This window comes from Brevibacillus panacihumi W25 (genome assembly GCF_000503775.1).
GTDB lineage: Bacteria > Bacillota > Bacilli > Brevibacillales > Brevibacillaceae > Brevibacillus > Brevibacillus panacihumi_A.
In genome coordinates this window covers 2,290,520-2,348,019 of record NZ_KI629782.1, presented here as the reverse complement: position 1 = coordinate 2,348,019, position 57,500 = coordinate 2,290,520, and the positions used below count along the sequence as shown (strand labels likewise).

General features: G+C 51.8%; 60 protein-coding genes, 2 pseudogenes and 1 riboswitch (2 of these 63 running past the window's edge). Of the genes and pseudogenes, 41 read left to right on the top strand and 21 right to left on the bottom strand.

The window, feature by feature from the left end:
• The 3 genes from T458_RS40515 to T458_RS40505 all read left to right on the top strand — a co-directional run.
• On the top strand, positions 1-289 hold the 3' end of the coding sequence (locus T458_RS40515) for a calcium-transporting P-type ATPase, PMR1-type (protein ID WP_031305723.1). 2,531 nt of this gene lie to the left of the window's left edge; only the last 289 of its 2,820 coding nucleotides appear in the window; the start codon falls outside the window, past its left edge; its stop codon occupies positions 287-289.
• 46 nt (positions 290-335) lie between these two features.
• The gene (gene yunB / locus T458_RS40510) at positions 336-1,055 is read left to right on the top strand and encodes a sporulation protein YunB (RefSeq protein ID WP_023556771.1); all 720 of its coding nucleotides are present in this window, start codon (positions 336-338) and stop codon (positions 1,053-1,055) included.
• 76 nt (positions 1,056-1,131) lie between these two features.
• Entirely contained in the window at positions 1,132-2,082 is a 951-nt protein-coding gene (locus T458_RS40505) for a copper amine oxidase N-terminal domain-containing protein (protein ID WP_023556770.1), read from the top strand.
• On the opposite strand, the gene T458_RS40500 is transcribed toward T458_RS40505, so the two are convergent.
• The gene (locus tag T458_RS40500) at positions 2,083-3,267 is read right to left on the bottom strand and encodes an MFS transporter (protein WP_023556769.1); all 1,185 of its coding nucleotides are present in this window, start codon (positions 3,265-3,267) and stop codon (positions 2,083-2,085) included.
• A 174-nt stretch (positions 3,268-3,441) separates the two neighbouring features.
• Here T458_RS40500 and T458_RS40495 point away from each other — a divergent pair, with 174 nt between their 5' ends.
• The 5 genes from T458_RS40495 to T458_RS40475 all read left to right on the top strand — a co-directional run bounded on the left by T458_RS40495 (position 3,442) and on the right by T458_RS40475 (position 7,713).
• Entirely contained in the window at positions 3,442-4,533 is a 1,092-nt protein-coding gene (locus T458_RS40495) for a PAS domain-containing sensor histidine kinase (protein WP_023556768.1), read from the top strand.
• The gene (locus tag T458_RS40490; RefSeq protein WP_023556767.1) at positions 4,508-5,164 is read left to right on the top strand and encodes a response regulator transcription factor; all 657 of its coding nucleotides are present in this window, start codon (positions 4,508-4,510) and stop codon (positions 5,162-5,164) included. Before T458_RS40495 ends, T458_RS40490 begins: the two co-directional genes overlap by 26 nt.
• A gap of 209 nt (positions 5,165-5,373) precedes the next feature.
• The gene (locus T458_RS40485; RefSeq protein ID WP_023556766.1) at positions 5,374-5,535 is read left to right on the top strand and encodes a cytochrome c oxidase subunit 2A; all 162 of its coding nucleotides are present in this window, start codon (positions 5,374-5,376) and stop codon (positions 5,533-5,535) included.
• A gap of 27 nt (positions 5,536-5,562) precedes the next feature.
• Positions 5,563-6,030, top strand: coding sequence for a cytochrome c oxidase subunit II (locus T458_RS40480; RefSeq protein WP_023556765.1), 468 nt, complete (start codon positions 5,563-5,565; stop codon positions 6,028-6,030).
• A 15-nt stretch (positions 6,031-6,045) separates the two neighbouring features.
• Positions 6,046-7,713 (top strand): b(o/a)3-type cytochrome-c oxidase subunit 1, encoded by a 1,668-nt coding sequence (locus tag T458_RS40475; protein WP_023556764.1) that lies wholly within the window; start codon positions 6,046-6,048, stop codon positions 7,711-7,713.
• Between the two features lie 627 nt (positions 7,714-8,340).
• On the opposite strand, the gene cyoE is transcribed toward T458_RS40475, so the two are convergent.
• The 4 genes and pseudogenes from cyoE to T458_RS40465 all read right to left on the bottom strand — a co-directional run bounded on the left by cyoE (position 8,341) and on the right by T458_RS40465 (position 10,979).
• Positions 8,341-9,198, bottom strand: a complete 858-nt coding sequence (cyoE, locus tag T458_RS40470) for a heme o synthase (protein ID WP_023556762.1) — start codon at positions 9,196-9,198, stop codon at positions 8,341-8,343.
• Positions 9,199-9,208: 10 nt separating this feature from the next.
• Positions 9,209-9,694 (bottom strand): TetR family transcriptional regulator C-terminal domain-containing protein, encoded by a 486-nt coding sequence (locus T458_RS0128795; protein ID WP_023556761.1) that lies wholly within the window; start codon positions 9,692-9,694, stop codon positions 9,209-9,211.
• Positions 9,695-9,799: pseudogene (locus T458_RS57785) on the bottom strand (TetR/AcrR family transcriptional regulator); the annotation flags it as partial.
• A gap of 421 nt (positions 9,800-10,220) precedes the next feature.
• Positions 10,221-10,979, bottom strand: coding sequence for an SDR family NAD(P)-dependent oxidoreductase (locus tag T458_RS40465; protein ID WP_023556759.1), 759 nt, complete (start codon positions 10,977-10,979; stop codon positions 10,221-10,223).
• Positions 10,980-11,086: 107 nt separating this feature from the next.
• Here T458_RS40465 and T458_RS40460 point away from each other — a divergent pair, with 107 nt between their 5' ends.
• The gene (locus tag T458_RS40460) at positions 11,087-11,725 is read left to right on the top strand and encodes a nitroreductase family protein (protein ID WP_023556758.1); all 639 of its coding nucleotides are present in this window, start codon (positions 11,087-11,089) and stop codon (positions 11,723-11,725) included.
• A 31-nt stretch (positions 11,726-11,756) separates the two neighbouring features.
• Here the strand turns inward: T458_RS40460 and T458_RS40455 are convergent, their stop codons facing one another.
• Genes T458_RS40455 through T458_RS40445 form a run of 3 tightly spaced genes read right to left on the bottom strand, consistent with a single transcriptional unit; the run spans position 11,757 to position 15,269 of the window.
• Entirely contained in the window at positions 11,757-13,160 is a 1,404-nt protein-coding gene (locus T458_RS40455) for a sensor histidine kinase (RefSeq protein ID WP_023556757.1), read from the bottom strand.
• Complete coding sequence (locus tag T458_RS40450) at positions 13,147-13,860, bottom strand: response regulator transcription factor (protein ID WP_023556756.1); 714 nt, start codon at positions 13,858-13,860, stop codon at positions 13,147-13,149. The genes T458_RS40455 and T458_RS40450 overlap by 14 nt, the downstream gene beginning before the upstream one ends.
• A gap of 44 nt (positions 13,861-13,904) precedes the next feature.
• Positions 13,905-15,269, bottom strand: coding sequence for a hypothetical protein (locus tag T458_RS40445; RefSeq protein WP_023556755.1), 1,365 nt, complete (start codon positions 15,267-15,269; stop codon positions 13,905-13,907).
• Between the two features lie 203 nt (positions 15,270-15,472).
• On the opposite strand from T458_RS40445, the gene T458_RS40440 reads away from it, so the two are divergent.
• Positions 15,473-16,687, top strand: a complete 1,215-nt coding sequence (locus tag T458_RS40440) for a GTP-binding protein (RefSeq protein WP_023556754.1) — start codon at positions 15,473-15,475, stop codon at positions 16,685-16,687.
• A gap of 13 nt (positions 16,688-16,700) precedes the next feature.
• Positions 16,701-16,850, top strand: coding sequence for a 50S ribosomal protein L33 (rpmG, locus tag T458_RS40435; protein WP_023556753.1), 150 nt, complete (start codon positions 16,701-16,703; stop codon positions 16,848-16,850).
• A 70-nt stretch (positions 16,851-16,920) separates the two neighbouring features.
• On the opposite strand, the gene T458_RS40430 is transcribed toward rpmG, so the two are convergent.
• Positions 16,921-18,090: a cation:proton antiporter gene (locus T458_RS40430; protein WP_023556752.1), complete on the bottom strand. Its 1,170-nt coding sequence runs from the start codon at positions 18,088-18,090 to the stop codon at positions 16,921-16,923.
• Positions 18,091-18,384: 294 nt separating this feature from the next.
• Between T458_RS40430 and T458_RS56465 the strand changes: the two are divergent.
• Positions 18,385-18,729 (top strand): annotated as a pseudogene (locus tag T458_RS56465) (DUF2500 domain-containing protein); the annotation flags it as partial.
• Positions 18,730-18,849: 120 nt separating this feature from the next.
• Entirely contained in the window at positions 18,850-19,185 is a 336-nt protein-coding gene (locus T458_RS0128790; RefSeq protein ID WP_031305721.1) for a cupin domain-containing protein, read from the top strand.
• 68 nt (positions 19,186-19,253) lie between these two features.
• Here the strand turns inward: T458_RS0128790 and T458_RS57780 are convergent, their stop codons facing one another.
• The gene (locus T458_RS57780) at positions 19,254-19,388 is read right to left on the bottom strand and encodes a hypothetical protein (protein ID WP_023556750.1); all 135 of its coding nucleotides are present in this window, start codon (positions 19,386-19,388) and stop codon (positions 19,254-19,256) included.
• Positions 19,389-19,423: 35 nt separating this feature from the next.
• Positions 19,424-19,705: a hypothetical protein gene (locus T458_RS40425; protein WP_023556749.1), complete on the bottom strand. Its 282-nt coding sequence runs from the start codon at positions 19,703-19,705 to the stop codon at positions 19,424-19,426.
• A 152-nt stretch (positions 19,706-19,857) separates the two neighbouring features.
• Here T458_RS40425 and T458_RS40420 point away from each other — a divergent pair, with 152 nt between their 5' ends.
• The 5 genes from T458_RS40420 to T458_RS0128785 all read left to right on the top strand — a co-directional run bounded on the left by T458_RS40420 (position 19,858) and on the right by T458_RS0128785 (position 23,598).
• Positions 19,858-20,451 carry an ArsR/SmtB family transcription factor gene (locus tag T458_RS40420; protein ID WP_023556748.1) on the top strand — a complete coding sequence of 198 codons (594 nt, stop codon included), beginning with the start codon at positions 19,858-19,860 and terminating at the stop codon, positions 20,449-20,451.
• Positions 20,448-20,708 carry a hypothetical protein gene (locus tag T458_RS40415; protein ID WP_023556747.1) on the top strand — a complete coding sequence of 87 codons (261 nt, stop codon included), beginning with the start codon at positions 20,448-20,450 and terminating at the stop codon, positions 20,706-20,708. Before T458_RS40420 ends, T458_RS40415 begins: the two co-directional genes overlap by 4 nt.
• A gap of 40 nt (positions 20,709-20,748) precedes the next feature.
• A complete protein-coding gene (gene clpP, locus T458_RS40410; protein ID WP_023556746.1) occupies positions 20,749-21,330 on the top strand; it encodes an ATP-dependent Clp endopeptidase proteolytic subunit ClpP in 582 nt (193 codons plus the stop codon).
• Between the two features lie 170 nt (positions 21,331-21,500).
• Positions 21,501-23,189 (top strand): methyl-accepting chemotaxis protein, encoded by a 1,689-nt coding sequence (locus tag T458_RS40405; RefSeq protein ID WP_023556745.1) that lies wholly within the window; start codon positions 21,501-21,503, stop codon positions 23,187-23,189.
• A gap of 46 nt (positions 23,190-23,235) precedes the next feature.
• Positions 23,236-23,598: a cupin domain-containing protein gene (locus T458_RS0128785; RefSeq protein WP_031305720.1), complete on the top strand. Its 363-nt coding sequence runs from the start codon at positions 23,236-23,238 to the stop codon at positions 23,596-23,598.
• A 57-nt stretch (positions 23,599-23,655) separates the two neighbouring features.
• Here T458_RS0128785 and T458_RS40400 read toward each other — a convergent pair whose 3' ends face one another.
• Positions 23,656-25,308: a DUF6583 family protein gene (locus T458_RS40400; RefSeq protein ID WP_023556744.1), complete on the bottom strand. Its 1,653-nt coding sequence runs from the start codon at positions 25,306-25,308 to the stop codon at positions 23,656-23,658.
• A 294-nt stretch (positions 25,309-25,602) separates the two neighbouring features.
• On the opposite strand from T458_RS40400, the gene T458_RS40395 reads away from it, so the two are divergent.
• The 10 genes from T458_RS40395 (at position 25,603) to T458_RS40350 (ending at position 36,508) form a co-directional block, all read left to right on the top strand.
• Positions 25,603-26,523 carry a LysR family transcriptional regulator gene (locus tag T458_RS40395; protein WP_023556743.1) on the top strand — a complete coding sequence of 307 codons (921 nt, stop codon included), beginning with the start codon at positions 25,603-25,605 and terminating at the stop codon, positions 26,521-26,523.
• A gap of 105 nt (positions 26,524-26,628) precedes the next feature.
• Positions 26,629-27,732, top strand: coding sequence for a citrate synthase/methylcitrate synthase (locus T458_RS40390; protein WP_023556741.1), 1,104 nt, complete (start codon positions 26,629-26,631; stop codon positions 27,730-27,732).
• A 264-nt stretch (positions 27,733-27,996) separates the two neighbouring features.
• Entirely contained in the window at positions 27,997-28,428 is a 432-nt protein-coding gene (locus T458_RS40385) for a hypothetical protein (protein ID WP_023556740.1), read from the top strand.
• A gap of 128 nt (positions 28,429-28,556) precedes the next feature.
• Entirely contained in the window at positions 28,557-29,591 is a 1,035-nt protein-coding gene (locus T458_RS40380; protein ID WP_031305719.1) for an NADH:flavin oxidoreductase/NADH oxidase, read from the top strand.
• A 288-nt stretch (positions 29,592-29,879) separates the two neighbouring features.
• Positions 29,880-31,052 carry a M20 family metallopeptidase gene (locus T458_RS40375; protein ID WP_031305718.1) on the top strand — a complete coding sequence of 391 codons (1,173 nt, stop codon included), beginning with the start codon at positions 29,880-29,882 and terminating at the stop codon, positions 31,050-31,052.
• A 26-nt stretch (positions 31,053-31,078) separates the two neighbouring features.
• Positions 31,079-32,620, top strand: coding sequence for a glutathione ABC transporter substrate-binding protein (locus T458_RS40370; RefSeq protein ID WP_023556737.1), 1,542 nt, complete (start codon positions 31,079-31,081; stop codon positions 32,618-32,620).
• A gap of 61 nt (positions 32,621-32,681) precedes the next feature.
• Entirely contained in the window at positions 32,682-33,602 is a 921-nt protein-coding gene (gene nikB, locus T458_RS40365; protein WP_023556736.1) for a nickel ABC transporter permease, read from the top strand.
• A 22-nt stretch (positions 33,603-33,624) separates the two neighbouring features.
• Complete coding sequence (gene nikC / locus T458_RS40360; protein WP_031305716.1) at positions 33,625-34,518, top strand: nickel transporter permease; 894 nt, start codon at positions 33,625-33,627, stop codon at positions 34,516-34,518.
• A gap of 41 nt (positions 34,519-34,559) precedes the next feature.
• Positions 34,560-35,537 (top strand): ABC transporter ATP-binding protein, encoded by a 978-nt coding sequence (locus T458_RS40355; RefSeq protein WP_023556734.1) that lies wholly within the window; start codon positions 34,560-34,562, stop codon positions 35,535-35,537.
• Positions 35,534-36,508 (top strand): ABC transporter ATP-binding protein, encoded by a 975-nt coding sequence (locus T458_RS40350; protein WP_023556733.1) that lies wholly within the window; start codon positions 35,534-35,536, stop codon positions 36,506-36,508. The genes T458_RS40355 and T458_RS40350 overlap by 4 nt, the downstream gene beginning before the upstream one ends.
• 45 nt (positions 36,509-36,553) lie before the next feature.
• Here T458_RS40350 and T458_RS40345 read toward each other — a convergent pair whose 3' ends face one another.
• From T458_RS40345 to T458_RS40310, 8 genes are all read right to left on the bottom strand, one after another.
• On the bottom strand, positions 36,554-37,456 hold the full coding sequence (locus T458_RS40345; RefSeq protein WP_023556732.1) for a LysR family transcriptional regulator: 903 nt from the start codon (positions 37,454-37,456) through the stop codon (positions 36,554-36,556).
• A 61-nt stretch (positions 37,457-37,517) separates the two neighbouring features.
• Positions 37,518-38,432: a Nif3-like dinuclear metal center hexameric protein gene (locus T458_RS40340; RefSeq protein ID WP_023556731.1), complete on the bottom strand. Its 915-nt coding sequence runs from the start codon at positions 38,430-38,432 to the stop codon at positions 37,518-37,520.
• A 20-nt stretch (positions 38,433-38,452) separates the two neighbouring features.
• Positions 38,453-38,644: a hypothetical protein gene (locus T458_RS40335; protein WP_023556730.1), complete on the bottom strand. Its 192-nt coding sequence runs from the start codon at positions 38,642-38,644 to the stop codon at positions 38,453-38,455.
• Positions 38,645-38,698: 54 nt separating this feature from the next.
• Positions 38,699-40,018: a DUF4129 domain-containing protein gene (locus T458_RS40330; RefSeq protein ID WP_023556729.1), complete on the bottom strand. Its 1,320-nt coding sequence runs from the start codon at positions 40,016-40,018 to the stop codon at positions 38,699-38,701.
• On the bottom strand, positions 40,015-41,205 hold the full coding sequence (locus T458_RS40325) for a DUF58 domain-containing protein (RefSeq protein WP_023556728.1): 1,191 nt from the start codon (positions 41,203-41,205) through the stop codon (positions 40,015-40,017). Before T458_RS40325 ends, T458_RS40330 begins: the two co-directional genes overlap by 4 nt.
• 3 nt (positions 41,206-41,208) lie before the next feature.
• Complete coding sequence (locus T458_RS40320; protein WP_023556727.1) at positions 41,209-42,147, bottom strand: AAA family ATPase; 939 nt, start codon at positions 42,145-42,147, stop codon at positions 41,209-41,211.
• Positions 42,148-42,229: 82 nt separating this feature from the next.
• Positions 42,230-43,462, bottom strand: coding sequence for an MFS transporter (locus tag T458_RS40315; protein WP_023556726.1), 1,233 nt, complete (start codon positions 43,460-43,462; stop codon positions 42,230-42,232).
• Entirely contained in the window at positions 43,459-44,523 is a 1,065-nt protein-coding gene (locus T458_RS40310) for an ArsR/SmtB family transcription factor (RefSeq protein WP_023556725.1), read from the bottom strand. Before T458_RS40310 ends, T458_RS40315 begins: the two co-directional genes overlap by 4 nt.
• 196 nt (positions 44,524-44,719) lie before the next feature.
• Between T458_RS40310 and T458_RS40305 the strand changes: the two genes are divergently transcribed.
• The 10 genes from T458_RS40305 (at position 44,720) to T458_RS40265 (ending at position 53,941) form a co-directional block, all read left to right on the top strand.
• Positions 44,720-45,541 carry an EcsC family protein gene (locus tag T458_RS40305; protein WP_023556724.1) on the top strand — a complete coding sequence of 274 codons (822 nt, stop codon included), beginning with the start codon at positions 44,720-44,722 and terminating at the stop codon, positions 45,539-45,541.
• 261 nt (positions 45,542-45,802) lie between these two features.
• Positions 45,803-47,356 carry a sensor histidine kinase gene (locus tag T458_RS40300; RefSeq protein ID WP_023556723.1) on the top strand — a complete coding sequence of 518 codons (1,554 nt, stop codon included), beginning with the start codon at positions 45,803-45,805 and terminating at the stop codon, positions 47,354-47,356.
• On the top strand, positions 47,349-47,972 hold the full coding sequence (locus T458_RS40295; RefSeq protein WP_023556722.1) for a response regulator: 624 nt from the start codon (positions 47,349-47,351) through the stop codon (positions 47,970-47,972). Before T458_RS40300 ends, T458_RS40295 begins: the two co-directional genes overlap by 8 nt.
• Positions 47,973-48,002: 30 nt before the next feature.
• Positions 48,003-49,151: an HD-GYP domain-containing protein gene (locus T458_RS40290; protein WP_171819365.1), complete on the top strand. Its 1,149-nt coding sequence runs from the start codon at positions 48,003-48,005 to the stop codon at positions 49,149-49,151.
• 190 nt (positions 49,152-49,341) lie between these two features.
• Entirely contained in the window at positions 49,342-49,911 is a 570-nt protein-coding gene (locus T458_RS56055; RefSeq protein WP_023556720.1) for a signal peptidase I, read from the top strand.
• On the top strand, positions 49,892-51,172 hold the full coding sequence (locus T458_RS40285; RefSeq protein ID WP_023556719.1) for a hypothetical protein: 1,281 nt from the start codon (positions 49,892-49,894) through the stop codon (positions 51,170-51,172). Before T458_RS56055 ends, T458_RS40285 begins: the two co-directional genes overlap by 20 nt.
• A 58-nt stretch (positions 51,173-51,230) precedes the next feature.
• On the top strand, positions 51,231-51,818 hold the full coding sequence (locus T458_RS40280) for a hypothetical protein (protein ID WP_023556718.1): 588 nt from the start codon (positions 51,231-51,233) through the stop codon (positions 51,816-51,818).
• A gap of 10 nt (positions 51,819-51,828) precedes the next feature.
• The gene (locus T458_RS40275) at positions 51,829-52,500 is read left to right on the top strand and encodes a hypothetical protein (protein WP_023556717.1); all 672 of its coding nucleotides are present in this window, start codon (positions 51,829-51,831) and stop codon (positions 52,498-52,500) included.
• Between the two features lie 32 nt (positions 52,501-52,532).
• Positions 52,533-53,066, top strand: a complete 534-nt coding sequence (locus tag T458_RS40270; protein ID WP_023556716.1) for a signal peptidase I — start codon at positions 52,533-52,535, stop codon at positions 53,064-53,066.
• A gap of 263 nt (positions 53,067-53,329) precedes the next feature.
• The gene (locus tag T458_RS40265; RefSeq protein WP_023556715.1) at positions 53,330-53,941 is read left to right on the top strand and encodes a TasA family protein; all 612 of its coding nucleotides are present in this window, start codon (positions 53,330-53,332) and stop codon (positions 53,939-53,941) included.
• A 57-nt stretch (positions 53,942-53,998) separates the two neighbouring features.
• Here the strand turns inward: T458_RS40265 and T458_RS40260 are convergent, their stop codons facing one another.
• The gene (locus T458_RS40260) at positions 53,999-55,300 is read right to left on the bottom strand and encodes a homocysteine synthase (RefSeq protein WP_023556714.1); all 1,302 of its coding nucleotides are present in this window, start codon (positions 55,298-55,300) and stop codon (positions 53,999-54,001) included.
• A 90-nt stretch (positions 55,301-55,390) separates the two neighbouring features.
• Positions 55,391-55,502: riboswitch (SAM riboswitch) on the bottom strand.
• 311 nt (positions 55,503-55,813) lie between these two features.
• On the opposite strand from T458_RS40260, the gene T458_RS40255 reads away from it, so the two are divergent.
• From T458_RS40255 to rnjA, 3 genes are all read left to right on the top strand, one after another.
• Entirely contained in the window at positions 55,814-56,128 is a 315-nt protein-coding gene (locus T458_RS40255) for a rhodanese-like domain-containing protein (RefSeq protein ID WP_023556712.1), read from the top strand.
• A 70-nt stretch (positions 56,129-56,198) separates the two neighbouring features.
• The gene (locus T458_RS40250; RefSeq protein WP_023556711.1) at positions 56,199-56,837 is read left to right on the top strand and encodes an SCO family protein; all 639 of its coding nucleotides are present in this window, start codon (positions 56,199-56,201) and stop codon (positions 56,835-56,837) included.
• A gap of 461 nt (positions 56,838-57,298) precedes the next feature.
• Positions 57,299-57,500, top strand: the start of a protein-coding gene (gene rnjA, locus T458_RS40240) for a ribonuclease J1 (protein ID WP_023556709.1). Its footprint extends 1,469 nt past the window's final position; only the first 202 of its 1,671 coding nucleotides appear in the window; it begins with the start codon at positions 57,299-57,301; its stop codon lies beyond the right edge, outside the window.

The following is a 57,500-nucleotide window of genomic DNA, read 5'->3' as shown; positions in this document are numbered from 1 at the left end:
CCGCAGCCAATACAGCGTCTTTCACCGCAATATTTTTGAAAACAAATACCTGGTCTGGGCGGTCGTCTCCTCTCTGGTCCTGGTATTGGGCGTGGTATATATCGATGCCTTGCAGCCGATCTTCAAAACCACTGACCTGAACTTCCGGGATTGGGCCTTGATCCTTGTCACCTCGGGGATTCCAACCTTTGTAGCGGGGATTGGGGGCGTATTGTATGGCGGACGTTCTAAAGAAAAGAAAGCAGCACCCAAAAAGAAAAGCTCGTCCATGCGTACGGTTCGTCCATAGATAAACCAGGCCGATCGGCATCGTCAGGCAGGGAAGGGGATCACAAGTGCGCTTTCAGAGAAGACGGCGGGGCCGGCGGGGCAGACGAGGGAAACGGATCATAGCCGGTACCCTGATTACCATAGCCATTCTGATCTTGTTGTTCGTGATCGCGGAGCGCAGCCTGAAGCCCACGCTGATGCTGATCGCGCAAGCCAAGGCAGAGCAGATTGCCAAGCTTGCCATCATGGATGCAGTCACCAAGCGGATCAGCCAGCAAGGAGTGGACTTCAATCAGATCGTATTGATGGAAAAGGACCAGGACGGCGTGATTCGAGCCGTAAATTTCAACTTCAAGGAGTATTCCCGGATCGTAGGGGAGACGACCTCCCGCATTCAAAATCGCCTCCAGGAGTTCGAGCGGGAGGATGTGCAAACATCGATCCCGCTCGGGGTGGCGACCAAAAACGTCTTTCTCGAACATATCGGGCCGGATGTTCCGATCTCGTTTGCTCCCATCGGCGCAGTCAAGACACGTCTGGAAACAGACATGAAACAAGCGGGGATCAATATGGTGTTGGTGACGGTCTATATCCACGTGGATGTAACGTTGCGGATCATCATCCCGTTCGCGACCGATGAGCAATTGGTCACGACCAGAATCCCCATCACGGAAGCCTTGATCGTCGGCAAGGTTCCGCAGTATCTCTACAACAATCCGACAGGGAAACCGGACGTGCCGATGCCGCGAAATGCCTATTCGCCAGACAATCTGGAACAACCTTGAAACGTTTCATGAATGGCTTCGTCTCATTTGATGACAGACTAAGTACATGAACAGATGATAATGGAGGCGAAGCAACATGAAAAAAATTCGTACTGGTATGATGACATTAGCGGCAATGGCCGTTTTGGGAACGAACATGGTAACGGCAGCACCCTTGCAGGGCAAAGAGCTTTCCGTTCTGGTAAATGGGAATAAAATAGAGCAAATGGCGATTCAGAACCAGCAAACAGTGCTGGTGCCCCTGCGAACCGTAGCGGAATCGCTCGGATTCCAGGTAGCTTGGAATCCGCAAACAAAAGCTGCTGAAGTGAAGAAGGGCGAGATCTCGGGGCAGGTTGCACTGGATCAGGCCCAGAACACTCTTTACAACGGCACTACATATGTGCCAGTAGCCTTTGTCGAGAACGTTTTGCAGGCAGAAGTAAACGTAACAGAGGACACGGTCAAAGTGGAAGAAGAAAAAGAGGCGGCTCCTCCTGTCACCGGGAACGTCACCAAAGTAATGAAAAATGAAAAAGGCAATTACTCGATCCTGTTGAACGGATACGAGACCGGAATCATCCTGCACCTCAACGAGGACACCAAAATCACGTCCGCAGATGGCAAGGAATTGAAGCCTGAAGATTTGAAAATGGGTATGGAAGTAGAAGCGACGCATGCTAAGTTCATGGCGATGAGCATGCCGCCGCAGACCGGAGCCTACAGCATCGTGGTGAAAAGCAGTCTGGAGTCACCGGAAGTACTGGGCACAGGAGGCCGTCTGGTCAGCGTGGAGAAGGGGCAGGATGGCGCCTATCGCGTGAATGTAGAAGGCGAGCCCTTGTCTCAAGGATCTCAGGAGCAAGTCGTCCTGTTGATTACGGAAGATACCGTGATCGTCAATGCCCGCGACCAGAAGGCAATGAAGCCGGAAGATCTGAAACCGGAAATGAGAGTATATGCCTTCTATGGTCCAAAACTGACCCGCAGCCTGCCGCCGCAAGGAGTAGCGGAAAAGCTTGTTGTCGAAATTCCGGCAGAAAATTAATTACAAACGAAAGTGGTCCGGCTCAGGTCGGGCCGCTTCTTTTTTTATAGGGGCAGCGCGCAAACTGGAGAAGCCAGCAAGCAAGGCAATCACAGCGCTTAAAGAGACGATGCTGGCAAAACCGCCAAGCTCATAGAGCATGCCGCCCAGATAGGAACCCATCGTCATGCCCACATACATGCCGGTGATGTTCCAGGCCATGATCAACCCCAGATGAGAGGGGTATTCTGAGGCAAGTCTCGATTGGTAGGCAGGCACAAAAGCATAGCCTACAATCGACCAGGAAAAAAGCAGGAAGTACAGCCAGGGCATCTCCCGGTAAAAAAGTCCAACGGCAACCAGCATGAGAAAAAGACCAAACAAGCTGGTCGAAGAGATTGCTTTTGACCCCCAACGATCAGCCAGCTTTCCGCCAAAAAGACTGCCAAACATGGCGCCAAGTCCATAGGCAATCAGCGTGGAAGCAAGCTGGGAGGAGGATAATCCCGTCTCTTGGATAAAGGTTGTCCCGAGGTAGGTGTACACCGCGTAGATCGCAACAGCCCAATAGACGGTGACGAGGACAGATCGCAGCATGGAAACGACGGGTGCGGGTCCAGCGGTATTGGCTGGAGAGTGGCTTCTTTTGGTTTGGGGCCAGATGGCGAGGTTTATCCAAGCAAGAACGAAGCTGCATGCGGCGATGAGCCAAAAAGGAGAGCGCCAGCCGCCGTAGTCGGCCAGTAACGTGCCTAGCGGAGTTCCTATCCACAATCCTGTCAGATTGCCCGAAACAATAAAAGACAGCCAAGCGGCGCGTTTACCGGAGGGAGCGAGGTCGCTGACATAGGCGTATACACAAGGAGCGATGGCAGCGAGCGAAAGGCCTGCAACGGCACGGCTGCAAAGCAGCATCAGAAAAGAGGTGGACAAGCCCGTCCAGATATTTGCCAGGCAAAATCCAATTAATCCTCCCCATAAAATGAAACTGCGCTTGGTGTGCAGTTGGTCAAACAGGGACCCCATAAAGGGGGAGCCGCAGGCGTACATGATCGACATGATCGTAACGAGCCACCCTGCCTGCGCAGGAGTTAAGACAAATTCATCAGCGATAGAGGGCAGCAGCGGAGACATGATAAAGACATCAGTCCCTACGAGAAACAAGGTGGTTGCCCCGGTTAATAACCAGGCCCGTTCACTTTTCATCAAAATCCATCACTCCACTTTTCCGAATCAGGGCTCTCTACAGTTATATGGAGTCTGTATGAACCAGGCAACAAACCTAGTAAAAGAACATTGTTAAGGGAATTCCCTGATACACTTTCGCGCTTGTTCCCACTACAATAGCGTTAAGAATATAGGTGATCGAAGGAGGAGCGCATGGATACGTTGCCTACCGAGCAAATACAGTCAGGGGAAGATGTCTTTTTGCTGGAATCCATCTTTGCCAACGTAAGTGATGCGATCCTGGTTGTGGACGATGCAGGGTGGATCATAGCGGTAAACACAGCCCTGGAACAGATGACGGGCTGGACCAAAGAAGAGCTGATCGGGAAGAAGCATATCTGTGAATTGTGTCTGGGCATGGCGACATGCATGGAGGACTCTACATGTGCGGACTGCTTTTTCAAGCAAGTCCAGATGCCTTCCTTTGAAATGCGTTTGCGTACCAAGGACGGACGTGAACACCCGGTAGCCGCCAGCTCCACGCAGCTTCCGGTGGAATCAAAAGGCAAGCTGGTCATGATCATCCGCGACATGTCTGTCCAGCAAAAGACGGAGAAGGAGCGGCACCAGCACAAGCTGACCCATTTTGCCATTCAGGCGCAGGAGGAAGAACGCAAGCGGATTGCCCGCGAACTGCATGATGGAGTCGGGCAGGCGCTCTACAGCATTCTGGTTGGGCTCAATGTCATCGGGCAGGAGAATTTGAACGATCCGATCAAACAACACGTCAATGACCTGTTGCAGATGACAGCCAAAGCGATGGAGGAAGTAAAGCGCATGGCTCTAGAGCTGCGCCCCTCTGCGCTGGATGATCTGGGGCTGCTGCCTGCAGTGCGGTCGCTGATGAAGCGGGTAGAGAAAAGCTTCCACATCCAAGTGGAGCTGCATGTGCAAGGGGAGCGGCGCCGATACTCGACAGCGGTCGAGACAGCGCTGTACCGGATCCTGCAGGAGGCAATGACCAATACCGCCAAATATGCGCAGGCAACCAAGCTGGGGATTGTGTTTGAAGATCGGGAAAAAGAAATTGTGTTGACCATCGTGGATGACGGGATTGGCTTCGATGTCGGGCAAGCCATGAAAGAAGGGAAAGGACTGGGGCTGTTCGGCATGAAGGAGCGAGCTCAGCTGTTGGGAGGTACGGTCGACATTCGCTCTGCACCTGACGAAGGCGCCACGTTGATCGTTCGCATTCCACTGCCAAAGGAGGGGACAAAAGATGACGATTCGCGTGCTGATCGCTGACGACCATGCGATTGTTAGGTCGGGCCTGGGGATGCTGCTTGAAGCCCATGGGGATATGCAGGTAGTCGGCTACGCCGCTGACGGGAAGGAAGCCTGTGAAAAGGCGTTGGAGCTGAACCCCGATGTCGTGCTGATGGATTTGAGCATGCCGCCTGGAGAAAACGGGCTGACGGCTACCGCCAGATTGAAGGAAACCGCCCCGCACATTCAGGTGCTGGTGCTGACGATGCACGATGATGAGGAGTATTTGTTCCGGGTGCTGCAGGCAGGGGCTGCTGGGTACATTTTAAAAAGCGCCCCGGATCTGGATTTGATTCACGCCATTCGTACGGTGAATCAGGGATTGGCGTACCTCTATCCCTCGGCCACCAAATCGCTGATCGAAGAGTTTTTGCATATGGTAAAAAATGGGGAAGAACAAGCGAAGTATGAGATTCTGACGGATCGTGAAAAAGAAGTGCTTGTGCTGATCGCCAAAGGCTTCAGCAATAAGGAGATCGCAGAGCAATTGGTGGTTTCGGTCAAGACGGTGGAGTCGCACAAAGCGCATATCATGGAGAAGCTGCATCTTCGCACGCGCCCCGATCTGGTTCGCTATGCGATCAAAAAAGGGTGGCTTGATTTCGAATAAAAGGCAGTATATGCCATCGTATTTATGACGACCTGATCAGGGTCGTTTTTTCATTTTGACCAGATTGTGACAGAAATGAGGGAATATCAGGAGGATTCTGTCTCAGAATAGGGGATTTCCCTGAAATACTTCCGGCTCTTCGCAAAGGTAGAATGAAGGCGTAACAGGAACGACGCCATGTGACTGGTCAGGAAAGGAGCGTAAGAGCGATGGAGACACAAAGAAACACCCAGAGCGAGACGAAAAAGTCCCCACAGACACAGCCGCACCAGGAAAATCTCAAAGGGACGTTTGCTGCCGTAATCATAGTTGGACTCATTATTCTCTTAAGTTGGTTCGGCATCTTCGGACTTTTCCTGGAACGGGCGTAAGAGAGGATGTAAGGGAGGTTATGGATCATGCATTTACACCGTTATGAAAAAATTTGGCTGATTTTGGGTGCTGGCGGACTAGCGCTGTTCATCCTCTTGTTATGCATCAATGCCTTCGCGATGGGGATGGCGCCGCCTAGCAATATGACAATGATCGATCCGGCCAAGGTGACGGAAACACCGCCGTTTGACAATCCTGGTCTGACAAAGGTGGGCGAACAGGAGTATGACGCCTACATGACGGCTTTCGCTTTCGGGTTTGCTCCCAATAAAATGGAGGTGCCGCTTGGGGCCAAGGTTAATTTTCATGTGACCAGCCCGGACGTCATCCACGGCTTCCAGATTCCCGGGACCAACGTCAACTTCATGGTTTTGCCAGGCCATATCAGTTCTGCCACCTACACGTTTGACGAACCCGGTGAATATCTGATTCTTTGCAATGAATACTGCGGGGCCGGTCATCAGGTGATGGCGACTACGATTATTGTGAAATAAAGGCAGGTGACGAAGATGAATATCTTGCAAAAGAATCAAACCAAGGCGGCAGCCGTTGACAGACCCGCTGCCCGGCTCAGTCTGGCGTACGTCTGGGTGGCGTACATCGCGTTCGGCGTCGCAGCACTGGCGGGTATGCTGCAGGGCATGGTGCGCGGAGGAATCATCGAGCTGCCGAGCTGGATGAATTACTACCAGATTTTAACAACCCATGGCGTATTGATGGCCTTGATTTTTACCACGTTCTTCATCATCGGGTTCCTCTATTCCGGGGTAGCCAAGACGACAGGCGGGACCCTGCACGGCTCCGCGCTGGGCTGGGGATGGTCTGGCTGGATTCTGATGGTGATCGGTACCTTGATGGCGGGAACCATGATTATCCTCAATGAAGCTTCTGTCCTATATACGTTTTATGCACCGCTCAAGGCTTCGCCGATCTTTTATATCGGAACGGCTCTGGTTGTCGTCGGCAGCTGGCTGGCAGGTTTCGGGATTTTCTCGCGCTATCGCAAATGGAGACGCTTGAACAAAGGGCAAAATTCTCCGCTGTTCCTGTACATGTCCGTGACCACTTATGTCCTGTGGATGGTGGCAACGATCCCCGTGGCAGTCGAAGTCGTGTTCCAGCTGATTCCCTGGTCGCTCGGCTGGACGCCCACGATCAATATCATGCTCAGCCGCACCTTGTTCTGGTTCTTCGGACATCCATTGGTCTACTTCTGGCTCTTGCCGGCCTACATTGCCTGGTATGTCTGCGTGCCGCGCGTAATTGGCGGCCATATATTCAGTGACTCGCTGAGCCGATTGGCTTTCATCTGCCTCTTGCTCTTCTCGATCCCGGTCGGTTTTCACCACCAATTGATGGAGCCTGGGATCTCCGAAGGGTGGAAAATGATTCACGTCATCCTGACCCTGATTGTAGTGATTCCATCCTTGATGACGGCATTCTCCATGTTTGCCATCTTTGAGACGACGGGACGCAAAAAAGGCGGGGTTGGTCTCTTCGGATGGTTCAAAAAACTGCCTTGGACCGATGTGCGCTTCTTCGCACCGTTTATGGGGATGCTGTTCTTCATCCCTGGCGGTGCAGGAGGGATCATCAACGCAAGTAACCAGTTAAACGCAGTTGTCCACAATACCATTTGGGTTACTGGCCACTTCCATATCACGGTCGGAGCGGCTGTCGCTCTCACATTCTTCGGTGTCAGCTTCTGGCTCATTCCGGTATTGACCGGTCGTACGCTTACTCCGACTGCCAACCGGATGGGAATGGTGCAAACGGTCTTCTGGTCGGTCGGGATGTTCATCATGTCGGCTGCCATGCACACCATGGGGCTGGAAGGTGGACCTCGCCGTACGGATTTCACGACCTATATGGATCATCCATTAGCATTGGGCTGGATGGATTACCAGCGCGTGATGGCGTTTGGCGGCGGTCTGCTCTTCGTAGCAGCAGTCCTGTTGATCCTGATTCTGCTCTACCTCACCTTTATGGCGCCAAAAGGGCATACGGAATATCCGATCGCCGAGACGGAGGAAGCTCAGCCTGTACCGCGCATTTTGGAGCGTTGGACCGTCTGGGTTGGCGTTCTCGTAGTGCTGATCGTGCTGGCATACGGGTATCCAATCATGGAGCAAATCCAGCATCAGGCGCCTGGTTCGCCGCCGTTCCGTACTTGGTAGCGGAGGCGGGCAACATGAATAGTTAAAAAGAAACGAGGCTGTCCACATGGGCAGCCTCTGACAATCTAAAGCACCTATGCGGTGCTTATATTTTTTACCACCACAGCAATGGTGATGAATTGTAAACAATGCGAATCACTTTTCCAAATGGCATTTATACGGACCAATTGGAGCTGCATGTAACATACCAGACAGTACGAACGTCCTCTGGATTAAAAGTACTTTCTATCCTAGTCCAAGAAGTTCCTACTGGAATAGAATTGGTTACCTGATTTGAAAAGGGGGTGAATCAGTTGAATATTAAAGTGCTAAAGTTAGTTTTGGTGGTACTATTTACACTTGTTATCCACTTTATAACAAGTGCTTTTTCAATTGAAAACACATACACCAATCATACAGTTGAGTTAATTTTATCTTTAATCGCGGCTATTCTCTTAACGGAGATGCTTATTGATACAAATGACAAATAAAGGGTTCGGCCCCTATACCCCCGAATGTAACGTTTTTGTTCTGCTGACCAAGTTCAACAGAAAAAGGGAACGTTACCGCCCCCCTTGCTATAGAACCTTATACTTTTTAAAATTTCCGTTTGGTCAGCTTCTTTGTTTGGGTGTTGTTTTTTTTTCGTTAAGCATGCGTGGTATCCAGTATCATCACGACGAACACGATCATCAGGTAGTTAATCGAGATGATGAAATTAACCTTTGCCCATCTGTCATCATCCTTCGCGCGGAAGCCCTGCAGCGTGTGAACGAGCCAGATCAGCGCCAAAGCGAGGGAGAGGATGAGAAAATAAATGCCGACATAACCGTAGGTATACATCAGGATAGATGCGGGAAACAGCAGCAAAATATAAGGAAGCATCTGTTTTTTTGTACGGAGAATCCCTTTGACGACAGGAAGGAGCGGAAATCCTGCTGCCCGGTATTCTTCTACACGGCGTATAGCCAGAGACCAGAAGTGAGCGGGCTGCCAAAGGAACAGCAGGGCAAACAAGATCCATGCTCCTGCATCGATTTCGCCTGTCACCGCACAATAGCCGATAACAGGTGGCATCGCGCCGGAGATGCCGCCGACGGAGGTACTCCAGGTCGAATTTCGCTTCAACCACATGGTATAGATCACGACATAGACGAATATTCCCAACAGACCAAGCCATCCGGTCAAAGCATTGACAAGCCCGAACAACACGGCCAAACCGGCTATGCCAAGGATAATCGCGTAGATGAGCACGCTTTGCGGCTGCATCCTCCCTTGGGGCAGGGCTCGATCGCGGGTACGGGCCATTTTTTTATCGAAGTCCCGGTCCAGGAAGTTGTTGAACACACAGGCGGATGCCATCGTCAACGCGGAGCCGAGGAGCATCCACAAAAAGGTCCAACCATCAATATTCCATTTGGAAGCGACCCAATAACCGCCAAATGCTGCAATGGCATTCAATCGAATGATACGCGGCTTTGTCAGGGCCACAAGATCTTTTAGCACAGTGCACCTCCTAAGGTTTGTCTGAAGTTTGATTGCGGGCGCTCTCAGGCACGATATGTAGCTCGAGGGGAGCAGCTTCTAGCGTTGTTCCGTGCAAAAAAACCGCGACCGCCATACGATGAAGCTCGATGGGGGCGGCAAGGGGTTCATGGCGTGCAGTGTTCAAGCCCGCAAAGACGGCATAAAGAATCTGTGCGAGCTGGTCCGGGTCATGCCGAGGGTGAATCACGCCTTCGTCGATGGCCTCCTGCAGAACAGAGTGAAAAATCCTGCGCTGACGCTGGACAGCCAACATGATTTGCTCACTGACAGCGGGCGCAGCAGCCTCGCTGGCGCGGAATTCATCGGCTGCACGGATGAGCGGGTTCTGAAAATCTTCGGCGACGTGATCCGCAAGCCCGTATAATTTTTCTACCGCTGAACCGTATCGCAGCTCTTTGGCAGACCACTGCTCGATCCACTCATCTACCTGTTCCTCCAGCAAATAAAGGAACAATCCTTCCTTGCTCTTAAAGTGGTAGTAGAGGTTGCCTTTACTGCTTCCAGAGGCAGCGATAATATCCTCAATCGAAGTTCCGAGATAGCCCTTTAGTGAAAACAGATCTTTGGATACGAGTGCTATTCGTTGCTTTGTTTCTGTATTGCCACGCGAACGCGAACCTTTTGTACGAATAGACCATCATTTCCTTCCATTTCATATAAACAGAACGTTCGGTCTAGAATACGATACCATAACTTCCTAGTGGGGACAAGCATCGAAGACGTGACGAAATAGGGGAATCTAATGCCGATGAAAAGAAGAAGGGCGCCCCGAACCTGTTATGGTATTCGGGACTCCCTTGGTTCGCTATTGATTCAATACAAAAGCTCTTGCCAGGCGAGAATGGCGAGGATTAAAAAACCGATCGCAAGCAGCCACAGAGCGATCACCTTCAGGTCTTCTTCTTCAAACGGCATAGGACTCCTCCTTTATTCTGTATTACCCATAGGGTATTCATGGAGGAGGGGAATGGTTTGGCTGATTACGGAGCGTAGATCATCTTGCGTGTCATCCCGCCGTCGATGACGAGCTCTGTGCCTGTGATAAAGTCATTTTCCTTTTGTGTCAGGAACAGGCAGGCGCGGGCAATGTCATCCGGACGACCGACGCGGCCCGCAGGATGCTGGGCATGATCCTCATCTCGCAGCTCTGCGTAATCACCCGTTTCAATCCAGCCGGGAGAGATCGCGTTCACCGTGATGCGGTCGGGGGAAAGGGAAACCGCGAGCGCATGGGTCAGAGCGAGGATGCCGCCCTTGGATGCAGCGTAAGCCTCTGTGTTGGGTTCGGATTGATGGGCGCGCGTGGAAGCGAGATTGATGATCGCGCCGCCGCCGTTGTGTCGCATAATCCGTGCCGCTTCCCGCGAGGCTAGGAACACGCTGCGCAGATTAGTGTTGAGAATCCGATCCCAAGCTTCTACAGACAGGTCGTAGGGAGATTCCCAGGCGCTGATTCCAGCATTGTTCACCAATACATCCAGACGTCCCCATCGATCATCCACCATACGCATCAGGTCTTCGATTTGCTTCGGCTGGCTGACATCGACGGGGTGAAAAACGGCACTGCCCCCTGCGGCAGCATGCGTTTGCTGGATGGTATTGGCGGCCGCTTCTCCTGCTTGCGGGTCGCGCTCGGCAATGACGACATGCGCGCCGTGGGCAGCATACATCGCAGCGACAGCGCGCCCGATTCCTTGCCCGCTGCCAGTGACGATTACGACTTGATTGAGTAATTGCATCTATGTTCCTCCTAACTGATAAAATATAATAAAAATAGTTGCAAACAAAAAGTAAGTAAATTACAATTAGGAACTAGTTAGGGCAAACCATTAGGAGGCTGAATGTAATGTTGCAGACCGATTTGTTGACATTGGAACAAGTGATCGAAGCTCGTCATAGTGTGCGTAAATACGATCCTCAAGCCGTCATACCCAAGGAAGATTTGCAGGAGATCCTGCGCTTGGCAGCCCAGGCACCGTCTTCCTGGAACCTGCAGCACTGGCGTTTTCTCGTGGTGACGGATCAGGCTGTCAAAGAAAAACTGCTGCCGATTGCCAATGGACAGCAACAGGTGGTAGACGCTTATGCCACCATTATCATACTGGGAGATTTGGAGGCAGACAAGTCCGCTCGTCCTGTCTATGAAGGGGCTGTCGCCAAAGGTGCGATGAGCCAGCAGGTAGCAGATACCCTGATCGGGCAGATTGAGGGGGCCTATGCATCGAATCCCGCCCTGGCCCGTGATGAAGCGATCCGCAATGCGTCTTTTGCGGCGATGCAGCTCATGCTCGCGGCGAAAGCCAAAGGGTACGATACCTGCCCGATGGGGGGCTTTAACCGCGACGCTTTGATTGAAGCGCTGAATATCCCGGCTCGCTATTTGCCGACGTTGATGATTACGTTGGGCAAGGCCAGCGCGGCCGCTCATCCAAGCGATCGCTTCGATCTGACTCAATTGGTGATTGAAAACCAGTTTACATCCTAATGACAAAAAGGGCAGGGGACCTATGGGTTTCCTACCCTTTTTTCGTGGACGGGGCCAACGGAAGTTCGACCGTAATCGTCGTACCCTTGCCCAGTATGCTGGAGACAGCAAAACGTCCCGTATGCAACTGTACAATCTCCTTGCAAATCGCGAGTCCCAGACCGCTGCCGGAGAGCTTGGAACGGCCTTTGTAGAACTTCCCTGTGACATATGCAAGGTCCTCTGGGGCGATTCCCTCCCCCGTGTCAGAGACAAGGATGGTCAGACGTCCGTTTTGATCGGATGCAGACACAGAGATTTTCCCGCTTGGCGGCGTGAATTTCAGAGCATTGTCCAGCAGGTTGACGAATACCTGCTTGAGACGATTGGGATCGCCCATCACGGTCAAGGGATTATCCGGCAGCTCCAATCGCAGAGCGATCTGTTTTTCCTGGGCGGGAATCGTAAATTGCACGTACAAATCCTCCAGCAATTCGCGCATGTCCATTCGTTCTTGACACAGCTTTATCTCCGCAGACTGAAACTTGGAAAAGTCCAGCAAATCCTCCACGAGGCCGATCAGCCGATCGGTCTCTTTGGAGATGACCTCCAGACCGAGCATGGTTTCTTCCTGGTCTTTCAGCCCGCCTGAGATCAGAGTTTCCCCCCATCCCTTGATAGACGTCAAGGGAGTGCGCAGCTCATGGGAAACGGAGGAGATAAAGTCGTTTTTCAGTTTCTCGTTTTTTCCGATTTCTGCGGCCATGTAATTGAAGGTGTCTGCCAGCGTCCCGACCTCGTCGTCAAAGCGCTTGGCCGCCCGTACCGAGTAGTTCCCTTTTGCCATCTGGATCGCGGCTTTGGTCAGATCCTCGATCGGGTCTACGATGCGCTTGGCAATGATCAAGCTAAGCATCATCGCCAGCAGAATGACGACGATGCCTACTCCCGCGCCGTAGAGGGCAATCCGATTGACCGCGTGATAAAGCGGCTCAGCCGAGATGGAGTAGCGCAGCACGCCTACGTAGTCGCCTGCATGGGTGAGTGTATCGGATACGGCGATCACGCGCTCCCGGGATTGCGGAGTTTTCCCGATGTACAGGCCGGTTTTCCCCAGCAAAGCTTCCTCTACGTCAGGGGTCCTGATGATCTCGCCGGTCTGGAAGCCATACGAGTTGAGAATCAGCTTCCCGTTTACGTCCAGGACCTCGATCTTGGCGTATTCATCCGGTTGGATGCTCTCCAGGATGTAGCGGGTCTTTCGCTTGAGATTGTAATCTGCCGTGTACTTGTTGATAAAGGTGGTAAAGGTCTCCGTTCGGGTCACCAGAGCTTCCGTCGCTGTCCCGAAATAGTAGGTGTGAACCGCCCAGTAAAACAAGCCCTCGAGAAGCAGGACGATCAAGAGGAGGATCAGTCCGAAATGGATGATCATGCGGCTTCTAATTCCTCGCATCGGTGTGATCCTTTCGCCAAAGATAGCCATAGCCCCATACAGTTTCCAGGTAGACGGGGTGAGCAGGATCAAGCTCGATTTTTTGTCGGATGCGGCGGATATTGACATCGACTACCTTCAAGTCTCCGACGAAAAATTGCCCCCATACATTCGACAGAATCTCATCGCGACTGATCGCTTTGTTGGCATTTTCGCCGAGCAGCTTGATGATGGCGAATTCCTTGGGTGTCAGAATGAATTCCTGCTCCTTTTTGATCAGCCGGCGTTCGTCCAGCAGCAAGGTAAAGGGGCAGAGGTCGATCCTATTTTTCTCTTCTGGGGCCGGTGTTGCTGTGGGGGAGAGCCGGCGATGCAAAGCTTTGACGCGCGCGATCAACTCAGCAGGACTGAACGGCTTGCTCATATAGTCGTCTGCGCCGTATCCCAGCCCCAGGACCTTGTCGGCTTCCTGGCTCTTGGCCGTCAGCATGATAATGCCCATGCGCGGGTATTTTTCGCGCAATCGTCCGCATACCTCGAAGCCGTCGATGCCGGGCAGCATGACATCGAGGATCGCAATCTCAATGTCGGGTTGGCTGTCGGCCAGCTCAAGCGCTTCTTCACCGGTCGCAGCTTCTATGACATCGTAGTTTTCGCGACACAGATTGATCCTGACGAAATCGCGAATCGATTTTTCATCTTCCAGCAGTAAGACTTTCATCCGGTCATTCTCCTTGTCTATTGAATCTGTACTCGGCCTGACCGCTATAGAGGCATCTGCAATGGGCGGTAGAACTGGCGAATCTCTTCCGTTGACAGCAGCATGGAGGAATAGACCTCCCGGGTGGAAGCGCTCATCTTGGAAGGCATTTCTGGTTGAATCGCCACATGAACCGTTTTTCCGCCCTCTTTTAATATGACGTAGGAACGCTGCTGTTGTTCCCATTTCTCAGCTGCTTTACTCCATTCCTGCTGCGGTACAGCCTGCAAAGTAAGGAGTGGCAGCTTTTCGCCTGTCGCTTCCTGGTAATAGTAAAAAGTCGTCATCTGCGGTTCGTTTTGCGGCTCGTTCGCTACTGTGAATTTTCCAGCCCATTTGTCCGGAATGCGAAAATCCAGTCCGAAATCGTAATTCTGGTAATGGTCTTCTATATGTGCCAATCCGTCTTTTCCATCCCACTGAAAGTAGGAGGCGATCCAAGGGATGGCGTACATCGGCAAGTCTTCGGTTCCAGGAGGCTGGGTATGAATGCCGATCTCAATCAGACCGTCCTGGTTGATATCTTCGCTTAACAAGGGATAGGGCTTAAAAGTCATTTCCATCTCGCTGTTGTTCCTGGCGAGCGGATTGCGCAGCTTGCCGTCCTCCCAGATCCACAGGTCTGTCGAGGCGGAGTGGGCACCTAGCCCGGCTTCAATGAAAAGTCCGTTCTTATCGTGGGATGCTTTGCCGATCAAAGCCTGGTCGTAGCCGTTCACGTGTCCGTCCAATGTCTGCTCGGCCAGCTTGGTCATTTTTTGGTCGGTTACACCGTACAGATGTAGGGTGGAGACAAGCTTGTCGTGATCATGAACGATGACAGCCAATTCAGCTTTGCCATCCTGATCCAAATCACCGACTGCCAGGACCGAATAGGGCAGTTTTATCTGCTCTTGAAGTCGTCCTTGCTCCAGGGAGTAGATGGAGAGCTCCTTGTTGAGATCGTCGCCAGCCCCCAAGCCGATCAGGATCTCCGGCTGGTTGTCGCCGGTTAGGTCGTCGAATTGGACGAAATCCAGCCTGTTCCCGATGTTGCTGAATGAGGTCAGCTTCTCCCAGTGCCCCTTGTTCTGGGTCAGGATCAAAACCCCGATCTCGTAATCATTTTTTTCCGTTTTATAAAAGGCGACAGCCTCCGGGATGCCATCTGCGTCCAGATCTCTCAACGAGACCGCGCTTGACTCATCAGGGTTCAGGGGAACGGTCAGCTGCGAGCCCGCCGGCAAATACTGCATGATCGCCTGATTGATGCTCTTCTGGTCGCTATCCGAGGATGGAGCCCGCATCAATTCGTTGGGAGTCTCGACCAGTCCGCATCCGCTGGTCAAGAGAGCAAAGAGAATGGCCGATCTGAGCCAGGATTTGTTCATGTGTAAGGTTCCTTTCTGTGGCTGAATCCATTTGATTCTATTGTAGCTTGTCCTGATTCAAAAGTTGTTGCAAATCGGTAAAAATGAGACAAAGCGTAATTATTACGATTTGTATTGACGCGATCGGGAGGGATCGGGTAGGATGTTGTTAAATCGTATTCACTACGATTTATAAGAACAATATCGGGAGGGGCGTGCTTGCCATGCACGATACACGAATACCTGTCACCGTATTGAGCGGTTATCTGGGAGCGGGGAAAACCACTTTGCTCAATCATGTGCTGAACAATCGGGAAGGACTGCGCGTCGCGGTCATCGTCAACGATTTGAGCGAGCTTAATATTGATGCAGATTTGATTGCACAAGGCGGCGGGCTTTCCCGTGTCGAGGAAAAAGTCGTCGAGCTGTCCAATGGCTGCATCTGCTGCACGCTGCGGGAGGATTTGCTGACAGAAGTGGAGCGACTGGCGATGGAAGGCTGCTATGACTACATATTGATCGAGTCGACTGGCATCGGGGAGCCTGTTCCGGTCGCCCAGACCTTTACGTACGTCGATGAAGAGAATGGGATCAACCTCTCGGAGACTTGTCGCCTGGATACGATGGTCACGGTCGTGGATGCCTATCGCTTCTGGCATGATTTTTCCTCCGGGGAAAGTCTGTTGGAACGCAATCAGGCAGTAGGGGAGGAAGATACCCGGGAGGTCGTCGATCTGCTGATCAGCCAAATCGAGTTTTGTGACGTGCTGATTCTCAACAAGTGCGATCTGGTTGCCCCAGATGAACTGGCACAGTTGGAGAGCGTGCTACGCAAGCTGCAGCCGCAAGCGCGTCTGATCCGGGCCAGCAGAGGACAAGTGGAGCCGCATGAAATCTTGAATACGGGCCTGTTTGATTTCGAGCGGGCCAGTCAATCCGCGGGATGGATCTATGAATTGGAAAAAGAGGAGCATGTCCCCGAGACGGATGAGTACGGCATATCGTCGTTCGTCTACCGAGCCAGGAGGCCTTTCCATCCAGAAAGGCTGCAGCAATGGCTAATGGGGTGGCCAGAGGAGGTCGTGCGTGCCAAAGGCTTTTTCTGGCTGGCGACACGCAATGATTGGGCGATGACAGTAAGTCAAGCGGGTCCTTCGATCGAGATCGGCACGGCGGGATACTGGACGGCCGCTTTGCCCCCGGAAGAGCAGCAGGTCCTGCTGGCAGAGGATCCAGAGTGGGCTGCTTCCTGGGACCCTGTGCATGGGGACCGGGTGACGGAGCTTGTTTTCATTGGAATCGGGCTGGATCAGGAAGCGATTGTGAAGCAGCTCGACTCCTGCTTGTTGACGGATGAGGAATACGCGGAAGATTGGAGCCGTCTGCCAGATCCGCTGCCGACGTCGAATGTCGTGGTAGAAGCTGTCATGGAAGCATAAGGAGGGTCGCATCGTGAGAGTAATCGTAACCTTGCAATGTACGGAGTCGGGTGATCGCAACTACATCACCTCCAAGAACAAACGGAATCATCCCGAACGCCTGGAGCTGAAAAAATATTCACCGCGTCTAAAACGCCATACGTTGCATCGGGAAACCAAATAGCAACGAAAAAACAAGCTCTCCCTTCGCAGTTGGAAAGGAGAGCTTGTTTTCGTTTTATGTTCAAAGCCAATTATGCATTCTTTTTCAAAGCAACGCCATCTGCATCGTCTTTGAGTCGGGAGAAGAAGAATTTCATCAATGGCGGCGTCACGATGGTGGTCACGAGTACCACTACGATCAGTACCGCGAACAAGTCGGCGGAGAGCAGCTTGTTCTCCAGTCCGATAGCAGCGATGATCAAGGCCACCTCGCCGCGAGAAATCATGGCTGCTCCGACAGCCATCGAGTTCTTCCATTTGAAGCCGGAGATTCTTGCGCCGATTGCACCGCCGACCAGCTTGGTCGCAATGGCGATGAGGCTCAAGACTACAATCAGCCCCAGATTTTGCACAATGCCCGAGAACTCAGCGCTCACCCCGATCGAGGTGAAGAAGACAGGGACGAACAGGGAGTAGCTGATGGTTTCCGCTTTGTGTGAAACCTCGTCTCTGAACTTCGTCATGCTGATAGCAATACCCGCGATATACGCGCCGATGATGGCGGCTACACCTGTGTATTCAGCGAAGTAGGCAAACAGGAAGCAGATAATCAGACCAGCCGTAAAGATCGTCTCAGTAACTTGCAGCAGTGCGAAGCGCTTCAAGAACCAAGGAACGACTTTCCAGGAAATCAGAATGATTGCTCCGAAGAAGATCACTTTTTTCAGGACAACCATCCCGAGATTGACGTCTCCGCCGGCAAAGCTCATCAGGAATGCCAGGCCGAGAATGACCAGCACGTCATCGATGACAGCGGCTCCCATGATGGCAGAGCCTTCCTTGGACTTCAATTGATCCAGCTCTTTTAGGGTTTGTACAGAAATACTTACGCTTGTAGCAGACAGCAAGAGCCCCAGGAAGATGGATTCAAAAGCGTGCATGCCCATGAACATCCCTGCTACATAACCGAGACCAAGAGGTGCGAGAATACCGGCTACCCCTACGTTGGTAGCGGCCTTAGCCGAGCGTTTGAATTCGTTTACATCTGTTTCCAAGCCAGCGACAAACATCAGCAGGATAACCCCGATGTTACTGATCTCTTTCAGGATATCCGAGTTTGTTACAACCCCTAGAACAGTCGGACCTAAGATGACCCCAACAAGTAGTTTGCCCAACACGGACGGTTGCCCAAGCCTGACACTGAGGTCACCGGCAATCTTGGATGCAAACAAGATGATTGCCAACTGCAAAATAAGAAGCATATGGATCCCCCTTCACGAAAATGGATAAGAAAAAAGGAACCTGTCTGTAAGGTTCCTTGTATCCGCGAAAAAAGACAAAAAGAACCCTATGGTGACAGGCTCCTCCAGTAGTGAAAACAATATTCATTTCCTGCTACTTTTTTAATACTAACATGCCTATAACAGAATGTAAATAAAAAGTCGAAAAACAGCGAATCATTATTCTTTTAGACCCGCAACGAGTGGGTCATGAAACCAGGTCTGTGTTATTATGGGAGAAAAACATGGGGGACCATGGGATAGGAGGAGAGGCAGATGTACGAATTTGGTTATCCCGGGGGCTTCGGCTTTTCACTCTTTGGTTTGATGTCCACCGTCATTCCATTGGTTGTAATAGGGGGAATTCTATTTATTGTCATCCGAGGCTTGAGCACCTGGATGAGCAATAACGCTGCTGAGCTGCGTCAGGATGAAGTGACGGTCATCAGCAAGCGCATGGAGGTGTGGGGCGGCTCCAATAATTCGAGTGCTCACACTTCGTATTACATCACATTCGAACTGTCGTCAGGGGAACGGGTGGAGTTTGGTGTAAGCGGAACTCAATACGGGTCGTGCAGAGAAGGAGAGACGGGACTGCTGGCTTACCAGGGCAGCCGCTTTAAAGGCTTCCAGCCGCGGGCGACGGCAGCTGCTACCGCATCAGTTGCCGAGCGGTCGCAGGAGCAGCCCGCCCAGCCCGTACAGTCGAAACCGCGCCAGGAACCATTTCGCCCGCAAAAGATCAGCAATAGAAGTGCGGAGCATTACAATTGGGGCGCTTCGTGCGATGGATGGCATTTGGTCAAGGGCGACGATTTGAGCGTCATCCATGAGCGGATGCCAGGCAAAACGGAGGAAGTGCGCCATTACCATACACGGGCCCGGCAATTCTTTTTCGTCTTATCGGGTGAGGCAAGTCTGGAGGTCGACGGGACTCGTCTGGTCCTTCGCGAGCAGGAAGGCGCGGAGGTGCCACCAGGCGTCTGGCACCAGATGAAGAATGAACGTTTTGACGATGTGGAATTTCTCGTTATTTCGACTCCGCCTACGCGAGGGGACCGGATCGAGACCGAATAACAGACTGATAGTGGACACAGAAAAAGCCTGACCCCATGAGGTCAGGCTTTTGTAGTAGGCTGAAAATTTTATTTCCAGTTGATAAACTCGGACATTTGAACAAAAGCGTCAGCCAATGCGTGCAGTCCCTCTACTGTCTGATAAGCAAAAATGGGGAGCCCGACAAGATAAAGCAACGCTTCTCCGATATATGTGGCGATCATACAATCAACCTCCTTTTGGTTTTCCGTTCAGAGAATCAAGCCAAAAGGATCGCGTATGTATCAGAATCGCCGTCAAAACGCTGCGTGCGCCGGAACATTCGGAAGTGCAGCGCCTGCCTTGCCTCCATCGGATAGGCCTCCACCGTTTCGGGGTGGATGGATGGTTGATAATCAACTCTTGCGTTCGAGAAGCAGGCGGGATGTTTTCGCGGAGAGACATGTCGCTGCAAATAGAACGCAGATGCCAACCCTCCCACCAAAATGGCAAGCAAGGCGAAGAAATCGTCTACTGAAAACAAGAATAACAATTCTTCCATGACGATTATCTCACCTCCTCGGTATCCTACATTGTACTCCTGTTTTCCTCTGCGAGCAATTGAAAAAGTTTGGGCTCATCCATCATTTGACAAATGAAATCTCACGTAATAAACTGTTTTTACGTAAATGATTAATGTCATGAGGTGTTGATGTGGAGCAAGCTCAGCTGGAAACGTATGTAGTCGAGACGCCGGAGCAAGCGATGGCGCTGTTGAATCCGCTACGGGCGGAGATATTGAGCCGCCTCGCTGAACCAGCTTCTGCGTCAGAAGTGGCACGCAGCATCCAAGAGATCCCGCAGCGAATCAACTATCATCTGAAGGCCCTGGAAAAAGTGGGCTTGGTCCGCAGAGTCGGCAGCCGGCAGGTGCGCAATCTGGTCGAAGTGCTGTATATGGCAATCGCCCGGACGTACGTCTTGTCGGAAGGGCTGAATTGGGCAGGCAACACGGTACAGCAGATAAAGGATCAAGGCTCGTTGGCGCATCTGGTTCATACGGCTGAGCGGATCAAGCGGGATGCCCTCAAGCTGATGGAACGCTCGGATCAGGAAGAGGAGATACCGAGCGCTACCCTGGACGCGCAAATTCAGCTTGCCAGCGCCGAGGCGCGCAGCGCTTTTGTCGAAGAGTACATGCAATTGGTGAAGCAACTGGTAAGCAAATATCAGACAGCCGCAAAAGGACAGGAAACCTACCAGGTGATCCTGGCCGTGTACCCCAATGAAGGAGGCGAGGAAAAATGAAGGCAGAAGCACCAGCCCCAAGCAAGTCCCAACCCGTCATCGTCTGGGAGGGGAAAAACGAGCAAACAGGTCAAGTCATCCCTTTTCCCGCAGGCCGTGAACGGCACGGGCAGGCTGCGCAGGAAGCGACCGTGAGCAGATGGGAAATCGGCCCTGCACAAAATCCTGTCATTGTGACGCAAGTGTCCTCAGGCTTCACCCGGGCGACGCGTTCCGCCGCATCGCCTCAGGCTCTGTTCATGCGGATGGCCGCTTAATCGGAGTGGCAATGAAAAGATCCCAAAGGAGGATTGGCCAGTGAACCTTATCCCCATGGTCGTAGAGCAAACCAGTTATGGCGAGCGTTCGTACGATATTTACTCACGATTGCTCAAAGACAGAATCATTTTTGTCGGCAGTGCCATTGATGATCAGGTAGCCAACGCGGTAGTGGCGCAGCTTCTCTTTTTGACAGCGGAGGACCCCAAGAAGGATATACACCTCTATATCAATTCTCCGGGAGGGTCCATCACAGCGGGAATGGCGGTTATCGACACGATGAATTTCATTGGGCCAGACGTATCCACGATTTGCACCGGTATGGCTGCTTCGATGGGAGCGATGCTGTTGCTGTCAGGTGCGCCTGGAAAACGTTTTGCCCTCCCAAATGCCGAGGTGATGCTGCATCAGCCTTCGGGAGGCAGCCAGGGGCAGGCGAGCGATATGAAGATCGCTGCGGAGCGAATCATCAAAACGAGACAAATGATCAATCGGATCATTGCCGAGCGTACAGGAAAAAGCATCGAGCAGATCGAGCGCGACTCGGATCGGGACTTCTTCCTCTCTGCCGAAGAAGCGCTTGCCTATGGCTTGATCGACAAAATTATCGAGAAGCGATAAGCAATCCGGCGCTCCTTGCCCGTTTTTGGGTGGGGGGCGTTTTTTTGTACCCCTGGCGGCAACATTCTATAGATGAAGGTTTAAGGAAGAAAAGAACCGGGTAAAAGGGGGAAATGAGCAATGTATCCATAACGGTAGAAGGTTCAGACATCATGTGAGGGGGCTTCTTTGTGAAACTAAGGACCAAATTTTTGTTGGCATTTGGCGTGCTTTTACTTGTGGTAATCAGTTCTTCCGTGTACATCTTCATCCAAAATGACAAGGTCGCCAAATCGTATCAGCAGATGGTCGATAATGCGAAGGCATTGACAGATTTGCGCGAGATTCAATTTGTCATGACGGGGCGAAACAATGATGAGCGCGGCTACCTGCTGACGGGCGAATCTCAGTACATGGAAGGAATGGTAGCCAAGGAAGAACGTTTGGAGGCCTTGTTTCAAAAGCTGAAAGATTCAAAGCAGTTTAGCGCCAGTGAGAAAGAAGCCTTGCAGAACATCGAAAAATTGTACCTGACGTATATGGATCAAAGCGCGGTAATGATAAAACTCTGGGAGCGCGGTGAACAAATAGAAGCCCAAATGCTTCACTTTGGAGATGAGCGGTTGGCCAGACTGGAACTCGACGAGGGCGTAGCGGCGTTAATGGAGGAAGCCATGGCTGCCATGGATGCCAGTGAGATCGAGCAAGTGAAGCAAGTGGAGATGGCGAACCAAGTCCAACTCGTCACTGGAATTGTCAGTATCTTGTTTTCAATCATAATAGGCGTGTATTTGGTTCGCTCCATCGTCATACCGCTCCATCGGGTCAATAAGCAATTGCAAGACATTGCGGAGGGCGAAGGAGATCTAACCCGTGAGTTGAAGGTGTCCTCCAAGGATGAAATCGGAATGTTGGCTGCTTCCTTTAACCAGATGTTGCGCAATCTGCGGGAATTGATTCTGCAAATCAGGGGAAATGCCCAGCAGGTAGCCGCCGCAGCGGAACAACTCTCGGCCAGCTCAGAACAAACCAGCAGGGCGACCGAGCAAATTTCGGAGACGATGCAAAGCCTGGCGGAGGGTACGGAAATTCAAGCAGAAAATGTACAAATCAGTCACACTGAGGTCGACCAGATGACTTCGGGGATCAGCCAGATTGCGACACGGGCGGAGCAAGTGACCAGTACGGCGGTTCAGACATCGGAGTTGGCAGCTGACGGGAATTTAACGGTACAGCAAGCGGTCAGCCAGATGAGCCATATCGGAGAGACGATGACACATCTGTCAAAGTTGGTGGGAAAATTGGGTGATCGTTCCCAGCAAATCGGTCAAATCGTCCATGTCATCACGGAAATTGCCGCTCAAACCAATCTTTTGGCGTTAAATGCAGCGATTGAAGCTGCCCGAGCTGGAGAGCATGGCAGAGGATTTGCCGTCGTGGCGGATGAAGTCCGCAAGCTAGCGGAGCAATCCTCCGATTCGGCACGGGAAATCGCGCAGCTTGTCGAGATGATTCGGAATGAGACGGTAGAAGCAGTAGATTCCATGAATTCCGGGCAGGAAGAAGTGGCAGCTGGGATTCAGGGCGTGACACAGGCAGGGGAAGTGTTCTCGAACATCCGCGGGGCAGTCGATGGGGTCGCCGTACAGGTGCAGGATGTTTTTACAGCCTCACGATCCTTGACGGACAGTACGGACAAAGTAGCACAAGCCATGCACACAATGGCAGAGGTGACCCAAAACGCAGTCTCCCGGACCCTGGATGTCTCGGCCGCAGCCCAGGAGCAGCTTGCTTCAATGGAAGAGATCTCCACTTCAGCCGCTTCGCTTACCCGCCTGGCGGAAGAGCTTGAAAAAGGAATTGGGCGCTTCAAAGTCTAATAGGAAGTTAGAAATCCATTCGTATTAGAGGGGGAGGAGATCGCATATGAAAAGATTTCGTTTTGACCGACAGGTGGGACACGAGATCAAACAGTATGAGTCCATTAACGCCGCTATTTCCAGAATCGTTCGGACGCAGGGGCCTGTATCGATCGGCTGTATTCGCATCGGTCCGAAAGGCGTCCTGGGCTATCATCCGGCAGTGGTCGATCAGCTTTTCCTCGTCGTAGAGGGGGAGGGCTGGGTACGGGGAAAAGATGATTCTGAGCCTGTCCCCATCAGCGCAGGGCAAGCAGCCTTTTGGGAAGCGGGAGAAGGGCACGAGTCCGGCAGTGAGGAAGGTATGATCGCCATGGTGATCGAAGGAGAGAAGCTGAACCCGGAATCCTACATGCCGCTGCTAGGCTGAGATACGCAAAAAGGACACGGGAACAGATCCCCGCATCCTTTTTCCATCTAACATTGCTTATGGCATCATAAATTCTTGTACCAGCTCAGCGTTTTCCTGCATGAATTTTTGCAGGGAAACTTCTACTTCCTGCTGGATTTCCATCATTTGCATGTCGTTTATTGTTGCCAGGTTGATGCCGTTGCTCTCATTTACTTGAGGGATTTCCAACGGCTTCCCGTATTCCTCTGTCGCGTTCATCTTCATGCTGATGCTGCGCGGCATATCAGGCTCGGATTGGTCGAAGTTGATTTTGAGGTCAGCATTCGACTCACGACCTGTATCTGTCTTGGTCATGCTGGACGTGACTTTTCCAGACAGGGTGATATTTTCCATGATTTCTTCATCCAGGACGGTAATGTTGAAGTCATAGATGCCGTCTTCCTTCTTATCCTGCTGTGTGGTTTCGAAGGTTGTTTTTACATCCACGACAGGTGTGGCATCATCTTTGACAAAGAAGCTCACAGTACCGTTCGTTTTCCCTTTTTCTTCTTTTCCTTTGTAAGAGAAAGTCAATTCGGTCTCATCCGGATTTTCCGGATTGATCAGGCTGTACAAGTTGTAGGTATCTGCACCGTTCTGGTAAGAAATACTTTTCCAGAAGAGGTTTTCTTTTTGATCTTTCTCGTTGGCCACCAGGACCTTGCGAGAAATGATTTGATGGTCTGCGTCGATTTGGACGATCATTTTCAAGGTCTCATCCGTTTGTTTGCCGTCTACCTTGACTTCTTCGATCATGTCTGTGAAGGTTTGGTCAAACGATTTCTTGAATTCTTCGCGAGACAGCACGCCTTCCAGCTGGTAGCCGGAATCATTCAGCAAAGTCGTCACGTTATTGTAGCGGGAGTAGATCAGGTCGAACAGCTTTTCGTCCTTTTGTGCTTTTTCCGCAATTTGCGTCAGCAGGCTGGATGCTTCCTCCGGTGTGAAGGTAATGGTCACTTCACTTACATTTGTCTGAAAGCCTTCCTCGTTGAAAGCCACATCTTTCTTCAAGTTGATCTGGCTTTCCTTCAAGCTGTCAGCATACAGCAAGGCGTAAGGAGTAAGAATGCTTTTTACCTCATCTTCCTTTACTTGCACAGCTTGATACAGATCGCTATAAGTGAGGAAGCGCTTCGGCAGCTCTTCACCGAACTGCTGCTTGATCACATCGCGGTCCTTCAGATCCATATAGCCGTATTTGCTGTAAAACTCTGGAAGTCGGAAGCCGAACAGCGTATCATTCAGGAAGTACTCAAGCGTAGCCAGCTTTTTCGATTTCAGATGAACCTCGATATTGCCGGATTGCTGCTTTTTTTGCTCGTCAACATTGCTGTTAATGACGAATTTGGCGTTTTTGATCAGATCAAGAGCCTTGCCGGTCTCCGGGTCTGGAATGTCTGCGTCGATGGTGATGTCGCTGATCTCGGTTGTCGTATGAACAGGTTGTTCCATATATGGCTTCATGTAAGCTTCATACTCGGCATACTTCTGTGAAACCTCGCTGGAAAACTTGGCCATTGTTGTAGCCTCAGATTGCAAATAAATCGTCTTGGCGCTTTTGAAAAAATCGAATTTGGCGAAGGCAGTCCCTAATCCTCCGAGTACCACTACCACTGCGGCCCCGACAATCAGCATGGTTTTCTTAGAGCTTTTCCGCGGTGTTTGGACGTTTGGTGTCGTCTCCATCACTTTCTCCCCTTTTTGCTTTCTTTCTGCTGTAGAATAATCAGTGCGAGTCATCCCAGGATTTACGCACTCAGTTTTGTATTGTAACACATGGAAATGCGATGAAAATGATTTTCCAATCAATTCCTTACGAAAATAGGAAAAAAGTGCCTTTTTACCCGGTCGTGGAGTCCTGCTTTTGTCGAATGCGCTCGAATAGTGTCAAGAAGGCCTGGTTCTGCCGATATAGGAATGAGCCATTGTTGATTTGGAAAAAGCATCGCTTTGCATCTCATGGCAGGAGGAGGAGATAATATGGATTTCCGTGTGCTGCAGACGTTTCTGGTAGCGGCTACGACTGAAAATTTTCATCAGGCCGCGGAGGCTCTCTTTATCGCCCAGCCGACCGTCAGTCAGCATATTCGGCAGTTGGAAAAGGAATTGGGCATACCATTGTTTGAGCGGGTAGGAAAGCGCGTGCGATTGACGGCGGCTGGGAGACGATACTTGCCCCATGCCAAAGAATTGCTGGAGCAATGGCATCATAGCATGGAAGATTTGCAAGCATGGAGACAGGGATACCGGGAAAAGCTGCAAATCGCCGTCTCCCCGATCATCGCCAGGGCGCGATTGTCACATCTGTTGCATCGGTTCACCAAGCTGTATCCGGATGTAGATTTATCCATTCGGATCGCAGAATCTGTCGATATTGGCCCGTTGGTGCAGAGCGGACAAGCCGATCTGGGATTGAGCCGCATCGTGCCAGGGGAGTTTCATCTGTCTACCTATTTGTTGTACGAAGATCCGATCGTGTTTGCGGTCCCGCATAACGGAGGCGACATGGAAGCTCCGCTGCCCGATTGGGAGCAGGAATTGCAAACCAAGCGGCTTCTTACCCACAATCATCCGGGTTACTGGGATGACCTGCTGTTGCTGTTGCGCCAACGCGGATTTAGTCTGCGGACGATGACGGTGTCGCAAGTCGACATTACCAAGCGATTTATTGAGGATGGCTTGGGCGTCTCGTTTTTGCCTCGTTCGGCAGTGAGCCGGGAATTTTTTGAGAATCGCTTCATCGAATTGCCGACGCCGGGATTGACACTGCCCAAAGTAGCTTCCTACCTGGTGGTGCCCAAGGGAGGCGGAACTACTCCTGTACAAGATTTCAAGGAGATTTTGCAAGGGTTGTACCCCCCTATGCCGCCAGTCGTTCACGGAGGAAGGAATCTAACATGATTGCGAATTGTAATCAAAACTCAGCAATTATTCTATTTCATATCGTGAAACGTAATCGATATACTAAAGGAAAAGAGAAGATGCAGCGTAAAGGAGTGGCGATTCATGAGTAAACAATTCCAGTTGGCCATCGGGCTGGATGGCATCGCGGTGGCGGAATCAGACCTGAGTCTGGTAGACGGGTTAAACGGTTTATTGGTTTATCGAGGGTATTGGGCTCGTGATCTGGCGATTCATCATACCTTCGAGGAAGTTGCCCACTTGCTGTGGTACGGACATCTCCCCAACGAGCAGGAATTGTCTGCGCTCAAGAATCAGCTCAAACAGCATCGTGACCTGCCCGAGCACGTAAAAGGAATGCTTCGCTTGATTCCTGCAGATGTCGATATGATGAGTGTGCTGCGAACCGGAGTGTCAGCACTAGGAAATGACTCGTACGGCTGGCCGCCGACATTGGAGCAGGTTATCTCGGTAACAGCCAAAATGCCGACCATTGTAGCTTTCCGCTACGCCTGTCTGCAGGGGCGCGAACCGCTTGATCCCCATCCGGAGCTGGATCATACCGCCAATTACCTGTACATGCTGAAAGGAACGGAACCGAGCCATGCGCACGTTCGGGCGTTGGATGCCTACCTGATTCTGACACAGGAGCATGGGATGAATGCCTCTACCTTTTCTGGACGTGTGGTCACCTCTACGGAATCAGACCTGATCTCGGCGATTACCGGAGCGATCGGAACGTTGAAAGGGCCTTTGCATGGCGGCGCACCTTCCGAAGTGACGGAAATGATCGAAGCAATTGGCACCAAGGAAAATGCGGAGCCATGGCTGCGCAACAAGCTGGAAAATGGCGAGCGGCTGATGGGCTTTGGCCATCGTGTGTACAAGACGATTGACCCGCGGGCGACCGCTCTGCGCGTAGTAGCGGAACAACTGTCGGGGGACGATCCCTGGTTTGATCTGGCGACACATGTCGAGCAGGTGGGATTAAAGCTGCTGGCTGAGTACAAGCCTGGGCGCAAGCTGAATACCAATGTAGAATTTTTCGCTGCCGCTGTGATGCGCGCAGTGGGATTGGAAGACGATCTGTTCACACCTTCCTTTGCGGTCAGCCGTGTGGTCGGCTGGAGTGCGCACATTCTGGAGCAGGCAGGCAGCAACCGGATTATTCGTCCGCAGTTGAATTATACCGGGAAGATGCCGGAGTAAGACGAAAAAGGAAACGGGAGCCATCCTATTGGGTAGCTCCCGTTTGTTTTATCAAGATAGGGTTGTTGTGTATATGGGAATATTTGACAATCAATTAACGTCTTTGGTATCCTTGATTTGTCCTTGATTACGGTGAGATGATCGCAAATATGATGAGAAATTATAAACTGGGAGGCAACAAGCGATGAGTCTAATACTGGCTCATCGCTTGTTGCTGGTGTGCCCTTAATCGTTTATAGAGAAGATGAAAGGAAAGGATATAGGATGAGATCGATATTATACATGCTCGTCGTGGCTGTGCTTCTTGGGGGATGCAGTAATTCGGATTCGATGACAGAAGCGGCTCCTTGGGTTGATCCAGGCGAACATTCAGGTTTAACAAAGGAAGAGCAACTTGCTGCGATAGCGGAAAGGTACAAATTGGATAGGCCGGAGGAAGACACGATAATTAATGACTTCCCATTTGCGGCATCAGAAGTTCGATTCGACGGCAAATCGATCGAAGACCAATTGGAGGCAGTGGTGAACGAACTCTTTGGAGAGCCTGCAGAAACGAAAAGTGGGGAATGGTTACAGCTGTCAGGAACCAAAACCCCCTATATCCACAATGTATACGTAACGGATATAGGGCAGATTGATGTCATGTTTATCGACGGGAAGGCAACCAGGATTGCTTTGAAACCCAAGGAAGAATAGTACCGTCGCTACGATCAAGGCGATGCGAGCTATTGTCTGTCCTTTGACAAGTGTCGGGCAAGTGCAGCTTGAGATTGCGGAAGCACGGGAGTTTTGGCATGATAGGAAAAAAAGAAGGAGTGGGACAGATGGCGTTGTTAGCTTCAGCGTTTTCGTACAAAGGTCTTACGCTAAAAAATCGCGTGGTCATGCCGCCGATGTGCCAATACTCGGTGGATGCTCAGGATGGAACTCCAAATGACTGGCATTTTGTTCACTACGTCTCCCGGGCAGTAGGCGGGGCAGGTCTGATCATCATGGAAATGACCGATGTCGAGCCGGATGGCCGCATTTCCAACAGAGATTTGGGCTTATGGTCAGATGAGCAAATTCCTGCTTATGCCCGCATCGTGAATGAAGTACATAAGTACGGAGCCAAGATTGGCATCCAGATCGCACACGCCGGCCGCAAAGCCGAGGATGCGGAGGTTCCCGTATCTTCTTCGCCGATTCGGTTTCAAGGTGATGTGTATAAAACTCCGCGCGCTTTGACGACGGAAGAGGTTCAGCAGATGGTCGTCAAGTTTGCCGAATCTGCGCGGCGCGCGGTAGAAGCAGGGGTGGACACGATCGAGATTCATGGAGCTCACGGCTACCTGATCCACCAGTTCCAATCCCCATTGACCAACAAGCGCGACGATCAGTACGGGCAAGACTTGGCATTGTTCGGCGTTGAGGTCGTTTCGGCGATCAAAAAGGTCATTCCGGCAGATATGCCGCTGATCATGCGGATCTCTGCAGTAGAGTACGTCGATGGAGGCTACGGTCTGGAGCATAGCATCGAGCTTTGCCGACGCTACAAGGAAGCGGGAGTAGACATCTTCCACGTATCCAGTGGCGGAGAAGGGCCGATCGGCTCTCGCGGGCGTCCGGGCATTCACCCTGGTTATCAGGTTCCATTCGCCCGAGCGATCCGCCAGACTCTCGAGGTGCCTGTCATTGCCGTGGGCAAGCTGGATGATGCCCATGTGGCGGAAGCGACACTGGGGAATGGCGACGCTGACCTGATCGCAGTGGGCCGCGGAATGCTGCACGATCCGTATTGGGCGATTCATGCCATCCGCGAGCTGTCGGGTGAAGTCGAGATTCCCCAGCAGTATGGGCCTGGTTTTCCCAAACGATAAGTAGAACATAAGGGCGTTCCCGGAAGGTCATCTCTATGACCGAGGGATCGCCCTTTCTTTGCATATTTGCATGACCCGTCAGTCGGATGACGGGGCTTTTTATGATGAGCATCGACGGAACAATAGAAATTTTTGAAGGATTCCATAAATGTCTTCTATTTTACGAAAGGGGGGCAATCAAGTAGGTTTAACATAACCCCAAGGCAAACACACGAGTTGAAAACGTTTCCAACAAAAGGAAACCGAGTCGGAATCAGAAGACAGCGATGGAGGTATAACGTGAATCAAATGAAAGCAAACATCTACACGACAGTTGAGCAGAACCGGGACCTGATCATTGGAATCAATGACTTTATCCATGATAATCCTGAACTTGGGCATCAGGAATTTAAAGCGGCAGAGCTACTGACTCGCACATTGGCTGAACACGGCTTCCAAGTGGAGAAGGAAGTAGCGGGGTTGCCCACCGCTTTCAAGGCGACCTATACGAGCAAGCCGGGCGGTCCTGTCATTGGCTTGTTATGCGAATACGATGCGTTGGAAGGCCTGGGACATGGCTGTGGTCACAACCTGCAGGCTTCGTCCATCACTGGTGCGGCGATCGCGCTGCGCAACAATTTGGGTGATTTGCCAGCTACGATCATCGTGTTCGGGACTCCGGCAGAAGAGACGACCAGCGGCAAGGTGCCGATGGCAGAGGCCGGCCTATTCGACGGTCTGGATGCTGCCCTGATGATGCATGGCGGAGACCGAACCACTGTCGATGGCAAATCGCTCGCCATCAACTCGGTGGACTTTGTCTTCACAGGAAAGGCGGCTCATGCTGCCGTCTCGCCAGAGCAGGGAATTAGCGCCTTGGATGCGGTTCTTCTTACTTTTAATGGAATTGAATACTTGCGGGAGCATGTTCGATCCGATGTAAAAATCCATGGTACAATTACCGATGGAGGAACAGCGCCCAATATCGTGCCGGAGCGGGCCGCGGCTAAATTCCTCATCAGAGCCGCTGATCGCGAATATCTGAACACGGTAGTGGAGCGTGTATTCAACGTAGCTCGTGGAGCTGCTCTGGCTACGGGAGCGAAATTGACCATCCACGAAGGAAAGGCGCTGGACAACAAGCTGAATGTACAGCGTTTGAATGATCTGCTGCTGGAAAATGCCCGTCAGGTTGGGGCCAGGGAAATTACACCCCCGCGTCAAAGCACCGGCTCAACGGATTTCAGCACCGTTACGCACCGCGTCCCAGGCGCATGCCTGAGGGTCTCGTTTGTTCCGTTCGGCGTCTCCAATCATACGAGAGAATGGGTGGAGGCTGGCAAAAGCGCAGATGGCCATGCCGCAGTCATTACGGCAGCAAAAGCCATTGCCGGGACTGTCTATGATCTGATTACAATGCCTGACGTACTGCAGGAGATTCAAGAGGAGTTCAAGGCGGCCAAAAGCAACAAGCTGCCATAGACAAATATAAACAGGGGGAGATTTGTTTGAAAAAACTGATTTCACTTACTATTGCTTCACTCATGCTGCTTCTCTCAGCTTGTGGAAACAACGCTTCCAGCGGAGAGCAGCCTGCTGCGGAAGGTCCCAAGGATCTGGTAGTCGCATTAGGCTCTGAGCCGATCAGTCTGGATCCTCAAGACGCATCAGACGGAATTTCTCTGCATGCGACCGAACTGATCTACGACAAGCTCGTTACTTTTGACAAGGATATGAAGATCGTCCCGGAACTGGCCAAGGAATGGAGCATGTCGGAAGACGGGAAAAGCTGGACCTTTACCTTGCAGGAAGGAGCCAAGTTCCAAGACGGAGAGCCAGTAAACGCCGAAGCCGTCAAAGCGAGCTTCGATCGAATTCTGGATAAAAACAACAAACTGAAAAGACGCTCCCTTTTTGCTGACTTTATCGAATCCGTATCCGTAGAGAGCGAATATAAAGTGTCGTTTCAGTTGAAATTCCAGTACGCTCCGCTCTTGGCTACGCTGGCGCATCCGAACGGAGGAATCCACAGCCCGAAGAATACTGCAGAAAAAGGGAAGAGCGTAGGGAAGTCGCCAGTGGGTTCAGGGCCATATCAATTCAAGGAGTGGATTTCAGGCGAGAAGCTGGTTCTGGAAGCCAATCCGAATTACTGGGGCGAGAAGCCGAAAGTAAAATCGATTACGTTCAAGCCGGTAGTCGAGAATGCGGCGCGCAGCCTGATGCTGGAAACGGGCGAAGCTGATGTCATTCTTCCGATTCCCGCCACTGATATCGAACGTCTGAAAAGCAACGACCAGGTAAAAGTCGAACTGTACCCGAGCAACCGCAATCTGTACATGGGGATGAACACGCAAAAAGCTCCATTCGACAATGTGAAGGTTCGCCAAGCACTGAACTATGCCGTAGACAAAGAAACCATCGTAAACAAGATCATGATGGGCAACGCCAAGCCGGCAGAAGCAGCGATTTCAGGACTGACATGGGGCTATTCGCCAGTCGGAACGTATCCGTACGATCCGGAAAAGGCCAAGCAGCTGCTGGCGGAAGCAGGAGTCAAGCCAGGCACGACCATCAAGCTTTGGACGCCGGAAGGGCGCTATCTGATGGATCGCCAGCTGTCCGAGTTTGTCCAGGCCAATTTGCAGGCTGTCGGCTTTAACGTAGAGTTCCGCAAATGGGAGTGGGGCGCTTATCAGGAAGCCATTGACGATCCGAATTCCGGCTACGATCTCTTCCTCCTGAGCTGGGCTGTGCCGACGAATGATGCCGACTGGGGATTGCGTCCGAACTTCTCCACAGAAGGAAGCAATAACCGGACGCTCTTTTCCAACGCAGAGCTGGATGCCTTGATCGATCAAGGGATGAAGACAACGAATGAGGAGGAGCGCAAACAAATTTATGCAAAAGCGCTGCAAATCATCAAAGATGAAGCTCCATGGATCTTCCTGGTAGAAATGAAACAACCGATCGGTGTCCGCAAAAATGTAGAGGGTGTGTACGGTTCCAATACAGAGCGACTGATTCTGCGCGACGCCGATAAAAAATAACGAATGGATGAGGCGGGGGATGGATGACCATCCTCCTCCTCTTAAGTGAGGAGGCATCCAGTTGTTTGCATACATTGTGAAGCGACTGCTTCAAGTCATTCCAACCCTGATCGGGGTTTCCATCCTGACCTTTTTCTTGATCCATGCCGTACCTGGCGACCCTGCCCGCATGATTGCAGGTCCTGAAGCGTCTGCAGAGGAGGTAGCGGAAGTCCGGGAGCATCTGGGACTTGACCAACCCTTGTACGTGCAGTACGGAAAGTACGTCTCCAATCTGCTGAAGGGCGACCTCGGCGTGTCTTTGCGTTCAGAGCGGCCGGTCCTGGATGAGATCATGGGCCGCTTTCCCTCGACAATCACTCTGACCGTCATGGCAATTGCCGTTATGGTCGTGATAGGCCTTTTTGCCGGTATTTTTTCCGCGACGCGTCCCAACAGCTTGATCGACAATGTAACCATGATGGTGTCCTTGTTCGGAATCTCCTTACCGGTTTTTTGGCTGGGCCTAATGCTCATTCTTCTCTTTTCCTATTACTTGAACCTGCTTCCTTCCGGTGGCAATGACGGTTTCAGTCACTTTATTCTGCCGGCTTTGGCATTGGGATTGTCCTCTTCCGCCATCCTTGCGCGCTTGACGCGCTCCAGCATGCTGGAAGTCATCAACCAGGATTTTGTACGTACGGCGAGAGCCAAAGGAGTCAAAGAAAAGCTGGTCGTGTACAAGCACACCTTGAAAAATGCCCTGATTCCCATCGTTACGATCATCGGGCTGGAGTTCGGGACGCTCTTGGGTGGAGCGGTACTGACGGAGACAGTTTTTTCCATTAACGGACTCGGCCGCTTTATCATCCAGTCCATTCAGTTCCGAGACTATCCTTCCATTCAAGGTAGCATATTGTTTGTCGCTGCCATCTTCGTGATCGTCAATCTGCTTGTGGACTTGTGCTACGGATTGGTTGATCCGCGAGTGAAATACGAGTAGAAAGGAGCACACCATGAGTCAGATAGATTTGGCACTTCAACAGGACGAGAGCACGTCGGAGCATGCCTATGCCAGTCGGTCGCAATGGAAAATGATGGTCAGCCGCTTCAAGAAAAACAAGCGGGCGATGGTCGGCTTCTGGATGGTGGTATTCTGTGTAGCAGTCGCATTGTTGGCCCCATGGGTGGCCCCTTATGATCCGATCGAGCAAAACATGCAAATCATGCTGGAGGGACCGAGCCTGAACCACCCCTTCGGTACAGATGAATTTGGTCGGGACATTCTGTCTCGCATTATCCACGGAACACAAATCTCTTTGATGACAGGAATTGTCGGGGTGCTGATCGCCGTCATTTTGGGTGTGGCATTGGGTACCATCTCCGGTTATTTTGGAGGGCTTGCCGATACGCTGATCATGCGCATTATGGATATTTTTATGGCTTTTCCGAGCTTCTTGCTGGCGCTTGCCATTGTCAGTGTGCTGGGGCCGGGAATGATCAACGTCATGATCGCGATCGGGATTTTTTCCGTACCGACGTTTGCCCGGTTATCTCGCAGCTCCGTCATTTCCATCAAGGACAAAGAGTATATCGAAGCAGTAAAGGCGATGGGCGGAAGCCACTTGCACATCATCATCAAGCATGTGATTCCGAACAGCATCGCACCGATTATCGTCCTGTCTTCCATGCGGATCGCTACGGCGATCATTACGGCGGCAGGATTGAGCTTTCTCGGAATGGGAGCGCAGCCTCCTACGCCAGAATGGGGAGCTATGCTCAGTACAGGAAGAGAATACTTGAGGGTTGCCCCCCATGTCAGTACCATGCCAGGGTTGGCCATTATGTTTCTGGTCTTGGGCTTCAATATGCTGGGGGACGGATTACGTGATGCGCTCGACCCCAAAATGAAGCTGTAAAATCGCAGGAGCATCTGTGTATCCGTCTAGGGGGGAGAGCGTTGAAACCAAAATTATTGGAAATCAAAGGATTGAAGACTTATTTTCAAACAGAAGAAGGGGTTGTCCCGGCAGTCGACGGGGTAGACATCGTGGTATATGAGGGAGAGACGGTTGGCATCGTGGGGGAATCAGGCTGCGGAAAAAGCGTTACGTCCTTGACCACGATGCGATTGACGCCGGGTAAAGTAGTGGCAGGCTCAATCTCGTTTCAGGAGCGTGATCTGCTTGCCTTGTCTGATGAAGAGATGAGGAAAGTGCGCGGAAACGAAATGGCGATGATTTTTCAGGAGCCAATGACTTCTCTCAATCCCGTTTTTACCATTGGGCAGCAGATCGGTGAAGCGATCGAGATTCACATGCAATACAGCAAACAACAAGCCAGAGCCAGGGCCATCGATATGCTGAAGCTGGTCGGCATTCCTCGGGCTGAACAGATTGTGGACGAATATCCCCACCAGTTGTCAGGCGGGATGCGGCAGCGGGTCATGATTGCGATGGCCATGTCATGCAATCCCAAGCTGCTGATAGCGGACGAGCCGACAACAGCCTTGGATGTGACTATTCAAGCGCAGATTCTGGACCTGATGCGGGAATTGAAGGAGAAGCACAATACGGCAATCATGATGATTACCCATGATCTGGGTGTCGTGGCGGAGATGTGCGACCGGGTGATCGTCATGTATGCAGGGAAAGTAGTCGAAGAGGCTGATGTCGTCACCTTGTTCACCAATCCCAAGCATCCGTATACACAGGGTTTGATGAAATCAATTCCACGCTTGAACGGGACGGATGAGCGTCTGTATTCGATCAAAGGAAGCGTTCCGATACCGGGTACGCTGCGAAAAGGGTGTACGTTTGCTCCCCGTTGTGAATATGCGACAGACATCTGCAGGCAAGAGATTCCAGAACTAAATGAGATCGAAGACAATCACTCCTGCAGATGCTGGCTCTACGAGGCAAAGGGGGAACAGGCATGAGTATAAGAGAAACGCCGTTGGTCGAAATCAGAAACTTGAAAAAGTACTATCCGATCACGAAAGGGCTGCTCAAGCGGACAGTCAACCATGTAAAGGCCGTAGACGGATTGGATTTTACCATTTTTAAAGGGGAAACACTGGGGTTGGTAGGCGAGAGCGGCTGCGGGAAATCCACCACAGGGAGGACCATTCTGCAACTGCTGCAGCCAACCGAGGGAGAAGTCATCTACGAGGGAAAAAATCTGGTAGGCATGAATACAAGGGAACTGCGCAAATTGCGCAAGAACATGCAAATGGTCTTTCAGGATCCGTATGCCTCGCTGGACCCTCGTTTGACAGTGGGCGAGATCATTGCCGAACCGATGGAGATTCATCGGCTTTACACTGGCAAGGAAAAAGACAAGCGCGTGGATGAGTTGCTGGAAGTCGTCGGATTGAGCAGCTATCATGCCAAACGGCACCCGCATGAATTCAGCGGTGGACAGCGACAGCGGATCGGGATCGCCCGGGCATTGGCTTTGGAGCCGCAATTGATTGTCGCGGATGAACCTGTTTCCGCACTCGATGTCTCGATCCAGTCGCAAGTGATCAATCTTTTGCAGGATTTGCAGGGACAGTTTGGTTTGACCTACTTGTTTATCGCACATGACTTGAGCGTGGTGAAGCATATCAGCGACAGGGTCGGTGTAATGTATCTGGGACGAATGGTGGAGCTGGCGGACAAACATGATTTGTACGATAGGCCTCTGCACCCCTACACGCAGGCCCTTTTGTCTGCGGTTCCTGTGCCCGACCCGCTGGCCAAAAGAGAGCGTATTGTGCTTCAGGGAGATGTCCCCAGCCCGGCCAATCCGCCTCAGGGCTGTACGTTTCATCCCCGCTGCCACGCCTGCATGGAAATCTGCAAGACACAAAGACCGAAGTGGACAGAGGTAGACGGGAGATATGTCGCCTGTCACCTCTATGAATAGCGAGTAAACGGAGATAAGAAAAGATCGAGCAAGCCAAGAGTAGGGCTACTCGATCTTTTTTTCGTATTGGGTCTGCACGTAATGGACAAAACGATCGACAGCGGACAGTCCCAAAGAAGACTCCCGATACAGCATCCAGGTTCTACGCATGAGGGCTTCGCCGTTCGTATAATGCAGGTCGATGGAATAAAACGCATCCCGGTCACGGTCAACCAATGCCCCGCGGGGTATGATCGAATAGCCCAAACCGTTGAAAACCATTTCTTTGCAGGTCTCTACCTTGTCCACGTTCATGATGATCAGAGGGGGACCGTCGAACCGTTCGAGCCACCAATTATCAATGATTTTGGAGATCAACGGATTCGTAGGATTAAATCGGCTCTTTGCGGGAACATAATTGATCCGCGGCAGCTTTGGCAGGTCTTCCAAAGCGATGGGCTGTTTGGAAATGATACAGAGAGGCTCTTCCGTGATCACCGATTTTTTTTCGAGCCACTTGTAATCTCCCGTTACGATTCCGACATGAACATCCTCGTTCTGCAGCAATTTCATCACTTCGGAGCTCCAACCGGTATTCACATTCACTTCTACCTTTGGATATAAAACAAGAAACTGCTTGATCAAGGATGGCAGTTTATACAAGGCGAAGTTGCTTGAACAGCCGATCCGCAGCGAGCCTTGCACATGCTTGCTCATGCTGAGTACAGTATCCTTTGTTTTCCTGCGCTCCAACAGCATCCTTTTGGCGTATTTGACGAGGTATTCTCCCTCGGGGGTAAAGCTGATCTTTTTGTTGCTTCTATAAATGACCTTTACGCCAAATTCCTGCTCGATCTGCTGAATGCGGTACGTCAGCGCAGGTTGGGAAATATACAGTTTTTCGGCTGCTCTGGTCAGATTCTTTTCGTCGTAGATCGCTTCTAGCAAGGACCAGTCCTGGTCATTCACTGCTTGTCCCCCCCCTTACCCGTTAGGGCTATTCTACATGAGGGAGGCCAAGTTGAAAAGTTTACAGCCACCACTTTTCCTGCGGCAGCAAGACCACGCGCAGGGAGGTGCTCTGTTCAAACCAGCGCTTCATCTGCGTTTTCATCACCAGGTATTCCGATGCCGAATGAGAGACGCCGATCAAGGACATGGTCGTTTCCGCGACGTACTCCATCATCTGGGCGAAGCGTTGTTTGCCGTAGGGATTGTCAATGTGGCAATGGATTTCTCCTGTGATGTACGCCTGCGCCCCCAGCGCCTCGGCCTCCTGCATATAGCTTACGACATCGCCGCAGCCGGGGACGACGGCTATCGTATCGATGCGATCGAGTGTTTTCCCTTCGAAGTCGACATACGGGATGTCAAAAAGATGGCGTAACTGGCCGCTTAAACCGGAAGTGCTTGTCTCTTGAATCCGGCAAATCGCACCGATATGTCCGTTGCCAAACGGGAGGAATGGTCGGATCATTTCCGCTTCGAGTGCCTCCATGATCGCTCCCCCGGTGCCAATTGGCAGACTGGTATCCATAGGCAAGTGGCAGGTATAGACGGATAGCTCCTTTTCTTTCATCGCCTGCAGAAGCTCCGGTCGAATCGGCAGAAAGCCCTGTCCCCAGGTGCCGCGCGGATCTCCGCATTCCATAAAAAGAGGGTGGTGCATAAACAGCAGATCTCCGGGCTCTGATTGTTCGAGAAAAGATTGCAGAACCGCCTCAGTCGGAAAAACAGCAAGGAATACAGTGTGCATTTCTTCGCGTCCCGCCAGCATAAAGCCATTGAAGCGCTGCACGAAATCAGCTTCAAAAAAGTGAGCCCAATCGAAACGGAGCGGCTCATAAACCATGGGAATGAAGCGGCGAAATGCTGGGTCAGCTTCCCATTCGTCTAAGCAAAACAGTCGATCAAGCCTTGCTCCGATGGCACGGCGTGATTCCATGTCGGCATTCATCTCCTTGTTTATGCTTTATCGAAAAATGTGAGGAGGTACGAAATCACACCCGCAAAAAGAGGACCGATAATCAAGAAACCCAGGAAGATGGCGACCAGCTTCATCGGTGTGGACAGTCTCTTGTTTTCCTGCAGCCGATCCAGTTTTTCATTCATCTTTCTCAGTTCTTCGAGAATGTGCCGATTGATGTCATCTGACATTTTCTTTCCCCCAATAAAAAAGATCGCTTTCTGTCTGAAAAATCCACCACCCCATTACGAACGGGGTGGTGAGGTCTCCAGCAGCTTGCGCACCGCTGCCTGCATCGCCTCCAAATCCGGTTCAGACAAGGAGTGCTCCTGGTAGCGGTACTGCTCATAATAGCGAGTAATGCTCTCCACAAGCTGCATCTCTACGGTATCAGTAAGATGAGCCCGCAATCGCTGCAAGAATTCCTGTGTAGTCTCATAGCGATGGATCGGGATGCCTTGTGCCGACATGTGCTGCAAGAACTGGTAGTAAGCGTAGCGGACCGGTTCCTCTGATGGACCTTTTCGGTTTTTGAAAAAGGTATTCAGATCGAGCAGTGGTTGCCCCGGCTCTGACTCCGATGGCTCCAGGTCGGAGATCGTCGTTTGCAAGACAGGCAAGGATGGTGCTTCCTCGCCAGCCTTCGGTGCATGTCGGCGCTTCCAGATAAAGCGCGCCAGCAGGACGGCCGCCAGCAAGACTAGCCCTGCGATCAGGTAAGGCTCCAATGCCGTAAAGAGCGGTTCTCCGGCACCTTCCAGTTCTTCGTACGGCTGATCCTTGCCCATCTCTTGATTATTTTTGATTTCCTCCATCTGCCTGTTGGCGAATAGCCCAGCCGTCCAACTCGACAACATCTGAAGGAGCGGGTCGAACAAATTGTACAACAGTTCCCAGAATGGCTCTTTCAGCCAGGCCCAAAGAACGTGGAGGAGCCAAAGCAGGGAATAGCCGCCCAAGAGATACCCGCTCAGGAGCATAATTCGCGTCAACAGCCATTGGGCCGATAGGGTCAGCCGGATGCGGACAGGCGGACGACCATGCGGGATTTGCACATGTGACATGTACAGGCAGGCATTCAGCACCAGATAACTGGCGAGGATCACCGCGAGCATCCCGTAAAAGGCGTGCGGATCAAAAGGAGCCTTCGCATTAGCGGGAAGAAACAGGGCAGCCAAAGTCAGATGCGTCAGACAGATGGCATTGGCGAATATAAAACGTCTTAGCAAATTGTCAACGTGGAAGATGTCCTGGGACAGTTCATGGATGCGCCAATAAAGCCCGCCTGCCAGCAGCAACGCGATCAGCCAGGAATCAAACCAGTAGAAGCCAAGTAAGGCTGCACCCGCAAGCAACGGATAGAGCAAGAGATGCAGGAGGGTGTTTTGTCCGCCTGCCCGGTAGAGCCAGCCCCCGATGAGGAAGGGGAAGGATACTGCAATCGCGAAGACCAGCATTTCGGTCTCTCCTGCCGCGAGATAGCCGAAGAGCATCAAAGCGCTTGCTGCCAGCAATGCCTCCAGCCAAAAGCTTACTCCCAGTCGGCCCAAAAACGAGAAGCTCATCGTGCCACCACCTTTCTCCGGCGATCGGCTGCTGCCTCATACCGACGGAGGACAGGCTCTTCCTCCGAGACATCCAGTACGGCAACCTTGTGGCCACGCCGCTGCAGCCGTTCGATGGAAGCGGCGGTCTGTTCGTCCAGACGCGGCGTGATGAGCAGAATGGCTTCCTTCGAGGAGCTTTCCTCCAAGCGGCGCAGCAGAGAGGCCAATGGCGTCGTGAAAAAGTGGTGGAGCTGGGCGAGGTGGGTCATGATCTGGAGATGATGGGTTTTACCGCTCCCCGCAGGCACATGGTACATCTCCCGACCGCGCTGCTTGACAGTGAGAAACAGCTCGTAGCCGAGCGAGCGCTTGCGACAGTAGATGGATAGCGCCGCCAAAAAAGAGATGGTGCGCTCGTTTTCGGCATCATTATGCTTTTGCAGCTTCGGTTCGTACGATGGCAGAATATGACCTACGAGACGCCAGTTGGAACGGGCGGTATGCTCGAACAAGCGCGTTTGCAGCGCGTTCGTCTTGGCTGTGGCCTTCCAGTGGATCTGTTTCATCCGGTCGCCTGGGGAATAGGGTCTGACCCCGCGCAAAAATGTCGGATCTTCCTGCCGTCTTTGCCGGGAAAGGCTATTGCCGTCCGGCTCTGTCTCCTCAAAAGCGATGGGGGGCAGCGGCAATGGCGACGGGTAGACCAGCAGGGAAAAAGAGAGCGGCAACAGCACCGGAGTTGCTTCTCCGGCAAACAATGGCATCGTCTGCGTCTGCACATCTGTCAGCCAAATGGTGCCGCGCTTGTGAGGAGTCAGTACGAGCGCGCGTGCCGCACTTCTTCGGGCAGGCACATCCAGGCGCAGAAGGACGATCATCCGTTGGTTGTGAACACTGCTCTCATCCGCCCCGTCTACGGTGACGTGATCGGGCAAGGTGATCCGCAGCCAGGTAGCAGGGAGCGGAAGCCACGAACGATTATGAAGCTTGATCGTGACATGTACCGGTGTTCCCGGCATGACCCGGCTTTGGTCAGCGGACCACTCCATTCGCAGCCAGCGTCCAAGCCGTGCTTGCCACCAATCCTGTGCAGCCGGGAGGAAAAAGAACAGCCCGCCGAAAAGCCACAGGAACCAGCTTCCGGAGAAAAGCGCGCCGAACAGCAAGAGAAAGCCGATTAATTGAAAGGGCTGTTTCGCATTCATCGCCTACACACTTTCTTCGACCGGGGTCGGGACTGTTTTCAGAATTTCCGCGATGACTTCCTCCTCCGTGACATGAAGCTCTGCCTCCATCGAGAGACGGATGCGGTGCGTAGCCAGGCTCGGGAAGACGTGCTTCACATCATCGGGCAAAACAAAGCTCCGTCCATCCAGGAAAGCAGACGCCTGCGCGCAACGGACCAGCGCGAGCATGGCGCGGGGGCTGATGCCTACCTCGATCGAGCGATTGTCGCGCGTCGCTTCGGTCAGGTCGATCACATACTCTTCCACCGTAGAGCTGACGTGCACCTTGGTTACTTCCTGCTGCAAGGCGACGATCTCGTCGACCGAGATGACAGGCTGTATCGCCTCGAGCGGGGATTGACTGCGGAAGCGGCGCAAGATCTCGCGGGAATCCTCGCGATTGCCGTATCCCAGGGAGATTTTGAATAAAAACCGGTCCAGCTGCGCTTCAGGCAATGGGTAGGTGCCTTCTGATTCGATCGGGTTTTGTGTCGCGATGACCAGCATGGCAGGAGAGAGCGGCAGCGTCACGCCTTCGATGGACACCTGGCGTTCCTCCATGCATTCCAACAGGCCGGATTGTGTGCGCGGGGTCGCGCGGTTGATCTCGTCGGCCAGCAGAATGTCAGCGAACACGGGTCCTTTGCGCAATTCAAAGTCGTTGCTGCGCTGGTTGAACACATGCAGACCGACAATATCGGATGGCAGCAGGTCGGCAGTGAATTGTACGCGGTTGTACGTACCGCCGATGGACTGAGCCAATGTTTTCGCAAGCACCGTTTTCCCCATGCCGGGAAGATCCTCCAGCAAGACATGGCCGCGGGCGAGAAGGGCAGTAACCAGCAGTCGAATCTGTTTGTCTTTTCCGACAATGACGCGGTTAACGGTATCCAGCAGAGTGTGTAAAGAAGACTGGGGCATAAAAACGCTCCTTTTATTTTCAGAATCTAGGGGATCACCCGACCTTCATTATACAGTACGAGGGAATTCTTTTTGCCAAATTTTAGAATTTTTTATCAATGTGATAAGACTGTTGCATAGCGCGAAAATAAGGCAGGAACAAGCCGAGCAAGGCGATGGCGACAATCAATAGGCCCATGCCGATATACAGTGGGCGAATCCCGAGGGACTCTCCTAACTGACCGCCCAGCCAGACCCCTAGCGGCATGGTCAGGCGCATGATCAAAAGCCTGACGGATAAGACGCGCCCCATCAGATCAGGCGGGACTGAGCGCTGATACAGACTGGTGCTGTGTACGTGGAAAAAGGGGGCGGCAATCCCGGCGATAACCTCGATTGCGATGGCGACCCAGACGTGCTGGACGAGGCCAAGTGCGACAAAGGTTGCGCCTCCGATGGCGATAGAGCCCAGCATAAGGACATGCTTTTGCGCGTATCGGGCAGAGAATGGCGGTACGAGCAGAGCTCCGAGCAAATACCCAAGCGGAAAACCGGCCTGGAACAACCCTACATGCAGCGAAGTGCCGGACAGCTCGTCGACCACGTAGGGGATGGTCAAGACCAGAGTGATCCCCACAGCAAATTGGACGACAGCCAGAAAAACACCCAGCCACAGCAACAGCGGCTGTTCCCGAAACACGTGCAGGCCGGCGAGAAACATCGTGATCCACGGCTGCTTCTCCACCTTTTTCTCTCCTGATTGGATGGGGCTGTACAGCAAAAGAAGTCCGCTGATCCAAAAGCTCATCGCGACCAATGCCAATACCCAAGTGCCCTCCAAAGCGACGACAATCGCGCCTCCCAGTACCGGTCCGCCGATCATCGCCATGCGCAGCACACCATCAAGGGTGGCATTGGCACTGACCAGCTCCTCTTTTTTCACGATGGATGGCAGCAGGGACTGACTGGCCGGCACATAGAGAGGCTGGATCAGTCCATTGACCAGAGAAGTGAGATAAAAAGGCCATTGTACCTCAGGCCACAGAATCAGAACGGCGAAGGAGAGGCAAAAGGCCCCGCCGCGCATCCACTGGCAAAATACCAGGACGCGTTTTTTCTCCCAGCGATCCAGGTAAGGACCTGCGATCAATTGCAGCACCAAGGAAGGCAAAAAGTAGAGCAGCCAGAGTCCGCCTACCGCCGTGTAAGAGCCAGTCGCTTGAAAGATTAGCCAGCTAGTAGCCAAAGTCCCCAGTGCGGCACCCAGCTCGGAGACGAGTTGTCCCAGCAGGATCGATAGAAAAGGGCGTTGACGCAGAAGCGGCGGAGTCGTCAAGAGTGTTCCTCCCCCGATCCGGGGCTATCTATAAATTGTTCCATCAGCAGAGAAAGCCTGTCCAGGGTGGGTTTGCGCAATCTGTACTTTGTCCCGGCCGTTTCTACCAGATGTGCGGAGCGCAGCATGGACAGATGATGGTGTACCGTTGATTTGCCGAGCTGCAGCTGCTCCGTCAATTCCTGCAGGCTCTTTTCCTGCCCGGCCAGGATTTTGACCAGACGAAGCCGATGCTCGTCGCCCAGCGCCTTCATCATTTGTACGAGCGATTGCGGTGGACGATAGGGATCAGCCTGCTCGAACAGATGCTGCTCGGCTACCGGGTAATAGAAGATCTTTGTCGCTTCTTTGTCGGCTTGCACGGTCCAGGGGCGGTAGATGGCTTGAGGGATGAGCAATACGCGAGTCACGGCAGGCTCCGGAGGATAATCGCCGTCTGTAGCATAAGCGACAAGCTCTTCTGCCGACCATTTTCCCAACAAGGACTCTTTTTGTGCCCGGTCGCGCTCGAGCATGCGTGTGATCTCCGCCTCGCGCGGTTTTACATGAGTCAGATACCAGCCATTCATCAGCACGCTCAAATGCTTGCGCAGTTCTTCCGGATCTGCCGCGGTTACGTGCGAGATGTAGGCAGGGAAAAAGAGATGCCCCTGACAAGCCTGGATCAAGGCGAAGATATCCTCTTCGCTGCCTGCCGCTGCTCTGCGTCGAGCAGACTGAAGCTCGTCCCCGAGAAAAGGCAAGGCCAGGTAGCGCAACTCCTCTGCGCTTAGCTGTTGGAGAAAATCCAGAAACGCTTCCAGATCGGCAAAATGTTGCGCGTGCAGCAGTTGCAGCAGGGTTTTCCAAGTGTTGTACTCTTTTGCATAGGAAGCTTCCGACCTGACATCAGGGGGGAGATCGGCCAACATCTGCTGCCAGTAGGCAGGCGGCTGCTCCAAAGTGGGATGGATGTCGTCATAGGTTGCGGCTGCGATTCCCAGCGCTGCTTCAAAAAGTGGAGAATGATGCAGCTCTACTTGATACGTCGTACGGCTTCTGCCCATGTTCAAGCGTTTCATCGAATCACTCTTTTCGTAAGGATGAACTGGATAGTTCTAAAAAGATCGAATGTATAATTCTGTATTTATAGAACAAAATCCTCCTTTTGTTCCGTGCCTATTTCCTCTATGCGCAAATCCAAGTTGAAACATTTGAAACGGGGCATCCTATGAACAGATACAAAGTGCGGGAAATCCAGGGGGGGAGCTGCAACGGATGGAATCGAGAGAGACGTTGCTACAGGCATTGAAGGAAGTGGAGGCTTGGGAGCGCGATCAGAACGATTTGTGGTTCTGGGAGAAGCTCGGGAGGCTTCCATTTGTCCTTTTGGATCGCATCACGCCCGCTTTCGTGAGAGAAAAGCTAGGGACGGCAGTGGACGAAATGACCGCTTTTCTGGAAACGGGAGGAACCTACCTGGTACAGGCGGAGCCCATCTATCAAAGGTTTCGCCAGCGGCTGCATCCTAAGAAGCCCGCTGACATCGGGGGAGAGGAGATCGCGGCAGCACCGCTTGCGATGATGAACGAGGTGGCGATGGAGCTGCGAGAGTCGAGAGCAACCTTCGCAGCCGTGCAAGGAGCGACGACTGGGATTGGCGGTATTTTTACGCTGGCTCTGGACATCCCTTTGCTGCTCGGGACCTCGCTCAAAATCCTGCAAGAGATTGCGCTTTGCTACGGGTATCGTCCGCACGAGAAGAAGGAGCGGCTGTTTGTGGTGAAATGCTTGCAGTTTGCCTCGTCTGATATCGTAGGGAAGAAAGCCATTTTAGCGGAGCTGTCCCGCTTTGACGAGCCCAACGCGCAAAAAGACGTGATCGCGCAGTTGCAGGGCTGGCGGGAGGTTGTGGTGACGTACACGGAAAACTTCGGTTGGAAAAAACTGTTTCAGATGGTGCCGATAGCCGGAATCCTGTTCGGGGCCTATCTGAATCGTTCTACTGTGAAGGATGTGGCAGAGGCGGGGATGATGCTGTACCGCAAGCGTCGTATTCTGGAGCGGTTGAGGGAACAGAATCATTTCGCAGGGCAATGAAAAGGGGCTTTTCCGCAAGCAGAACACTTGCAGGAAAGCCCTATTTGTCTCGAAAGGATAGGATTCGAACCACATCGGGCGTTGATAAGAATCGTTTTCTGTATGTCAAACTCAAATCTCTCGAATAATGTCGAAGAACATCACCATCTTCCAGTCCATTTCGACATTATTATCGATTGTAATGATTTGCCAAAATACATTACGATAGAACTAAGTCTTTTTTCTTGATTTTGTACGATTTCTACAAGTGAGGTTTCATTTGTGAATCAATTACTGAAAGAAGTCCGATTTGTTGTCTATCTCATTCAGTGGATTTTGTTAGTCGCTTTTTTCTATTTCTACATGGAATCACCCGCGGGGAATCCCGATTTTGCCACTGGATACCTCACCTTCTGTGGGCTTTATATTGCCCTGCTTTGCTTTGCTCTTCCCAATCGGCTTTGGCTGCTGCTTGGCTTGGTCGATATGTGCTTTGCACTGTTCCTGATCGTTCAGACAGGCAATTGGCATAGCCCGTTGCTGCTTTACGCCTTCACTTCCCTTTTTATGCTGATGGTGGTTTTATCACTCAAACAGGTCATTCTGGTATCCCTTGTCTCCTCGTCTGTCATCTTTTTCTCCGCGATTTGGTTCCCAGGCAACATGGTACTTGAACAGTCACAGTTAGACCATTTGCATCTACTCCTCTCCATCCTGATCTGGACAAGCTTGGCGTTTTGGTGGCTGGTGCTTCTGCGGGCGATAAAAGCCGTGTATTCGCGAGGCTATCAGGTCTATCTTTTTATGAGGAATACTGCTTCCACTCCCATTCCTGACCTGTGCAGTTCTACGGAAAAATTGGTGCAGAAGGTGTTTCGCACGGAGCTAGCCTATCTCTGCTTGTATCAAGGGCATGAGGAGGAGGGCAACTGGAAAAGGGAATTTTTTCTGAATACCCTGCTGGATGTGGGAGCCCAGGAATGGAGAGGCTTCAGGATTGAAGAATGGGAGGATATGACGGGGCGGTCAGATACGTATGCGTGCATGCCGCTTCGGCTGGATCAGGAGGCGTGGGGGTGCCTGATTTTTTTGATTGCTCCCAATCGGACCTTTCATCAGCTCGATCAGCTGCTGCTGCGGATGATTGCCATCGTGGTCTGCCAACAAATCAAGCAAAATCGTGTCCACTATGAAATGGCCCAATCATTGCACGAGGAGATGCGGAAAAAACTGGCCCAGGACATGCATGACGGGTTGGCCCAGCAGTTGTTTTTTTTATCAGCCCAACTCTTTCAGCTAAAAAATGCTTTGCCTGATGAGGCTAAAGAATCTGTGGCGGAAAGGCTTGACCAAATCGAAGACCGGATCAAGTGGTGTCATGGTGAAGTGCGCCATACCATTACCCATCTGCGCGTGTTGCGGGATTCGGAGCCAATCGCGGAAGCTATCGAACAATTGGTAAGAAGGCTGACAGCGGGAACAGATCTGGAGGTTCGTTTCTCCTCAAAGGGAAGCGTGGCCGGTGAGGCCCTTCCTGTATTGGATGCAATATACCGCATGGTGGAGGAAGCCACGGCCAATGTCATCAAGCATGCCCGGGCCCGATCCTTGGCAGTTAGCGTGGAGGTGTCCTCGATACAATGGAAAGTCAAAGTGAGAGATGACGGGATCGGTTTTGTTCCGGAAGAAAAGTCGAGCGAACAAAATTACGGAGTCATCGGCATGAAAGAGAGGATTTCGCAGGTAGGCGGAACACTTTATATCACGGCGAATGTAGACGAAGGGACAGAGCTGCTGGCAATCATACCCAGGAAGGGCGTAGAAATGTATGGATAAAGTCAGAATGCTGATCGCAGATGATCATCGTATCGTTCGGGAAGGGCTCAAGATGATATTGGAAAGCAACCCTCGTTATACCGTAATTGGCGAAGCGAGTACGGGTGATGAGCTTTTGGCCAAAGCATTGACTATAAAGCCTGATTTGATTGTATCCGATTTGAAAATGCCCGGGATCTCGATCATCGACAGTTGCAAGATGCTGAAGGAACAGATTCCAGATCTCAAGGTACTGATCCTGACCGCATTTGATGAGAGCGAGGATGTGTTTCGCGCACTGGAATCCCATGTGGACGGATACATCATGAAAGACACCGTACCGGAGCAGATCCTGCACACCATGGATATGGTAATGATGGGCTACTCCTGCTTCCAGTCCAAACTGCAGCGCAGAAGGCGGGACGAGGAAACGATCGCCTTCACGGAGCGTGAGCAAGAGATTTTTCAACTGATCGTGGAAAATTTGAGCAACCAGGAGATTGCCGAGCGTCTCTACATTTCCGAAGCTACCGTGAAAACGCATGTCAGCAGCATTTTGCGCAAAACCGGACAGCCGAATCGCTCACAGGCTGTTCTGTATGCCTTGAAAAAAGGGATCGTAAAAGTACCCCGTTAAGATTCACAACGGAGGGAAAGGGGAATGTTCATGATCCTGAGGAAAAGAAAACGAAATCACATCAACCGATTGGCTGACGCCATGTTTTTCTGGACCTCTGTACTGGTAAGTGCGAATGCATGCCTGACAATCGTGTTTCAATTTGCCGGGATCCTGATCAAGCCGTGGGCTGGCATAGCGGGAGTGTTCGTCTGCACTGCAATCAGTTGGACGATGTTTGTCCTGCACAGACGGTATGTGTTGGATCATAGTAAGACCCATCACGTATCTGCTTTTCTTGGCTTGTCCTTGCTGCTGTTTTTTTGCTTGTACAATCCCCTGCAGGTTTCCCAAATCTGGACGTTATTATTGTTATACCAAATCTTTTTGAGCTTTTTTTTCAACAGAATTTTGCTTTTGATATGGGGGGCGACGAGTAGCGTCATCTATGTCTTTTTCCATGTCTTGGGGCAACGCGAAATGGTGGACTTGCTGTTTTCGGCCACACTACTTGCAGGTAGCGCGATCGGTTCCTGGGTGAGCTTGTTCACCCTGCAAAAGCTGTTGAATGAATCAGGGAAAAGCTTTGAAGAACGTAAGAGAGAGAATGCCATCTCGCTTCTGAATACACTGGTTCCGATTGTCGAGAGGAAGACGCAAAGGAGCAGCAAAGAAATTGAGCAGATGAGCAGGCTGATGCGGCGCATGGTCAGGGAATTTCCGCTGGAGCAGGTTTACGATTGGGAGATCAAGCTGCTTTCGCTCCTGCATTATGTAAGCCGGATCAAATGGCCGGATTATGTGTTTGAATCAGGGGAAAAGCTGACTGCCTACGAACATCGGATTATTCAGGAGCATTGCTACATCGGCAGGGAGGTGTTCGGCGACGACCAAAGCTTTGCCCGGGTCGTGCAGGCGTTGCAGGATCATCATGAGCGCTATGATGGCAAGGGATACCCGAATGAACACAAGGGTGAGGAAATCCCTTTGTTGGCGCAGATTTTGGGCATTATCGAATGCTATCTCGCCATGACGACTCCGCGCCCCTACCGGGAGACCGCTACCGTGGAAGATGCATTTCAGGAGATCTGGATGATGGCAGGCCGGGGTTTTGATGAGAGAGTCGTACGTGCCTTTGCACAAGCCGTACAGTTGCACTCTCCGACGAAAGTCTCCAACGCTCCAACAAAGGTCAGATAGACGAAAGCCGAGACAAAAGCTGTCCTTGTTACAAGGGCAGCTTTTGTCGTTCCCGCCCTCATCCTTGAGTATGATGAGCAGTCATCCTGGCCGCTGGAAATCTTCCGCCTTTTCAGCCGACGGAGTCCCTCCGGTGGCGGAAGATAAGCTGCTCTCTTCCGCCGTAAAATAGAACGAAGAGGTGAGCGGAGTGGCGAAGATCTGGGTAAAAAGGACTGGACTGGGACTGGTCGTGATGATGATTGTTCTGAATCTGTTTCTATACAGTACCAGCCGCTTGAACGAAGACCGCATCCCGGGATATGGAGATTGGCGCATGCTTTCTGTGTTGACCGGCAGCATGGCCCCGCAGATCGACGCGGGTGATATGGTCATCGTCACGCGATATGGGGCTGGTGAGGAGCCGCGTGTAGGTGATATCGTCACGTATTGGAGAGATGAGCAGACGCGTTCCCTGATTACCCATCGCGTCATCCAGAGTCTGGACAACGGCTACCTGCAAACCAAAGGTGACGCCAATATCGAGTTGGACGGAGGATGGACAGATCCGGACCGTCTCGTGGGCAAGGTGGTTTTCACCATCCCGTATGCAGCGGCACTTCAACAATTTAGTAAGGAGCCGCTGGTGATGGCGGGGTTGCTTGCTGCTTTCGCTGCCTGGCTCTTCTGTTCGCAACGAAAGCCCGTGACAAGGCAACAGAATAGTTCGGATACTACCGTGAAAATAAGGGAGGCATGTCATGAAGTGGGAACAGATTAAAAACTGGCCATGGAAGCGCATTGTATTGGGCACAGCCGTTCTTTCCTCGATTGCGGCTAGCACCAGTTTTGGGACTTATGCATACTTTACCAGCCAAGTGGATGACACGGCGGCTTTTGCTGCGGGAAAGCTGGAAATTCGGCTGGGGGAGACAAAAGCCCGCTTTGAAGCAGAGGATCAAACTCCCTTTATGCCTGGTGTGCGTTTTGAAAAGAGCCTTACCATTGAAAATGACAGCGACGTCCCGGTGAAATACGCGTTGCTCGCAGAAAAGGCGGATGGCGACGAGATTGTTTATGATCAATTGATGGTGGAGATTCGGCGGGAGGCTGAAGATACTCTGCTCTACCTGGGACGGGTCAAAAGCCTGACCCAAGCCAATATCGTGATACCGGAACTTCCCCAAGGAGGCCAGGACGAATTGCGTTTCACGGTCTACTTGCCGGAAAGCACGGGAAATGAAGTGCAGCAAAAATCGACTGAGGTCAACTTTGGCTTTCTCGCTACCCAGCAGGAGAATACGGAATATTTTGCCCAAAGAGGGCCTGTGATGACCTTCACACCGGAGGATTTAAGCGGGAGCCAACTGATCGAGACCATGAAGATGGCGAACAAGATTGCGGGAGAGGACGGCGCCTCGGCAAAAAGAATGACGTTTATTCTGGGGGCTGGAACCTATGATCTGAGCGGTATGGACTTGCCCGAACAGATTACGTGGCAGGCTGCACCCGGTCAGGAAGGTAAGGTCATCATCGAAGCCGGAGATCTGGAAGTGAGCGACTCCGCCTTTGAAGGGATCAGGTTTGAAGGAGCTGGGACAGGCTTGCTGGTGGGGTCCAATGTCAGTTTTTCGAGGTGTACGTTCATTGGATTTAACGAAGCAATCAAGACTGCGAAGGACGGGCACGAGGATGGAGATACAAGCACATATACAGGCTTAACCGTCAAGGACAGCCGTTTTGAAGGAGCTGAACAGGCGATCGTGCTGGATCAGACAATCAAGGCTGCGATGATCGTGAATAACCGGTTTGTCGGTGCAAATCACGCCGTTGTCATTGACAATGATCAAGAAACACAAGTGCAAATCGTCGACAACGATTTCGTCAAAGTGAACAAGTTCGCCGTGATGAGCGATGGAGTCCGGGTAGGTGATGGCATTGACGGCTTCAAGGAGATCGAGACAGAGAAGGACGGCAAGAGAAAATTGGCTCTTCATTTGCACAAGGCGGACATCTTCCTGGAAAACAATTCGTACGAGTAGGGAAGCCGGGCGATGCAGGGCCCGCAGGAAAAGAGAAATCACGCTATGGGATCAGGCGATGGTCGGGTTGTTTCTGATGGGCCTTACCTTTTCCCTGTATGTCCATCCATCGGCTACGTATAGCTGGATGTGGCATCAAGTGAGGGATTCGAGTCAGCAGTTTGTTGTGGGGTTGCTGGATATTACGAAAAGCCGCTTCGGAGATGAATGGAAGGTGCTTGAGGGGGGCAATCACACTGTGGATTTGGCACGGATGCTCCCGGGGGACGCCAGACAGTTGCAGGCAACTTTGTCGCGTGGAGATAGCGATCTGGACTTCTTCTATAAAATCGTAGCGAGTGTCACCAATCGCGAACAGCCTGAGGCAGCGCAAAAGCTGGAGGAAGTGCTGCGTATGAGGATTTTGCAGGGGAAAGAAGAGCTGTACGACGGACTGGTGCGTGATCTCAAGCCGGCCGAGTTCGGTCCCAATCTCAGGCATGAGACAGAAGGCTTGTTTTTGGCGGATGAGGGGGATAAAAGCTTTTTGATAACAGTGTATCTGCCGCGTGAGGGTGTGGATCATCAGTATCAATCCCTTCGCGGGGAAGTGGAAATCCGTTTTCTTGCAAAGCAAGCAACATCCGACGCGATCTACGCCGAATAGGGGTGAGAAAGTGAAAAAGCTGGCCATGGCATTGATCGCAGTCAGTCTTTTAGGCAACGCAGTCCCGTTAGACCAAACACTTTCTTTTTTAACCAGTGAGAAAAAACAGATGTATTCCCTTTCCACAGGATCCAATGAAGATGTTTTCATGACGGACACCTCCCAAATCCAGATGACATCGCGTGTGGTCAAGAAGGTACGTGTCGTGCGCAAGACACAAGCAGACGGCAGCGTTTCTGAGGATACAAGGGAAACGCTGACGATTGTGGAAGGGACAGCGGAACTGACGTTTATCCCGCAACGCCCCGATTTTGACCTGGACGTGGAGAACATTTCTGTGACGGGAGAGATCGCGGATGTGCTCAAGGTGGAGCGAACGGATGCGGAGGATGGAATTGTTTTCCGGATTGCCCACGATCGGCAGGAGATTGAGTTCGATAACAGGGTGGAAAAAGGCGAGATCCAGATTACTGCTCTCGGGGGATTTTACACCTGTACGATTCCAGTGACACTGGTGACAACCTATCGGAAGCCAACCGACATTACGGAACTGCCCGCAGAGACCCCATCCCAACAGCCGGGGGCACCGGATTCATCGTCCCCGTATCCTTCCCAACCAGCAGAGCCGACAGGGACGCCAGCTCCAGCGCCAGAAACACCAACGCCGCAGACAGAGGGATAACGTTCAGCCACATTGAAAAAGGAGGATGCCCGATGGCAATCGTCAAAAAAGTCTTGTCCGTTGCTGCCACCATTCTGTTTACCTTGATTATCGCATTGTGCGTATTTTTGTTTGTTGGCAAGATGAACGGCGGGAAAACGATGTTGTTTGACAACGAGCTGATGGTCGTCCTGAGCGGTTCGATGGCCCCGACATTCCAGACGGGAAGCATCGTAGCAGTCAAACCCGTTTCCTTCGAACAGATCAAACAAGGAGATATCATCACATTCAAGGATCTGGATGGAAGAACGGTCACACATCGTGTCGTGGAGATAAAAGATAGCCAATTGGTAACAAAAGGAGACGCCAACGACGGCAATGACTACAATCCGGTAAGCAAGGATCGGGTCATCGGGGAGGTACAATATTGGGTTCCTTTGCTTGGATATCTTGTGGAGTTTATCCGCTCACAGGTAGGAATGCTTGTTTTCTTGGTAGTACCGGGTGTCTATCTGATCGTCAGCCAGGTGTGGAAGCTATTCCGTATGTTAAAAGAAGCAGATGCGCCTGTTAACGAAAGCCGCTAATTCAAAGATCCTCAAAAATGGTCATGACCGTTTTCGCCTGTCATCGGGGGACAACGGTCATGACCGTTTTGTTTGCGAATCATCACATCACCGGGTTGAATCCCCTTCATCCTCTGGTATGAGGGGGGAGGACCACGCAGGGGGAGAGTCAATCAACCAGGCAGGCGTTCTTTTTCATTCCCATGCAGGAAGTCCGTTTTTCGCAAAAACAGTACGATTAGACCAAGAAAGAAAAGATCACATATACCTGGGAGGAATTGAACATGAACTTGAAAAAACAATTTGCGATGACGCTGGCATCTGTAGGGCTGGGTGCAGCTCTGATCGGCGGGGGAACATTCGCATACTTCAACGCTACGACATCCATCGATAACAACACGTTTGCCGCAGGTACTTTGAAGATTGGGGCGACACCGGCTTCCGCAGTGTTTGATGTGAACAACCTGAAACCTGGTGACTGGATGGAGAGAACGTTCAAGATCAAAAATGAAGGAACATTGGATGTTGACAAGCTCTTGATGGGTCTGGAGTACACCATTGTGGATGTGGGCGAAGATCAGCTCGACGATGATGATTTTGCAAAAAATCTGAAGGTATACTTCCTCTCTAGCGACAATAAATCGATTCCTTTCGATGATCGCGTCATCCTCAGCCCGCTGAACGGTAAAACACTCAAGCAATTGAAAGACGGCGGACAATTGGATATCTCAAGCTGGGGTACTAGATGGCAGCATCTGAAACCAGGTGTAAACGAAGAAATCTACATCGGTATTAAATTCGAGGATGACGGAAAAGATCAAAATCGCTTCCAAGGCGACAGCGTCAGCCTCAAATTCAACCTGGAAGGGAAGCAAACAGCAGGCCAAGGCCGATAAGGATCAGGAACGCAAAAAACCACTCGCTCAGAGTGGTTTTTGCTATGCAGCGATATGCTAGGCTTGGCTGACCGCAATAACTTTTTGCAAGGCTTGCTCCAAATCGCCGATGATATCCTCGATCGCTTCGGTTCCGACAGACAAGCGAACCATTCCCGGGGAGACGCCCGCTGCGATTTGCTCTGCTTCATTTAATTGCTGGTGCGTCGTGCTGGCAGGGTGAATGATCAGCGACTTGGAATCACCTACATTGGCGAGGTGGGAGAACAGCTTCACGGACTCAATCAGCTTCTGCCCTTCCTTCACGCCGCCGCGAATGCCGAAGGTGAGGATGGCGCCAGCACCTTTTGGCAGGTATTTTTTCGCCAACTGGTACTCGGTGTTGGTTTCCAGACCGGGGTAGTTGACCCACTCCACTTCTGGATGGTTTTCCAGGAAGCGGGCAACTGCCAGCGCGTTTTGGCTGTGTCGCTCCATGCGCAGATGCAGCGTCTCCAGGCCCTGCAAGAACAAAAAGGAGTTGAATGGGGCGACGGCCGCTCCGATATCGCGCTGCAGCTGCACGCGTGCTTTGAGGATATATGCGAGCGGTCCGAGCGCTTCGCTGTACACCACGCCATGATAGCTCGGATCTGGCGTCGTCAGTCCCGGGAATTTGCCGTTGTCCCAGTTGAATTTGCCGGAGTCGACGATAATGCCGCCGATCGCAGTCCCGTGTCCGCCGATGAATTTCGTCGTGGAGTGGACGACGATATCGGCTCCGTGGTCGAAGGGCCGGCAGAGAATCGGCGATGCGAACGTGTTGTCTACGATCAGCGGAATGCCGTTTTCATGCGCGACTGCGGAGATCGCTTCGAGATCTGCCACGTTGATGCGCGGATTGCCGATCGTCTCGACGAAGACGGCTTTGGTTTTGTCATTGATAAATTCGCGGAAGTTCTCGGGGTTGGATTGATCCACGAAGTGTACCTTGATCCCCAAACGAGGCAAGGTATGGGCGAACAGATTGTACGTCCCGCCGTACAGGCTGCTGGAGGCGACGATTTCATCCCCGGCCTGGGCGATATTGAGAATAGAGAAGGTGATCGCTGCCTGACCGGATGAGGTCGCCAGTGCCCCAACGCCGCCTTCCAACAGGGCGACACGCTTCTCGAAAGCATCTTGCGTCGGGTTCATGATCCGGGTGTAGATGTTCCCCAATTCCTTGAGTGCGAACAGGTTTGCCGCATGCTCCGTATCGCGGAATACATACGAGCTGGTCTGGTAGATCGGGACGGCTCTGGAGCCTGTGGTCGGGTCTACCTCCTGTCCTCCATGGATCGCGAGGGTTTCTGGTTTCCACTGTTGTTGATCGGACATGATTATCTCTCCTTTTTTCTGTGAGTAAATGAAATAAAAAACGGAGCCTTCTCCTGGGAAGAAGAAGGCTCCGGACATGCCGTATGCGTACATTCATCTCCCAGAATCAACAGATTGGATTCTGCAGGAATTGGCACCTCGCACTTGACATGCAGGTTGCCGGGTTTCATCGGGCCTGTCCCTCCACCACTCTTGATGAAAACAACTTTTTTCTGATTGTTATCACAATTGTATGGAATTGCTATTCTTCTGTCAATGGCGGAAATGTAAGTTATCAGAGTGGCTTTTGTGGGTTTAACAAAAGCAGAGAGAGCTCTGCCTTCAATTTGTAACTCTTTAGCCTACACTCGTTCACAAACGCTTTGATGATGTGAAGGGTTTCTCAGTATGCTTTGTGGTACGCTTCATAATAGGTAGATACTAGATGGGTCGTCCCGTTAGAAAATGAAGGGAGCTTATGATATGATGATGGGGAAAAAAAGACGATGAATCATCATATATAGGAGGGTCCCGATGAGCGACCAAGTAAAAGAGATTACACCTGAGGAATTGCTGCAAAAGCTGGAAGCAGAAGAACCTGTGCAAGTGATTGATGTGCGTGAAGTGGATGAGTGGAACGCAGGCCATATCAAACAGGCAAAACTGATCCCGCTCGGCTTCTTGCCGCAACGTGTCGATGAGCTGGACAAAAGCACACCAGTCGTGATGGTATGCCGCAGTGGCGCGCGCAGCCATCATGCGACGGAATACCTGCAGAATTTGGGTTTTGATGTGGCCAATATGGTCGGCGGGATGCTCGCTTGGCCAGGAGAAAAAGAGGAATCCTAGAACGGGCAGCCCGACGATTTCATGTTCGGGTAGAGAGAAGCCCGGGGAATAGCATGGGGAGGAAGTTCGTGTGAGTGAAGGAAAGCAACAGGAAGCATCGGTGAAAAAGCACTGGTTTCCCGTATTGGCAGGCATTTTGATTCTGGCGATCGTCGTGGTGATCGGGTATCCGTACATGCAAAAATCCCAGATCCCGGTCATCAAGGCTTTGAATGATTTTACCCTGGAAAATATCGACGGCACGAAATATACCTTCTCGGAAAGTACGGGAAAAGTGCGTCTGGTCGAGTTCATCTTTACCAATTGCCCGGATATTTGTCCGGCCACGACCTACAATATGTCCCAACTGCAAGAGCAGCTCAAGGAAAAGAATCTGTTCGGCGACAAGGTAGAGTTCGTCACCATCACGTTCGATCCGGAGTTCGATACTGCGGAAGTGCTGCAGGCGTACGCCGAGAAATTCCATGCAGACCAGAGCGGCTGGAAGTTCCTGCGCGGCGACGACAAGGCGATCGAGGCGGTCACCAAAGATTTCGGCATGGGTGTCATGAAGCTCCCGGACGAGAATTCACCGACTGGCTATTCGATTACCCATACAGCCCGCATGTTCCTCGTCGATGCAGACGGCAACATGCGCCAGGCATACGGCATGGCAGCGGATATGGATATGGATTTGATGATGAAAGAGATGGCCATCTTGGCAAAATAACAAAGCGCCCACTTGCGATTGCTTGGTGAAGCGAGAGCATGAGGGCGTTTTTTTAATCATTTTAAAGGTAAGGTTGGGGAGACGTGGAGCTGGCTGAGGAAAAAGAAGAAAAAAGCGCAAGGCTTTTGGGATCTTGACTCAGCCGGAACGGAAAAGGCGGAACACGCTTTTAGCGGACAACCTTGAAACCGCTTCTTCGAATCGGCTGCTTTTGGCCGCGGTTCCGCCTTTGGAGTGGGAGGCGGCCAGGAATGACCCCCAGCAAAGATCCCAACCGGCCTGGAGTGTTTTCTTCTTTTTCCTCCTCTCCACCACAGTTCGATCAACAACCACACAAAAAAAGCCCAAACCAAAGGTAGGGAATCGCCAACGATTGGCAAAGCTAGATGAAACGAATGACGTCCGTTGTGATACAATAGAAATGGCATGCTTGGTTCGGGTTCCCAAAATCATGCACGATGATGCTAGGAGGAAAGAGTTTGAGTGACGTTAAGATTTTTGCGATGGGCGGACTCGGCGAGATCGGAAAAAACATGTATTGCGTCGAGTACGAGGATGAAATCATCATCATTGATTGTGGAGTAAAATTTCCGGAGAACGAGATGTTCGGGATCGATCTGGTCATTCCTGACGTCTCCTATCTGGTCTCCAATCAGCATAAAA

Coding starts and splice junctions, on each gene's coding strand:
- T458_RS40505 (WP_023556770.1), top strand. CDS start 1,132: ATGAAAAAAATTCGTACTGGTATGATGACATTAGCGGCAATGGCCGTT.
- T458_RS40500 (WP_023556769.1), bottom strand. CDS start 3,267: ATGAAAAGTGAACGGGCCTGGTTATTAACCGGGGCAACCACCTTGTTT.
- T458_RS40495 (WP_023556768.1), top strand. CDS start 3,442: ATGGATACGTTGCCTACCGAGCAAATACAGTCAGGGGAAGATGTCTTT.
- T458_RS40490 (WP_023556767.1), top strand. CDS start 4,508: ATGACGATTCGCGTGCTGATCGCTGACGACCATGCGATTGTTAGGTCG.
- T458_RS40485 (WP_023556766.1), top strand. CDS start 5,374: ATGGAGACACAAAGAAACACCCAGAGCGAGACGAAAAAGTCCCCACAG.
- T458_RS40480 (WP_023556765.1), top strand. CDS start 5,563: ATGCATTTACACCGTTATGAAAAAATTTGGCTGATTTTGGGTGCTGGC.
- T458_RS40475 (WP_023556764.1), top strand. CDS start 6,046: ATGAATATCTTGCAAAAGAATCAAACCAAGGCGGCAGCCGTTGACAGA.
- T458_RS40465 (WP_023556759.1), bottom strand. CDS start 10,979: ATGCAATTACTCAATCAAGTCGTAATCGTCACTGGCAGCGGGCAAGGA.
- T458_RS40460 (WP_023556758.1), top strand. CDS start 11,087: ATGTTGCAGACCGATTTGTTGACATTGGAACAAGTGATCGAAGCTCGT.
- T458_RS40455 (WP_023556757.1), bottom strand. CDS start 13,160: ATGCGAGGAATTAGAAGCCGCATGATCATCCATTTCGGACTGATCCTC.
- T458_RS40450 (WP_023556756.1), bottom strand. CDS start 13,860: ATGAAAGTCTTACTGCTGGAAGATGAAAAATCGATTCGCGATTTCGTC.
- T458_RS40445 (WP_023556755.1), bottom strand. CDS start 15,269: ATGAACAAATCCTGGCTCAGATCGGCCATTCTCTTTGCTCTCTTGACC.
- T458_RS40440 (WP_023556754.1), top strand. CDS start 15,473: ATGCACGATACACGAATACCTGTCACCGTATTGAGCGGTTATCTGGGA.
- T458_RS40430 (WP_023556752.1), bottom strand. CDS start 18,090: ATGCTTCTTATTTTGCAGTTGGCAATCATCTTGTTTGCATCCAAGATT.
- T458_RS57780 (WP_023556750.1), bottom strand. CDS start 19,388: ATGATCGCCACATATATCGGAGAAGCGTTGCTTTATCTTGTCGGGCTC.
- T458_RS40425 (WP_023556749.1), bottom strand. CDS start 19,705: ATGGAAGAATTGTTATTCTTGTTTTCAGTAGACGATTTCTTCGCCTTG.
- T458_RS40415 (WP_023556747.1), top strand. CDS start 20,448: ATGAAGGCAGAAGCACCAGCCCCAAGCAAGTCCCAACCCGTCATCGTC.
- T458_RS0128785 (WP_031305720.1), top strand. CDS start 23,236: ATGAAAAGATTTCGTTTTGACCGACAGGTGGGACACGAGATCAAACAG.
- T458_RS40400 (WP_023556744.1), bottom strand. CDS start 25,308: ATGGAGACGACACCAAACGTCCAAACACCGCGGAAAAGCTCTAAGAAA.
- T458_RS40395 (WP_023556743.1), top strand. CDS start 25,603: ATGGATTTCCGTGTGCTGCAGACGTTTCTGGTAGCGGCTACGACTGAA.
- T458_RS40390 (WP_023556741.1), top strand. CDS start 26,629: ATGAGTAAACAATTCCAGTTGGCCATCGGGCTGGATGGCATCGCGGTG.
- T458_RS40385 (WP_023556740.1), top strand. CDS start 27,997: ATGAGATCGATATTATACATGCTCGTCGTGGCTGTGCTTCTTGGGGGA.
- T458_RS40380 (WP_031305719.1), top strand. CDS start 28,557: ATGGCGTTGTTAGCTTCAGCGTTTTCGTACAAAGGTCTTACGCTAAAA.
- T458_RS40375 (WP_031305718.1), top strand. CDS start 29,880: ATGAAAGCAAACATCTACACGACAGTTGAGCAGAACCGGGACCTGATC.
- T458_RS40350 (WP_023556733.1), top strand. CDS start 35,534: ATGAGTATAAGAGAAACGCCGTTGGTCGAAATCAGAAACTTGAAAAAG.
- T458_RS40340 (WP_023556731.1), bottom strand. CDS start 38,432: ATGGAATCACGCCGTGCCATCGGAGCAAGGCTTGATCGACTGTTTTGC.
- T458_RS40335 (WP_023556730.1), bottom strand. CDS start 38,644: ATGTCAGATGACATCAATCGGCACATTCTCGAAGAACTGAGAAAGATG.
- T458_RS40330 (WP_023556729.1), bottom strand. CDS start 40,018: ATGAGCTTCTCGTTTTTGGGCCGACTGGGAGTAAGCTTTTGGCTGGAG.
- T458_RS40325 (WP_023556728.1), bottom strand. CDS start 41,205: ATGAATGCGAAACAGCCCTTTCAATTAATCGGCTTTCTCTTGCTGTTC.
- T458_RS40320 (WP_023556727.1), bottom strand. CDS start 42,147: ATGCCCCAGTCTTCTTTACACACTCTGCTGGATACCGTTAACCGCGTC.
- T458_RS40310 (WP_023556725.1), bottom strand. CDS start 44,523: ATGAAACGCTTGAACATGGGCAGAAGCCGTACGACGTATCAAGTAGAG.
- T458_RS40305 (WP_023556724.1), top strand. CDS start 44,720: ATGGAATCGAGAGAGACGTTGCTACAGGCATTGAAGGAAGTGGAGGCT.
- T458_RS40295 (WP_023556722.1), top strand. CDS start 47,349: ATGGATAAAGTCAGAATGCTGATCGCAGATGATCATCGTATCGTTCGG.
- T458_RS40290 (WP_171819365.1), top strand. CDS start 48,003: ATGATCCTGAGGAAAAGAAAACGAAATCACATCAACCGATTGGCTGAC.
- T458_RS40285 (WP_023556719.1), top strand. CDS start 49,892: ATGAAGTGGGAACAGATTAAAAACTGGCCATGGAAGCGCATTGTATTG.
- T458_RS40280 (WP_023556718.1), top strand. CDS start 51,231: ATGGTCGGGTTGTTTCTGATGGGCCTTACCTTTTCCCTGTATGTCCAT.
- T458_RS40270 (WP_023556716.1), top strand. CDS start 52,533: ATGGCAATCGTCAAAAAAGTCTTGTCCGTTGCTGCCACCATTCTGTTT.
- T458_RS40265 (WP_023556715.1), top strand. CDS start 53,330: ATGAACTTGAAAAAACAATTTGCGATGACGCTGGCATCTGTAGGGCTG.
- T458_RS40260 (WP_023556714.1), bottom strand. CDS start 55,300: ATGTCCGATCAACAACAGTGGAAACCAGAAACCCTCGCGATCCATGGA.
- T458_RS40255 (WP_023556712.1), top strand. CDS start 55,814: ATGAGCGACCAAGTAAAAGAGATTACACCTGAGGAATTGCTGCAAAAG.